Source organism: Levilactobacillus angrenensis (assembly GCF_003946085.1).
Lineage (GTDB): Bacteria > Bacillota > Bacilli > Lactobacillales > Lactobacillaceae > Levilactobacillus > Levilactobacillus angrenensis.
This window is the reverse complement of record NZ_RHOB01000002.1, coordinates 115344-173014: the sequence shown is the minus strand read 5'-3', so window position 1 is coordinate 173014 and position 57671 is coordinate 115344. Positions and strand designations below refer to the sequence as shown.

At 49.5% G+C, this 57671-nt stretch carries 54 protein-coding genes, 8 tRNA genes and 1 riboswitch (2 of these 63 cut by a window edge); of the genes, 54 read left to right on the top strand and 8 right to left on the bottom strand.

Translation table 11 applies throughout. The features are described 5' to 3' along the window. From EKM83_RS01790 to EKM83_RS01760, 7 genes are all read left to right on the top strand, one after another. Positions 1 to 237 carry the end of a hypothetical protein gene (locus EKM83_RS01790; RefSeq protein WP_125574928.1) on the top strand. 360 nt of this gene lie to the left of the window's left edge, so only the last 237 of its 597 coding nucleotides appear in the window; its start codon lies beyond the left edge, outside the window; it ends in the stop codon at positions 235 to 237. A gap of 5 nt (positions 238 to 242) precedes the next feature. Next, entirely contained in the window at positions 243 to 1760 is a 1518-nt protein-coding gene (locus tag EKM83_RS01785) for an alpha-L-arabinofuranosidase C-terminal domain-containing protein (RefSeq protein WP_125574927.1), read from the top strand. A gap of 328 nt (positions 1761 to 2088) precedes the next feature. Next, on the top strand, positions 2089 to 3171 hold the full coding sequence (locus EKM83_RS01780) for a GntR family transcriptional regulator (RefSeq protein WP_125574926.1): 1083 nt from the start codon (positions 2089 to 2091) through the stop codon (positions 3169 to 3171). Between the two features lie 479 nt (positions 3172 to 3650). Next, positions 3651 to 5255 carry a xylulokinase gene (locus EKM83_RS01775; RefSeq protein ID WP_125574925.1) on the top strand — a complete coding sequence of 535 codons (1605 nt, stop codon included), beginning with the start codon at positions 3651 to 3653 and terminating at the stop codon, positions 5253 to 5255. 22 nt (positions 5256 to 5277) lie between these two features. Next, positions 5278 to 6009 (top strand): L-ribulose-5-phosphate 4-epimerase, encoded by a 732-nt coding sequence (locus EKM83_RS01770; protein WP_125574924.1) that lies wholly within the window; start codon positions 5278 to 5280, stop codon positions 6007 to 6009. 54 nt (positions 6010 to 6063) lie between these two features. Beyond that, positions 6064 to 7488, top strand: coding sequence for an L-arabinose isomerase (gene araA, locus EKM83_RS01765; protein ID WP_125574923.1), 1425 nt, complete (start codon positions 6064 to 6066; stop codon positions 7486 to 7488). A gap of 154 nt (positions 7489 to 7642) precedes the next feature. Beyond that, positions 7643 to 8206: a sugar O-acetyltransferase gene (locus EKM83_RS01760; RefSeq protein ID WP_125574922.1), complete on the top strand. Its 564-nt coding sequence runs from the start codon at positions 7643 to 7645 to the stop codon at positions 8204 to 8206. Between the two features lie 145 nt (positions 8207 to 8351). Here EKM83_RS01760 and EKM83_RS01755 read toward each other — a convergent pair whose 3' ends face one another. Next, the gene (locus EKM83_RS01755) at positions 8352 to 8570 is read right to left on the bottom strand and encodes a hypothetical protein (protein WP_125574921.1); all 219 of its coding nucleotides are present in this window, start codon (positions 8568 to 8570) and stop codon (positions 8352 to 8354) included. A 184-nt stretch (positions 8571 to 8754) separates the two neighbouring features. On the opposite strand from EKM83_RS01755, the gene EKM83_RS01750 reads away from it, so the two are divergent. From EKM83_RS01750 to EKM83_RS01740, 3 genes are read left to right on the top strand one after another with little or no spacing between them, the layout of a single operon-like run. Next, positions 8755 to 9072: a glycine cleavage system H protein (lipoate-binding) gene (locus EKM83_RS01750; RefSeq protein WP_125574920.1), complete on the top strand. Its 318-nt coding sequence runs from the start codon at positions 8755 to 8757 to the stop codon at positions 9070 to 9072. A 12-nt stretch (positions 9073 to 9084) separates the two neighbouring features. Then, complete coding sequence (locus tag EKM83_RS01745; protein ID WP_125574919.1) at positions 9085 to 9972, top strand: RluA family pseudouridine synthase; 888 nt, start codon at positions 9085 to 9087, stop codon at positions 9970 to 9972. A gap of 4 nt (positions 9973 to 9976) precedes the next feature. Next, entirely contained in the window at positions 9977 to 10753 is a 777-nt protein-coding gene (locus tag EKM83_RS01740) for a DUF1003 domain-containing protein (RefSeq protein ID WP_125574918.1), read from the top strand. Between the two features lie 4 nt (positions 10754 to 10757). Here EKM83_RS01740 and EKM83_RS01735 read toward each other — a convergent pair whose 3' ends face one another. Then, a complete protein-coding gene (locus tag EKM83_RS01735) occupies positions 10758 to 10943 on the bottom strand; it encodes a hypothetical protein (protein WP_125574917.1) in 186 nt (61 codons plus the stop codon). A gap of 225 nt (positions 10944 to 11168) precedes the next feature. On the opposite strand from EKM83_RS01735, the gene EKM83_RS01730 reads away from it, so the two are divergent. From EKM83_RS01730 to EKM83_RS01710, 5 genes are all read left to right on the top strand, one after another. Further along, positions 11169 to 11756 carry a GNAT family N-acetyltransferase gene (locus EKM83_RS01730; RefSeq protein ID WP_125574916.1) on the top strand — a complete coding sequence of 196 codons (588 nt, stop codon included), beginning with the start codon at positions 11169 to 11171 and terminating at the stop codon, positions 11754 to 11756. 121 nt (positions 11757 to 11877) lie between these two features. Then, positions 11878 to 12330, top strand: a complete 453-nt coding sequence (locus EKM83_RS01725) for a MarR family winged helix-turn-helix transcriptional regulator (protein WP_125574915.1) — start codon at positions 11878 to 11880, stop codon at positions 12328 to 12330. Between the two features lie 11 nt (positions 12331 to 12341). Beyond that, positions 12342 to 12860, top strand: a complete 519-nt coding sequence (locus EKM83_RS01720; protein WP_125574914.1) for a GNAT family N-acetyltransferase — start codon at positions 12342 to 12344, stop codon at positions 12858 to 12860. Positions 12861 to 12925: 65 nt separating this feature from the next. Beyond that, positions 12926 to 13333: a hypothetical protein gene (locus EKM83_RS01715; RefSeq protein ID WP_125574913.1), complete on the top strand. Its 408-nt coding sequence runs from the start codon at positions 12926 to 12928 to the stop codon at positions 13331 to 13333. Between the two features lie 278 nt (positions 13334 to 13611). Next, on the top strand, positions 13612 to 14883 hold the full coding sequence (locus EKM83_RS01710; RefSeq protein WP_125574912.1) for a uracil-xanthine permease family protein: 1272 nt from the start codon (positions 13612 to 13614) through the stop codon (positions 14881 to 14883). A gap of 424 nt (positions 14884 to 15307) precedes the next feature. Here the strand turns inward: EKM83_RS01710 and EKM83_RS01705 are convergent, their stop codons facing one another. Then, on the bottom strand, positions 15308 to 15643 hold the full coding sequence (locus tag EKM83_RS01705) for an AzlD domain-containing protein (protein ID WP_125574911.1): 336 nt from the start codon (positions 15641 to 15643) through the stop codon (positions 15308 to 15310). Next, entirely contained in the window at positions 15634 to 16338 is a 705-nt protein-coding gene (locus EKM83_RS01700; RefSeq protein WP_125574910.1) for an AzlC family ABC transporter permease, read from the bottom strand. The genes EKM83_RS01705 and EKM83_RS01700 overlap by 10 nt, the downstream gene beginning before the upstream one ends. Before the next feature lie 188 nt (positions 16339 to 16526). On the opposite strand from EKM83_RS01700, the gene EKM83_RS01695 reads away from it, so the two are divergent. Continuing rightward, the gene (locus tag EKM83_RS01695) at positions 16527 to 16766 is read left to right on the top strand and encodes a MerR family transcriptional regulator (protein ID WP_125574909.1); all 240 of its coding nucleotides are present in this window, start codon (positions 16527 to 16529) and stop codon (positions 16764 to 16766) included. A gap of 331 nt (positions 16767 to 17097) precedes the next feature. Here the strand turns inward: EKM83_RS01695 and EKM83_RS01690 are convergent, their stop codons facing one another. Next, positions 17098 to 17820, bottom strand: a complete 723-nt coding sequence (locus EKM83_RS01690; protein ID WP_125574908.1) for a DUF4811 domain-containing protein — start codon at positions 17818 to 17820, stop codon at positions 17098 to 17100. Next, the gene (locus EKM83_RS01685) at positions 17820 to 19325 is read right to left on the bottom strand and encodes an MDR family MFS transporter (RefSeq protein ID WP_125574907.1); all 1506 of its coding nucleotides are present in this window, start codon (positions 19323 to 19325) and stop codon (positions 17820 to 17822) included. Before EKM83_RS01685 ends, EKM83_RS01690 begins: the two co-directional genes overlap by 1 nt. Before the next feature lie 215 nt (positions 19326 to 19540). Between EKM83_RS01685 and EKM83_RS01680 the strand changes: the two genes are divergently transcribed. From EKM83_RS01680 to EKM83_RS01645, 8 genes are all read left to right on the top strand, one after another. Then, complete coding sequence (locus tag EKM83_RS01680) at positions 19541 to 19990, top strand: MerR family transcriptional regulator (protein ID WP_225418603.1); 450 nt, start codon at positions 19541 to 19543, stop codon at positions 19988 to 19990. 778 nt (positions 19991 to 20768) lie between these two features. Beyond that, positions 20769 to 21332, top strand: coding sequence for a GNAT family N-acetyltransferase (locus EKM83_RS01675; protein WP_125574906.1), 564 nt, complete (start codon positions 20769 to 20771; stop codon positions 21330 to 21332). Between the two features lie 247 nt (positions 21333 to 21579). Further along, a complete protein-coding gene (locus EKM83_RS01670) occupies positions 21580 to 22476 on the top strand; it encodes a cation diffusion facilitator family transporter (protein ID WP_125574952.1) in 897 nt (298 codons plus the stop codon). A gap of 61 nt (positions 22477 to 22537) precedes the next feature. Continuing rightward, positions 22538 to 23185, top strand: coding sequence for a metal-dependent transcriptional regulator (locus EKM83_RS01665; RefSeq protein ID WP_125574905.1), 648 nt, complete (start codon positions 22538 to 22540; stop codon positions 23183 to 23185). A 761-nt stretch (positions 23186 to 23946) separates the two neighbouring features. After that, positions 23947 to 24342, top strand: a complete 396-nt coding sequence (locus EKM83_RS01660) for a hypothetical protein (RefSeq protein WP_125574904.1) — start codon at positions 23947 to 23949, stop codon at positions 24340 to 24342. Positions 24343 to 24510: 168 nt separating this feature from the next. After that, positions 24511 to 25266, top strand: coding sequence for a threonine/serine exporter family protein (locus EKM83_RS01655; RefSeq protein ID WP_125574903.1), 756 nt, complete (start codon positions 24511 to 24513; stop codon positions 25264 to 25266). Between the two features lie 16 nt (positions 25267 to 25282). Then, entirely contained in the window at positions 25283 to 25738 is a 456-nt protein-coding gene (locus EKM83_RS01650) for a threonine/serine exporter family protein (RefSeq protein ID WP_125574902.1), read from the top strand. Positions 25739 to 25841: 103 nt separating this feature from the next. Beyond that, positions 25842 to 26510, top strand: a complete 669-nt coding sequence (locus EKM83_RS01645; RefSeq protein ID WP_125574901.1) for a phosphatase PAP2 family protein — start codon at positions 25842 to 25844, stop codon at positions 26508 to 26510. A 613-nt stretch (positions 26511 to 27123) separates the two neighbouring features. On the opposite strand, the gene EKM83_RS01640 is transcribed toward EKM83_RS01645, so the two are convergent. Beyond that, complete coding sequence (locus tag EKM83_RS01640) at positions 27124 to 27918, bottom strand: alpha/beta hydrolase (RefSeq protein ID WP_125574900.1); 795 nt, start codon at positions 27916 to 27918, stop codon at positions 27124 to 27126. 149 nt (positions 27919 to 28067) lie between these two features. Between EKM83_RS01640 and EKM83_RS01635 the strand changes: the two genes are divergently transcribed. The 17 genes from EKM83_RS01635 to rpoC all read left to right on the top strand — a co-directional run bounded on the left by EKM83_RS01635 (position 28068) and on the right by rpoC (position 47002). Continuing rightward, positions 28068 to 28613 carry a GNAT family N-acetyltransferase gene (locus EKM83_RS01635; RefSeq protein WP_125574899.1) on the top strand — a complete coding sequence of 182 codons (546 nt, stop codon included), beginning with the start codon at positions 28068 to 28070 and terminating at the stop codon, positions 28611 to 28613. A gap of 59 nt (positions 28614 to 28672) precedes the next feature. Beyond that, positions 28673 to 28854: riboswitch (Lysine riboswitch) on the top strand. A gap of 118 nt (positions 28855 to 28972) precedes the next feature. Next, entirely contained in the window at positions 28973 to 30481 is a 1509-nt protein-coding gene (locus EKM83_RS01630; RefSeq protein ID WP_191987390.1) for an amino acid permease, read from the top strand. Positions 30482 to 30755: 274 nt separating this feature from the next. Beyond that, positions 30756 to 31388, top strand: a complete 633-nt coding sequence (locus EKM83_RS01625; protein ID WP_125574898.1) for a deoxynucleoside kinase — start codon at positions 30756 to 30758, stop codon at positions 31386 to 31388. Positions 31389 to 32062: 674 nt separating this feature from the next. After that, positions 32063 to 33334 carry a serine--tRNA ligase gene (gene serS / locus EKM83_RS01620; protein WP_125574897.1) on the top strand — a complete coding sequence of 424 codons (1272 nt, stop codon included), beginning with the start codon at positions 32063 to 32065 and terminating at the stop codon, positions 33332 to 33334. Positions 33335 to 34508: 1174 nt separating this feature from the next. Further along, positions 34509 to 34581: transfer RNA gene (locus tag EKM83_RS01615), tRNA-Val, on the top strand. Between the two features lie 38 nt (positions 34582 to 34619). Further along, positions 34620 to 34701, top strand: a tRNA-Leu gene (locus EKM83_RS01610). Positions 34702 to 34736: 35 nt separating this feature from the next. After that, positions 34737 to 34809: transfer RNA gene (locus tag EKM83_RS01605), tRNA-Thr, on the top strand. A 27-nt stretch (positions 34810 to 34836) separates the two neighbouring features. After that, positions 34837 to 34908 (top strand) — tRNA-Gly (locus EKM83_RS01600). A gap of 11 nt (positions 34909 to 34919) precedes the next feature. Continuing rightward, positions 34920 to 35005 (top strand) — tRNA-Leu (locus tag EKM83_RS01595). Positions 35006 to 35025: 20 nt separating this feature from the next. Next, a tRNA-Arg gene (locus EKM83_RS01590) sits at positions 35026 to 35099 on the top strand. A 35-nt stretch (positions 35100 to 35134) separates the two neighbouring features. Then, positions 35135 to 35208, top strand: a tRNA-Pro gene (locus EKM83_RS01585). 29 nt (positions 35209 to 35237) lie between these two features. Next, a tRNA-Pro gene (locus EKM83_RS01580) sits at positions 35238 to 35311 on the top strand. 200 nt (positions 35312 to 35511) lie between these two features. Next, a complete protein-coding gene (locus EKM83_RS01575; RefSeq protein ID WP_125574896.1) occupies positions 35512 to 35979 on the top strand; it encodes a CtsR family transcriptional regulator in 468 nt (155 codons plus the stop codon). A 17-nt stretch (positions 35980 to 35996) separates the two neighbouring features. Further along, positions 35997 to 38495, top strand: coding sequence for an ATP-dependent Clp protease ATP-binding subunit (locus EKM83_RS01570; protein ID WP_125574895.1), 2499 nt, complete (start codon positions 35997 to 35999; stop codon positions 38493 to 38495). 384 nt (positions 38496 to 38879) lie between these two features. Then, a complete protein-coding gene (locus EKM83_RS01565) occupies positions 38880 to 39485 on the top strand; it encodes a TetR/AcrR family transcriptional regulator (protein WP_125574894.1) in 606 nt (201 codons plus the stop codon). A gap of 227 nt (positions 39486 to 39712) precedes the next feature. Continuing rightward, positions 39713 to 43333 (top strand): DNA-directed RNA polymerase subunit beta, encoded by a 3621-nt coding sequence (gene rpoB / locus EKM83_RS01560; RefSeq protein WP_164505560.1) that lies wholly within the window; start codon positions 39713 to 39715, stop codon positions 43331 to 43333. Between the two features lie 21 nt (positions 43334 to 43354). Beyond that, the gene (gene rpoC, locus EKM83_RS01555; protein WP_125574892.1) at positions 43355 to 47002 is read left to right on the top strand and encodes a DNA-directed RNA polymerase subunit beta'; all 3648 of its coding nucleotides are present in this window, start codon (positions 43355 to 43357) and stop codon (positions 47000 to 47002) included. A gap of 290 nt (positions 47003 to 47292) precedes the next feature. On the opposite strand, the gene EKM83_RS01550 is transcribed toward rpoC, so the two are convergent. Beyond that, entirely contained in the window at positions 47293 to 47940 is a 648-nt protein-coding gene (locus tag EKM83_RS01550; RefSeq protein WP_125574891.1) for a prepilin peptidase, read from the bottom strand. A 282-nt stretch (positions 47941 to 48222) separates the two neighbouring features. Between EKM83_RS01550 and rpsL the strand changes: the two genes are divergently transcribed. From rpsL to rplP, 13 genes are all read left to right on the top strand, one after another. After that, positions 48223 to 48636, top strand: a complete 414-nt coding sequence (rpsL, locus tag EKM83_RS01545; RefSeq protein ID WP_011668504.1) for a 30S ribosomal protein S12 — start codon at positions 48223 to 48225, stop codon at positions 48634 to 48636. A gap of 78 nt (positions 48637 to 48714) precedes the next feature. Next, entirely contained in the window at positions 48715 to 49185 is a 471-nt protein-coding gene (gene rpsG / locus EKM83_RS01540) for a 30S ribosomal protein S7 (RefSeq protein WP_020090150.1), read from the top strand. Between the two features lie 188 nt (positions 49186 to 49373). Next, the gene (gene fusA, locus EKM83_RS01535; protein WP_125574890.1) at positions 49374 to 51473 is read left to right on the top strand and encodes an elongation factor G; all 2100 of its coding nucleotides are present in this window, start codon (positions 49374 to 49376) and stop codon (positions 51471 to 51473) included. A gap of 301 nt (positions 51474 to 51774) precedes the next feature. Then, entirely contained in the window at positions 51775 to 53121 is a 1347-nt protein-coding gene (locus EKM83_RS01530; protein WP_125574889.1) for an MATE family efflux transporter, read from the top strand. 259 nt (positions 53122 to 53380) lie between these two features. Then, on the top strand, positions 53381 to 53689 hold the full coding sequence (rpsJ, locus tag EKM83_RS01525; RefSeq protein WP_125574888.1) for a 30S ribosomal protein S10: 309 nt from the start codon (positions 53381 to 53383) through the stop codon (positions 53687 to 53689). A 41-nt stretch (positions 53690 to 53730) separates the two neighbouring features. Then, a complete protein-coding gene (gene rplC, locus EKM83_RS01520; RefSeq protein WP_125574887.1) occupies positions 53731 to 54381 on the top strand; it encodes a 50S ribosomal protein L3 in 651 nt (216 codons plus the stop codon). 21 nt (positions 54382 to 54402) lie between these two features. After that, on the top strand, positions 54403 to 55026 hold the full coding sequence (rplD, locus tag EKM83_RS01515; RefSeq protein ID WP_125574886.1) for a 50S ribosomal protein L4: 624 nt from the start codon (positions 54403 to 54405) through the stop codon (positions 55024 to 55026). Then, a complete protein-coding gene (gene rplW / locus EKM83_RS01510) occupies positions 55026 to 55313 on the top strand; it encodes a 50S ribosomal protein L23 (protein ID WP_125574885.1) in 288 nt (95 codons plus the stop codon). The genes rplD and rplW overlap by 1 nt, the downstream gene beginning before the upstream one ends. A 26-nt stretch (positions 55314 to 55339) precedes the next feature. Further along, the gene (gene rplB / locus EKM83_RS01505) at positions 55340 to 56188 is read left to right on the top strand and encodes a 50S ribosomal protein L2 (RefSeq protein ID WP_125574884.1); all 849 of its coding nucleotides are present in this window, start codon (positions 55340 to 55342) and stop codon (positions 56186 to 56188) included. A 79-nt stretch (positions 56189 to 56267) separates the two neighbouring features. Continuing rightward, positions 56268 to 56543, top strand: a complete 276-nt coding sequence (gene rpsS / locus EKM83_RS01500; RefSeq protein ID WP_048735499.1) for a 30S ribosomal protein S19 — start codon at positions 56268 to 56270, stop codon at positions 56541 to 56543. 16 nt (positions 56544 to 56559) lie between these two features. Further along, entirely contained in the window at positions 56560 to 56916 is a 357-nt protein-coding gene (gene rplV / locus EKM83_RS01495) for a 50S ribosomal protein L22 (protein ID WP_048735501.1), read from the top strand. 3 nt (positions 56917 to 56919) lie between these two features. Next, positions 56920 to 57579, top strand: coding sequence for a 30S ribosomal protein S3 (rpsC, locus tag EKM83_RS01490; protein WP_125574883.1), 660 nt, complete (start codon positions 56920 to 56922; stop codon positions 57577 to 57579). Between the two features lie 2 nt (positions 57580 to 57581). Then, a protein-coding gene (gene rplP / locus EKM83_RS01485; RefSeq protein WP_125574882.1) for a 50S ribosomal protein L16 crosses the window boundary here: on the top strand, positions 57582 to 57671 show its 5' portion. The gene runs 345 nt beyond the window's last position; 90 of the gene's 435 nt are visible here — the first part of the coding sequence; the start codon lies at positions 57582 to 57584; its stop codon lies off the right edge, out of view.

Genomic DNA, 57671 nt, shown 5'->3' with positions numbered 1-57671 from the left:
GTACTTGAGGAATATTCGATGAGAGATGAGTTTCATTTTAGTCGTTTCTTCCAGAATGCGATGATTGATATCGTTATTGAACTACCGATGACGTTAGCATTTGCGGCAATCATGTTCGTTATGATCTTGTGTGCGATGGTTTTCCCAGTTACTATTTTCTTCAGCTTAACTTTTTTGAACTTTATCTTTGCTTCCTTTTACCATAAGAAGCTAAATACAAAACTTTCGAGGTTTTAATCTATATGGCAAAATTAAAGTTGTACAATGAACAACGATTTGATGTTCGTCCACGTATGTTTGGCTCGTTCCTAGAGCATATGGGAACGGTCATTTATACCGGAATTTATGAACCGGGACATCCTTCAGCAACTCCTGAGGGATTTCGTGGGGATGTACTGAAGCTGGTACGCAACCTTGGCGTAAAAACATTGCGTTATCCCGGGGGAAACTACACGTCGAGTTATCATTGGGAAGATACAATTGGTGACAAGAAGACGCGTCCTAAGCGAATGAATATCGCTTGGCAGTCGTTAGAAACTAATCAATTTGGTCTAGATGAATTCTTCCAATGGATTCAGCAAGCTAAAATTGATAATCCGATTTTAACGGTTAATTTAGGTACTCGTGGTATTGACGATGCCCTTCACGAATTGGAATATGTGAACGGAAAGTATGATACCGATTGGGCTAATTTAAGACGTCAGAATGGACATAAAGATCCGTATGGTGTTAAGTACTGGTGCCTGGGTAATGAATTAGACGGTCCTTGGCAGGTTGCAAGTAGGACACCAGAAGAGTATGGCTTACTTGCAAATGAGACTGCCAAAGCCATGAAACTAATGGACCCGGATATTGAGACAATTCTAGTCGGGAGCTCGACGCCTCGGCTGAGTACTTATCCTTCATGGGACTTTAAGGTCTTAATGGCTGCATATGACAATGTTGATTACATTGCGATGCATGATTATGTTGATCGTGATCAGTCTGAGAATTTGGACCAAGAATCTTTACGTGAGTCTGATGATTTACCAACGTACCTGGCGCGGTCGCTTGAATTTGACAAGCAGATTGAAGAAGTTGCAACAATTGCTGATGCTGTAAAGGCATTGAAGCATAGTGACAAGACTATGAAGATTTCGTTTGATGAATGGAATGTCCATCACTTTTCACAAAAAGAATCGCAGCCATGGAGTGAACATAATCCCGTAGATTGGTGTTACTTCAATTTAGCTGATACGTTATTGTTCGGCTCAATGGCATTAGCAATTCTTAGACATGGTGATCGTGTCAAACTATCATGTCAGGCCTTGTTGGTTAATACGATTCCGTTGATTTTGACCGATGAAGGTGGTAGCGCTTGGGCTAATCCAACTTATTATGTTTTACAATCACTCTTACGTAATTTGTCAGAAACATCGAGTGTTGTGAAAACATCAATGGTGGATAGCAAGCGATATTCAACAGAGCGATATCAAGATGTCCCGGTGGTGGATCAAGTTGTAGTTGATACAGGTTCTTCATTTGTTGTGTTCGCGGTAAATCGTGAAAATGAAAACCAAACTGTTTCAATTGATCTTCCGAAGGTAATAAAAGATGGTCATATGGAACACATTGTGGGTAATCTAAAGGATATGAACACGCGTGAACATCCTGAAATGCTAACGCTACAGCCGTGTGATACTACTATCAATAGTGGCAGTAAATCGCAGAGCGTTTTGTTAGCAGGATATTCATGGAATGTCGTGACCTTTAATTACTAGATGATACTTGGTGATGCCATCTGATGATCTTATGCTTACTAAAGCGGCAGCGAGAGTTGGAGTTGAAGCAAATTTAAGAAGTACGTGGACATCCTATGGTGATAAGCGTATTTTGAATCATCTGTCACTTAAGGAATGAGAAGAGATAGTGTCCTCAAGACTTGAGGGGACTGTCTCTTTTTGGTTAGGGGAATATTAGCTATCATTTTCTCGGTTAAAAGTCGGAAGCGCGGAATAAATAAATTATGAAATAAATATATTTATTTCATAATTTATTTGTAAACAAGATTGAAAACCGGTAAAATGGGACCATTGATGAGGTGCTAACATGGAGAATAAATATCAGAAAGTCAAGGATGGCTTAAAAGAAGATATCATCTCGGGAAAATATCAGGTGGACGAAAAGTTGCCTACTGAGTCCGAGTTAATGAAACAGTATGCGGTCAGTCGTTATACGGTTCGCCGAGCAGTAGGGGACCTAGAGAGCGATCATTTTATTTACCGCATTCAGGGTGGTGGCATGTTTGTACAGGATTGGCATAAGAATTGGTCTACACCAACTGATACTAAACTAATTGGTGTCATCACTACCCACATTGCAGATTACATTTTTCCGAATATTATTTCGGGAATTGACCAAGTATTATCTAAAGCAGGGTACTCTATCCTTATCAGTAACACACACAACACACATGACAAGGAACGTAAGAGCCTAATTAATATGTTAGATAGTAAGGTAGCAGGATTGATTATTGAACCAACCCAAAGTGCTTTGCCCAATCCGAATGAAGATTTATATCAAGAAATTAAGGATGATGAATTGCCGACCTTATTTATCAATGCACACTACCCGCGGTTAGATTTTCCGTATGTAGATACGGATGATTTAAGTGCAGAGCAGCGCATGATGCAGTACTTATTCGATTTAGGGCATCAAAGTATTTTAGGTATTTTTCAAGTCGATGATATTCAGGGAGTTTATCGGATGAACGGATTTGTCCGTGCGTACCAAGAGCATCCAGAATATTCTTATTTGAGTAATATCATCATGTATCAATCAAAGGAATCAGCAGATAAGATTTATGAACGAATCAATGGGTACTTGCAACAGTCAGAAGCGCCAACTGCTATTGTTTGTTACAATGACCAGCTAGCAATTCGGGTGATTGATTATTTGAAGTCGAAGGGTATTCGCGTGCCCGAGGATATTTCAGTTACAGGATTTGACAATTATCAACTTGGTGAGTACTTTACACCTTCATTAACCACTATGAATCATGAGAAGGAACGCATGGGGGCTGATGCGGCTAAGGCGATTATTAAGCTATTAAATCGTGATCCGGTTGAGAATATAACTTATCAACCGGATATTGTTAAGCGACATTCGGCTATCAAATTAGATAAGCAATGAAAAATGGGTCTGGAGCATTCCAGGCCTTTTTGCGTTGGGTGATACTTTTACAAACGAAATCCCGTGGTAATCTGTATCCCCTGAATAACAGAACTTAAGTATTTCTTAATGATATCTGGATTTGAATTACCCACAAACGATATTCGATAAGGGTGATCACTTCCCAGTAATTTTTTAAATCATTAATTTGTCGGGGAAATCTAGGCAATATTCTGTAGTGATTGTTATTTATCCGGATAACCTTAGACTCCTAATTATTACATGAGTTTTATGATTGCGGTTACATTGCCTTTGCATCAGTGAATGTGGCTCCGCGGATATCCAGGGGAAATATCAAATGATTAAACGAAAAAGATAAAATATAATCCGGACAAATATGTAAAACACCTTGATTTGTACGAATAAAAATTGTACAATTCTAGTGTTGAGTCATAAGTTATAGAGATTAATTAGCCGACAGAGCTATGGAGGTTTATCGCATGAGTGCGGATAAGATTATTCAGGATGTTGAAAGCGGTAACATCTCGTTGGGAATCGAATTAGGTTCCACGCGGATCAAAGCCGTCTTAGTAACGCCCGACTTTAAAACGATTGCTTCTGGTAGCTACGTTTGGGAAAACGAATTGAAGAATGGCATTTGGACGTACAGTTTAGCTAACGTCTGGGCCGGGATTCAAGCCAGTTACCAAGCCGTAGCCGCGGAAGTTAAAGATAAATATGGCGTGGCCCTGACCAAGATCGGATCGATTGGGGTCAGCGCGATGATGCACGGTTACATGGCCTTTGATGCCAACGACCAACTACTGGTACCTTTCCGGACTTGGCGGAACAACATCACGGCCGAGGCAGCCGATGCGTTGACGGATCTGTTTGATTTTAACATTCCCCAACGTTGGAGCATTGCCCACCTGTACCAAGCCATCCTCAACCAAGAAGACCACGTCAAGGACGTCACGTTCTTCACGACGCTGGCCGGTTATGTTCACTGGCAATTATCCGGTGAACAGGTCATCGGTATCGGCGACGCTTCCGGGATGTTCCCCATCGACAGTGCCACTAAAGATTACGATGAAAAGTTATTAGACAAGTTCCGCAACGTAAAATCCGTGCGGCAGTACCACTGGGACATCAAGGACATTTTGCCCAAGGTGCTTTTAGCTGGTCAACCCGCTGGTAAGTTGACCACTGACGGAGCCAAATTATTGGATCCCGCTGGCAACTTGACTGCTGGTAGTGTGATGGCACCGCCAGAAGGGGACGCTGGAACCGGGATGGTCGGCACCAACGCCGTCCGCGAACGGACTGGGAACATTTCCGCTGGGACGTCTGCCTTCTCTATGGTGGTCTTGGACCAACCAATGAAGGCTGTTCACCGCGACATCGACTTGGTCACGACGCCGACTGGGTTACCAGTTGCCATGGTCCACACCAACAACTGTTCGTCAGACATCAACGCCTGGGTCAACTTATTTAAGGAATTTGCCCAAACGATTGGCGTTGACTTGAAGCCAGATGAACTGTATGGCGCCCTCTTCAATAAGTCAACTGAAGGGGATGCCAACGCCGGGGGCCTGTTGAACTACAGCTACCTTTCCGGAGAAAACATCACCAAGATGACGGCGGGCCGGCCATTATTTGTGCGGACGCCTAACAGCCATTTCACGTTGGCAAACTTCGTGAAGACGCAGCTGTATGCCGCCTTTGCTCCCTTGAAGATTGGCATGGACATTCTGGCCAACGAGGAACACATCCATTTGGATTCCTTGATTGCCCAAGGTGGGCTGTTCCGGACGCCTAAGGTGGGGCAACAAGTCTTAGCCGATTCCCTGAACACACCGATCACCGTCACCAACAATGCCGGCGAGGGTGGTCCTTGGGGGATGGCCGTTCTAGGCTTCTACGTCACCGATAAAGCGGCTGACGAAACGCTCGAAGACTTCTTGGATGACAAGGTCTTCGCCAATCCTGAAAGCACCACGGTCGACCCTGACCCTGCTGGTGTGAAGGGATCCAATGAATTTATCGCCGGTTACAAGGCGGCCTTACCAGTTGAAGGCAAGGCTGTGGACTTACTGGCTGACTAACTAACCTTAAAGGAGAAATAGCATGCTTGAAGATTTAAAACAAGAAGTTTATGAAGCTAACATGCGGTTACCGCAACTTGGTTTGGTCTCATTTACCTGGGGCAATGTCTCGGGCGTTGACCGGGAAAAGGGCCTGTATGTCATCAAGCCATCTGGGGTGCCTTACGATGAGTTAAAGGCCAGCGACATGGTCGTGGTGAACCTGGCTGACGGTAAGGTCGTTGAAGGGGACTTGAACCCATCCAGTGACACGCCGACCCACACGTATTTATACAATCATTTTCCGAATATCGGGGGCATCGTCCACACCCACTCACCTTGGGCCGTTTCCTTTGCCGCTGCGAAAATGGACATTCCAGCCATGAACACCACGCACGCCGATACCTTCTACGGTGATGTACCGGCCGCTGATGCCTTAACTAAGGCAGAAATCGAAGAAGACTACGAAGGCAACACGGGTAAGACCATCGTTAAGACCTTCAACGAACGGGGCATCGACTACGAAGCCGTTCCCGCTGCGTTGGTCAGCCAACATGGTCCCTTCGCTTGGGGTCCTACTCCGGACAAGGCCGTTTACAACGCTAAGGTGCTCGAAGTGGTTGCCGAAGAAGACTACCACACCTTGCAACTGACGCGGGCCAACCGGGAATTACCTCAATACCTGTTGGACAAGCACTACCTGCGCAAGCACGGCGCTAACGCCTACTACGGCCAAAACAACGCCAAGTCTAAGGAACACGCTGCTCGCGAGTAGCGCATTTAATCCTGTTAAAAAATTAATTTAAAATCTCTTAAAGGAGTGTCACTTATGTTATCAGTACCAGATTATGAATTTTGGTTCGTTACCGGTTCCCAACACCTGTATGGTGAAGAACAATTGAAGTCCGTTGCCAAGGATGCCCAAGACATCGCTGACAAGTTGAATGCTAGCGGCAAGTTGCCTTACAAGGTCGTCTTCAAAGACGTCATGACTACTGCTGAAAGCATCACGAACTTCATGAAGGAAGTCAACTACAACGATAAGGTTGCCGGGGTTATTACCTGGATGCACACCTTCTCCCCAGCTAAGAACTGGATCCGCGGGACGGAATTATTGCAAAAGCCATTGCTGCACTTGGCTACCCAATACTTAAACAACATTCCTTACGCCGATATCGACTTTGATTACATGAACTTGAATCAAAGTGCCCACGGTGACCGCGAATATGCTTACATCAACGCCCGGTTACACAAGAACAACAAGATCGTTTACGGCTACTGGGGTGACGATGACGTGCAAGAACAAATTGCCCGTTGGGAAGACGTTGCCGTTGCTTACAACGAAAGCTTCAAGGTCAAGGTTGCTCGGTTTGGCGACACCATGCGTAACGTAGCCGTTACTGAAGGCGACAAGGTTGAAGCCCAAATCAAGATGGGCTGGACCGTTGACTACTACGGTATCGGTGACCTGGTTCAAGAAATCAGCAAGGTCTCTGACGCCGACGTCGACAAGGAATACGCTGACCTCGAATCACGCTACGAAATGGTTCAAGGCGACAACGATGCTGACAAATACAAGCACTCCGTTCGCGTACAATTAAAGCAATACTTAGGGATCAAGAGTTTCTTGGAAAAGGGCGGTTACACGGCCTTTACCACCAACTTCGAAGACCTTTGGGGCATGGAACAATTACCTGGCTTAGCTGCCCAACTCCTAATTCGTGACGGCTACGGCTTCGGTGCTGAAGGTGACTGGAAGACTGCTGCCTTGGGTCGGGTCATGAAGATTATGTCTCACAACGACCGGACGGCCTTCATGGAAGACTACACGTTGGATCTGCGGAAGGGCCACGAAGCCATCCTCGGTTCTCACATGCTGGAAGTTGACCCATCTATCGCTTCTGACAAGCCACGGGTTGAAGTTCACCCATTGGATATCGGTGGCAAGGCTGACCCAGCTCGGTTGGTCTTCACTGGTTCCGAAGGTGACGCCATCGACGTTACTGTTGCGGACTTCCGTGACGGCTTCAAGATGATCAGTTACGCCGTTGATGCTAACAAGCCAGAAGCCGAAACGCCTAAGTTGCCAGTTGCTAAGCAGCTCTGGACGCCAAAGGTTGGCTTGAAGACTGGTGCTTTGGAATGGATGAAGGCCGGCGGTGGTCACCACACCATGCTTTCCTTCTCCTTAACTGAAGAACAAATGGAAGACTACGCTACCATGGTTGGTATGACCAAGGCTTTCATCAAGTAAGTTTGTTCTGAAATGAAGTGGCCGCTCGCCGGTATTTGGTGGGCGGCCACTTTTCGGTTTAAACGCTGACTGTCTCAAAGATGAGGTGGTCAACTGCTGAGGATCACGAGAATTTAACGGTTAAAAATTGGGCATAAGAAAGAGGAGGAAAACTATGGCTAAGACAGAAAAAGAAAAAATGGTTACTGGCGAGCTGTTTAATGTTTACGATCCAGAGCTAGTCGCCGAACGCGGCGCTGCGCGTGACCAGGTGGAGGCATTGAATGCGTTGGGTGAAAGCGACCCTGAGGAGAGTACGCGCCGGGTGAAGGCTTTGTTTGGCGCTACTGGGGATGCCGTCGAGGTGCACGCGACTTTCCGCTGTGACTACGGCTACAACATCTCCGTTGGCGAAGACTTCTTCGCCAACTATGACTGCACGATTCTAGACGTAGCGCCGGTAACGATTGGCAAACACTGCCTGTTGGGACCGAAAGTCCAAATCTACTCGGTCAATCATCCGGCAGATCCTAAGCTACGCCGCAACGGTGCCATGGGCATTGGCAAACCGGTCACGCTCGGTGACGATGTTTGGGTTGGCGGGGGCGCCATCATTTGCCCCGGCGTGTCTCTAGGCAGCAACGTCATCGTGGCCGGCGGGGCCGTCGTGACCAAGTCGTTTGGCGACAACGTGGTCGTAGGTGGTAACCCAGCACGGGTGATTAAGAATTTGAAATAAGATGGGCTATCGTCCTAGAAACAAAGGACGGGCGCAGAGCAAGAAAATTTACGCTACTTCAGAATCACACAATCATTAATCGTGGAAACTAAAAAACGGGCCCAGCCAATTGGCGAGTCCGTTTTTTTTGAAATGGTGAACTGGGTTACCAGCAACCCATCCCCATGGCGCTACTCCAGCTCCCCAAGCTGAGAAAACCACCGAGAACGATCAGTCCGACGGCGACCACGGTAAAGACCCCCAGTAACGCGACGGTGTCCTTGTCGTGGTTTGTTCGCGGAATTAACCGTGCAACTAAGAAAATAATGAAAGCAATCCCGGTCAATAAGATCAGGCTACCGGTCAGCCAACTTCCTGGCATCATATGAATCTCCCCCTTTTTACCATTCATTATACAGAGTTTTGCCAGGAAAGGGGGAAATAGCTCCCGTGAATTCGTTGGCTATGGTAAAATGAGACTTAATTGCAGAGTATGGGACATTTGGCGTAAAAGCCTGGAAAGCGTGTCCCAACTCGTCAGAAAAAATATTTGGTAAGGGGTGACAACAATGATTGATCGAATTGAAGCAAGTGCAGATGCTTTGTGGCTGACACCCAATGAAGACGGGTTGATGCGCTTAGGATTTGCCGATGATGGCCGTGAGCTGGTGGGCCCCGTCACGCACATTTCTTGGCTGGTGACCAGCGGTAAGGTGAAGTTGGGGACGCCGTTCATGGTCGTGCACGGCGAGCAAGAAGACCTGACGTTGCGGTCGCCTTTTGCGGGGCGGATTCACGCGGTCAATGAGGAATTGGCGGCGCATCCGGAACGGTTGAACAATCGAAATGATGATTTGGACTGGATGATTGATCTGGTCGATGAATAAAGGAGACAGCGTATGGAATTAAGTTGGCAGGTGACTCGGCCCGTCACCAGTTTGAAACGGTTCTTGAATCAACAGGGCGTTAGTCACCGCGTCTTTAGTGATTTGAAACGCGACGGCAGTATCAAGGTCAATGACCGCCTGGTGACGCCCGCTGTTGACTTAGCGGTGGGCGATACCGTCACGGTCGTCTTACCGGCAGAACTGGCCGATTCCGCAGTGGCGACCAGTCAAACGCCCATCACCGTTTTATTTGAAAATCGCGACTGGTTGGTCGTGGACAAGCCAGCGGGGCTCAACGTGGTTCCCGGGCCCGCTAATCGCACGGATACCCTCGTCAATCGCATCAAAGGCCATTGGTTAGCAGAAAAGGCCGAGAACCAGGTGCCACACATTTTAACGCGGTTGGACCGGTTCACTAGCGGCGTGGTGTGGGTGGCCCGTCACCGGTTGGCCAACAGTCTCGCCAGTCAGCTTCAAGCGGCGCATCAAGTGGATAAACGCTATTTAGCCGTCGTCAGTGGGCAATTGGTCGCTGATCACGATATCATTGATGCACCGTTAGCCAGCGATCCCGCCGGGTACAATCAGATGGTCTCACCCGCGGGCAAACCCGCCAAGACGGAATATTGGGTCGTCCAGCGGTGGGCCAACGCCACGTTGGTGCGGGTCAAGTTGCACACGGGGCGGACCCATCAGATTCGCGCCCATTTTGCTTCGTTGGACCATCCGTTGATTGGCGACGAACTTTATGGGGGACCGCAAATCGGTGGCATGACGCGGCAGGCCTTACACGCGCAGTCGCTGGCCTTCACCGATCCCTTTACGGGGGATGACCGGTCCTTTACCAGTGAACCACCCGCTGATTGGCAGCAGCTATTAAGAAATTTATCTGAGGAGTGAGCACATGCCAGAAGAGTCACAGATCACTTGTCTCGTCGATGGTGAGGCCATTTCATTGGAAACTGGCCTGCAGCTAGCTGAGTTGGAAGTGGGATTGCGCAACCGCATCAAGCGCGATTACCCCCAGAGTCAGCCCAGCGATTACATTTGCGGACATCACCTCTTGAAATACCGGTTGGATCACGTTGATGCGATGATCAATGCCGATTTGAAACAGACGAAAAAAATTAATCATAAATTGACCAAGGCCCTGCAGAGCGACGATTACGATATCATTGATGTGAACGATAGTCTGAAGGAAAGCCTGACGTTTGGCCAAAAAGTCTCTGATGATGTGGCCCGCTTCGGGGGGTCTTGGGGCTTTATTTTCGTTTTCCTCTTCGTCTTGATTGGCTGGATGATTGTCAATGGTCTGCACGTCTTTGGCGTGGACTTTGACAACTACCCGTTTATTCTGTTAAATTTAGTACTGAGCTGTGTCGCAGCGATTCAGGCGCCCATCATCATGATGAGCCAGAATCGCTCCGCAGACCGGGACCGGATGATGGCCGAAAACGACTATCATGTGAACCTCAAGTCCGAACACGAACTGCGGTTACTGCACGCTAAGGTCGACCACTTGGCGCAAAACCAGGTCCCCCATACCATGGAGGTCGAACGGTTTCAGTTAGAAATTTTAGGTGAAATTCGTCAAGAACTAGCTGAATTGCGGACGGCCAAGGCCGCTGCGGATTCGGCAGAACGAAGGGAGTCTCACCATGAGCAAGTGGATCACCGCTAGTCTCTTATTTGTCGTCGGGTTGGTCTTTGGCCAACGCGTCGCCGGGCGTACTGCCCACTAACACCAAACAAGTTTCACCGGCCATCATGGCCATCAACAGGTTCCGTTGCCAGTCCTTGGCGACGGGGCCTGTTTTGGTTTGGTCACTATTTTCGCGCAACTCCCGGCTACGGTGGTGACTGGTCGGCACAATCGGCTTGTCCCCCCTTATCCGCAGCTGAGCGTGGGGAGTGATGCTAGTCGTGGGTGAGTATGCCAGTCATACTTGTGGCGGCTGGGGAATAACCATTTACCATCGCCGTTCGCACTAGCTACTGGTAAGACGGTCAGAGCAATCGGTCAAACAGCAAATGCTTTGACAAAGTTGGGTGGCTCCGGTAGGCTTAGAGATAGAACTAGAAATGGAGGATTTTTTGTGATAATTCGTGAAGCTCGACCAGCGGATGCGCCTCAGATAGCACCGTTGATGAACTTGATCTACGACGAAATGGAATTGACCGACCTGGAAGACGTTCCAGGCCCCGACTTACTGAAGGTCATCACGGCGGCGTACCGCACGCGGACATACTTGTCCGGGGCGGCAACCACGGTGGTGGCCGAGGCCAATGGCCAAGTAGTGGGGGTGGCGTTTGGCTACCCTGGTGAAAATGAGGACGTTGTAGATGACGTGATGACTCGCCTAGCAGCTCAAAGTGCCGCTTTCGACGAACCATTAGATTTAGATTCAGAGACCGCAGCCGGTGAATGGTATTTGGATTCATTGGCTGTCTCGCCGGACCACCAAGGGCAAGGCATCGGCCGCCAGTTATTACGGGCGTTACCGATTTATGCCCAACGGGACCGGCAAGCCGTTATCGGCCTCAACGTTGACTTGGAAAACCCCGGTGCCATGCGATTGTATGAGCGCATGGGGTACGAAGTCACCGGTAAGCAGATGATTGGGGATCACGAGTATTACCACATGCAACTCGAGATTGGCCGACCAATCCGAGTGACCAACTAAGCTTAACTTTGATGTGGGGACTGCCTGGCATTTTGGCTGGGCGGTCTTTTTTTGTATGATTTTTGTTGCAAATACAATAAAAATACGTTAGACTAGCTGGTAACATTAGGAGGCGAGAAGCGTGACAGAAGTTTTGCGGCCCATCGGCAGTATCGCGCGGGCCCTGGAGTCAATTGCCAATCGGGAGTTCCAACAGGTCGCGTTGACCAAGGGACAGTACCTGTATTTAGCCCGCGTGGCCGAACAGCCGGGAATTATTTTGGAGCGACTGACGGAGCTATTAAAAGTCGACCGAACGACAGCGTCACGGGCCATCCAAAAGCTGACAACGGCCGGGCTTTTGGAGAAGCGTCCCGATGATACTAACCATAAAATCAAACGGCTCTTCGTTACGGCGAGGGGGGCCGCGATTTACCCATTGGTTCAACGAGAAAATACGTATTCCAATAGCGTGGCCTTAGACGGCTTCACGCCAGCTGAGGCGCAGCAGTTAGCCGCTTATTTACAACGCGTTGACGACAATATTGCTGCGAGTTGGCGCGCAGTTAAGCAAGGACAGACACGAAATTATTAAGGAGTTAATTTATGACTGGAAAAATTAAAGCGTGCACCCCAGCAGATGTCGCGCAATTACAAACAGTGTGTCGCCAGACTTTCACGGCGACCTTTGGTGCAGACAATACGGCGGCCGATTTGGCGGCTTATCTGGACACGGCGTACAACCAACCCCAGCTATTAGCGGAGATGCGTCAACCGACAACGACTTATGACTTGATGTGGGTCGATGGTCAGGTGGCGGGTTATCTCAAATTAAATTGGGGACCCACCCAATCGGAGCAACGCGGTGACGCGGCATTAGAAATCGAACGGATTTACATTTTGCCAGCGTTCAAACGCCAAGGGTTAGGGCGGCAGTTCTACCAACACGCTGTGGATCAGGCACAGTCGTTAGGGCTGACTAGCATTTGGTTAGGCGTATGGGAGCACAACCCGGCGGCACAGCGGTTCTATCAGGCGATGGGCTTTCAGCAGGTGGGGGACCACGTCTTTCAATTGGGTTCAGACCGGCAACGTGATTTAATTTTGGCCAAGACGCTGGTATAATGGTGGATAAGTTGCTGGCCAACCGGACTTGACCGGTGGCTGGCGCGTCTAGGAGGAATTTAACGATGAAAGACAATATTCAACTGGGTGACACTGAATTTGCCAACATGATGTTGGTCTTAAAGCAACCGGTCACCCAAGCCAACCACAAGGAATTCAAGTTCCTCGATGGCACCGAAACCGGCGAAATGCAGGAGATTGCGCCCGACATCTGGGCAATGCCGGCCTACATGCAAGCAGATGATGATTTCACCATGTTTTTCTTGACCACGCAAATTGAGTCGGGGGAGACCGTGATGGCCTTTGCCACGGGCGAAACGGCTGACGGTAATTTTCGGCTGAGCCAACCCATGGTCACGGGAGCCGGACTAAACCTGTTGCATCAGCAGCAACCCGACCGGGCCAAGCGGGTACTGAAGTTCTTGAACGACATTTCTAAGGCCGACGAGGGTAATTGGCGGATGGTTGATTAACCGCCATAACGTTCGGTAGGGTTAGGCCATTTACTGACCATTTATTCGACTGCAAAACGGCTTGGTGGCTAAAAACGATTCTCGAGAAAGTCCGTTGACCTGGCTTGACGGACTGGGTATACTAATTAAAAATATGTTCCTTTAACGTTGTCCCGTGAGGCAATGAAGGGTGCACGCTTCGGCAATCGCCGGGTTAAGTCTAGGCTTAAAGTGGGCACGCGCGTTTCCTCATGGGAGCGGCGTGTCCTTTTTTAATTTTGAAACCTGGAGGCTAGTTTATGAAAACACCGACGCGTTACCGCAACCCGGACGCCCTGATCGATATTTGGGAGCGGCCCAGTTGGGGGCAGTGGTTTGGGTTATCGCTTCAGCATTTGTTTTCCATGTTTGGGTCCACCGTTTTGGTGCCCATCTTAGTTGGCTTGAATCCCGGGATTGCGCTCTTTAGTTCGGGCGTGGGGACCCTGATGTACATCTTGATCACGCGGGGCAAAATCCCGGCGTACATGGGGTCGAGCTTTTCGTTCATCGTGCCGATGGTCGCCTTGATGAAGACCACCGGCTATCCGGGGATTGCGCAAGGAACGCTAGCCGTGGGGGCCGTTTATCTAGTAGTGGCGCTGGTCGTGGCCTTGATTGGGTCCGAATGGATCAATAAGGCACTGCCGCCAATCGTGGTGGGGCCGATGGTCATGGTCATCGGCCTGTCGTTAGCTGGTAGTGCGGCGCAAAAGGCTACGGTCGATAGTGCGGGGACGTATCACTGGCAGTATTTTGCCGTGGCGATGGCGACGCTTCTCTTGACGGTTGGCTTCAACCTATATTTGCGCGGCTTTTTGTCACTGATTCCGATTTTGCTAGGCATCGTTGTCGGCTACTTGATTGCGGCGGCCAGCGGCTTGGTGAACTTCAAGCCCGTCCTCGCGGCGGCGTGGTTTCAGCTACCGAACTTTGAGGTGCCCATCTTGAGCTATCCGCTTCATTTCTACTGGGGAGCCATCGTGAGTCTGGCACCGATTGCCTTCGTGACCATGACGGAGCACATCGGCCACATCACGGTGCTAAACGAATTGACGCACCGCAACTTTTTCGAAGATCCGGGGCTGCATCATACGTTGGCCGGGGATGGGTTGGCCTCAATCATTGCCAGCTTCGTCGGGGGTCCACCGGTGACGTCTTACGGGGAAAACGTGGGGGTGCTGGCCATTACGCGGGTACATAGTGTCTACGTACTGATTGGCGCGGCAACTTTTGCCATCATCTTTAGCTTCGTGGGTAAATTAAGCGCGTTGATCGACAGCATTCCCAACCCAGTCATCGGCGGCATCAGTTTCCTGTTATTTGGGGTGATTGCCTCCAGCGGGATGCGCATCCTGATTGAAAAACACGTGGACTTTAACCGTAAGCGCAACCTAATGATTGCCTCGGCGATTCTGGTCATCGGTATTGGTAACGCGTACTTAAAGGTCGGCCAATACGAATTCTCCGGTCTGGCCGTGGCGGCAGTGTTGGGTATCGTGTTGAACCTGGTCTTGCCGGATAATGATTAAGCTGAGCGCTTAAAAATCGTTATCAGTGGCCTATAAAAAATACCAGTCATTCAGAAAAATCTGGATGGCTGGCATTGTGGTTTAGTGATTTTGTTGTAAAAAACTATTGGCAAATTCATTAGCAGCAGTCGGTTATCTCTTATCTAGTGTTACGAGATTGTTGGCGGAGTGACAGACGACACCGGTGATTAATGACATCCCCACCGTAGCCGAGAGTTCGTCAACTATGAGCTCAGCCGTGGGAGTTGTCTTAGCGGCAGGTTTCATGCCGGTTAGACAACTGGCGTCTTTGAGACGTGATTTTCGGCTCAAAGCGAGGTGGCGAGACCGCTTTTTGGCTCGCCCCGGTCGCCCACCGCGCTCCAGCCTCATAGTTGACGAACGGTAAGGCGGCCAACAAGAACTGAAGTTGCCAATAACCAGGTCAGCCGCCAATGGCGAAGTAGCGAAGAACGGCCATGGCCATGATGCCCACGACGACCACCATCAGCAGGCTCTTGGTCAAGATACCCGCTAGCGTCGCTGGAATCGCCGCCAGACAGTTGGCAACGTTCAGCGTGGCCAAGTGACCGGCGTGGGCGACGAAGAGGCTCTCACAGCACAGGGCAGTCATGATGGTGATTGGAACGAATGACAGGAAACTGATCAGCCAAGCGGGCATGTTGAGGGATTTGACAAAGGCAAAGGGCAATACCCGCGACAGCACGGTGATGGCCCCACAACCAAGGATGACCCAAAGTTCAGTAAGACTTATCGACATTTTTTCAGCTCCATTCCAAATAGACAGCCGGCGACCGTTGCGACCATCAGGGCAAAATTTTGGCTCATGACGGCAATCAACAAGTAATAGGCCAGGGCGACAAATAGCATGACCGTGAGCTGTAGCGACATCCCCAGGTGTTTGTCGCTAATCAGTTGAAGGTAGACCAGCCCGATGAACATGGCGGTCAGCGCAAAATCAAAGCCAAAGCGGGTGGGGTCGGCAATCAAGCCCCCCAGCATGGCACCTACCACCGTGGCCACGCCCCAGACCAGGTAAGCGACCAAGTTAGCGGCGGATTGCCAGGCAAAGCTCAGGCGGCCGTGGGTCTTGTTTTGCTTGTTCATGGCTAAGGCAAAGGTCTCGTCGGTCACCAACGTGCCAATCAGCAGGTTACGTAGTAGGGATTCGTGTTTGAAATACTGCGCCAAACTGGTACTCATCAGAATCATCCGCGAATTGACTAGAAAAGTCGAAATAAAAATGGCCGAAAGCGGGTCATGTAAGAGCAACATACTGGTAATGATAAATTGGGCGGAACCGGCGTAAACGATAAAAGATAGACCGGCGACGACCAATAAACTCAGGTGACTGGTGTGGGCAACGATGCCGAAGGCTAAGCCAACACCGATGTAACCGAAGACGGTGGGTAAGACGTCACGAACGCCGGTCCTAAAGGTTAGAGAAGGCCCCATGGACAAACTTCCTTTCTGGATTCTAATGTGATTTTAATCTCCAGTTTAGCGCTAACTTATGGTCACGTAAACCCGTAATTTATTTGCAAAAAAGTCACCGAAATTTTATGGTCGGAAAAGGTTGCATTTCGGTAAAGGTGGTTGTATGATACTCTCATTGATAACGAATGAAAGTGAGGGTACGGGCGATGAAGATGAACTTAACTGAACTGGCAGCATCAGCACACGTTGATGCCAGCCGCATTGAGGATTACGTTAAGAATGGACTATTAGGGAAGGACCACTCCGCAACGGAATTCGATGATTCAGATTTGTACTGGATCGACATGATTCAATGTTTTCAGGATAACGGGACGTCTTTAGACGACTTGTCCGGGTTGTTACCACGCTGCCGTAAAGGCCAAACGCAACTAACCCAGGTGAACTAGTTAAGGTAATGAATCGGTAAAATGACCCACTCAGCAGCTCCACGGTTTTCGGCCGTGAGCTGCTTTTTTTCTGTACTTTTTTGCGGACTGTTGCGTCATTGGTGTCTAGATCTTCTCCTACTCACGGTTGAGATAGGCGGGTGTCCGCCATCGGGTCTTGTCATTGTTTTCAATGGTGGGCAGGGTGTTGTTCGGTTGCTGGTAGTTGCTAGTGTAGCCGAGAACTCATATTTTGCGGCCAGTTCCGTCAGCCAGTCCCCAACCCAACAGAAAAAAGGCCCCAGCCACCACCATCAGGTAGTGACTAGGGCCTTTTCAGCGAGACGAGCGGTTACTTCTTGACCTGAGCAATCAATTGTTTCATTGCTTGGGCTTGGTAAGCCGCAGCGGCCTGCTTAGTGACTTGTTTTTGTTGTGCCGCAGACATGCTAGGGTTCTTGGTCATGGCAGCCATAACGGCCTTCTTGACGTAAGCCGTAGCGGCGGCCTTTTGCTTGGCCTGGAAGCTCTTGGACTTGCTTAATGCCTGGAGCTTCTTGGCTTGGGCCGTGCTTAAGACGGTCCAGTTCTTGTTGATGTAAATGGTATTGGTTTCCTTCACGTACTTGTGACCGTTACCGGACAGGCCGAACCAGAACTTGTAGGTACCGTTCTTATATTCACGGTAAACCTTCTTGGTCACGATTCGGTTAGCCCCCGTGGTCCGCTTGACGATATTTTTCGTCGTGACCTTGGCGCGGGTGTGTTGGGTCTTCTTGGCGTTGGCACTGGTCTTGTAAACGTAGACCTGGTGCTTATCAGCCGTCCCAATAGATTGGTAGATCATCATGGGCAACTGCTTGGAAGGGGAAGCCGAGTAGATTTTTTGCGTCGACGTTTGCGTGACTTCGTGCAGGCCGTAGTGGTCATGGTCATTTTTTACCATGAAGAAGATACTGGTCAGCAGGCCAATCACGGAAATGGCGGTCAAAACGTTGCTGAGACGCCGGTTTGAAATGTAGACGTTGCAAACAAAGGACAGGACAGCAAAGATAATCAGAGTAAAGACGATCATTATGCGGCACCTCCTTCAGTAGCGGCCTTGTTTTCTTCAGCGGCACTCTTATCAGCTAAATGAATGGAGTGGTTGCTACCCTTCAAGAAGAAGGCGATGACTAAGGCGACCACACAGAAGCCAACGGCAATCCAGAAAGCGGCGTGGTAGCCAGACAAAGTGGCGTTGATGGCGTTGTTGGCATAGCTCAGGGGGTCACTCTTCAAGACGTGCTTGGCAGGCATTTGGCCCTTGGTAATGTTGGTCAAGACACTGATCAAGATGGCCGTCCCCACGGAACTGGCGACTTGACGCTGGGTGTTGTTGACGGCCGTCCCATGAGAAATCATGTTCAATGGTAAGGCGTTCATCCCAGCGGTCGTAGCTGGCATCATGACCATGGCAATCCCAAACATCCGCAGTGCATACAGCAAGACGATGTACAGCGTTGACGTATCCTTGGTAATCCAAACGAATGGTAAGGTCCCGACTGTCAGTAAGAACATCCCCATCGTGGCTAAACGCTTGGCACCGAAGCGGTCAAAGGCCCGACCAGTGATCGGACTCATAATCCCCATCATCAGGGCGCCGGCTAACAGCGTTAACCCAGAGTGGAAGGCTGACATCCCTTTAACCATTTGGAGGTAAAGGGAAATGACCATTTCGACCCCGACCATGGCCATGTTGACCACGGAACTCAGGATGGCAGAAACAGTAAATTCAGCGGATTTGTAAACCCGGAAGTTCAAGAATGGCTTTTCCATCGTCAATTGCCGCCAAACGAACAGGCCCACGAAGATGAACCCGATGGCTAAGGTCGACAGGACGATTGTGCTCCCCCAGCCGTCGTCACCAACGGAGGAGAAACCGTATAGCATGCTCCCAAATCCAATCGTTGATAACACGACGGACAAGAGATCCAGCGGTTCTTTGTGTGTTTCCAAAACGCTGTGCATGATCCAGAAGCTGGCAATGACGACGATGGCCACGATAGGAATAATCATGCCGAATAAGTCACGCCAGGTCCAGTTATCAATGACCCACCCAGACAAGGTCGGGCCAATCGCTGGGGCCAGTCCGATAACGATACCGGCAAGGCCCATGGCAGTTCCCCGTTTGTTGGCAGGGAAGATAGTCAGCATCAAGGTCTGCAGTAATGGCATGGAGACCCCGACACCCACGGCTTGGATCAACCGACCGATCAACAGCATCGGGAAGCTAACGGCTGACCAACATAAGATGGTTCCGAGTAAGAACGTTGACATAGCGCCAATATACAGCCACTTAGAGCTGATGGTCGTTAATAACCAGGCACTGATGGGGATCATGATCCCGTTGACTAACAAGAAGCCAGTCGTCAACCATTGAACGGTGGAGGTCGACACGTCAAAGGCCTTCATCAAGGTTGGGTAGGCAGTACTTAAAATGGTTTGGTTCAGCACCGTACAGAAAGTCCCAACTAATAGTAAGACGACTAGTAGCGTCCGGCTATAAGACTTTCCATTGGTATCAATTGCAGTTCCCAATGTATATTCCCTCTTTATCCATAAAATTAATTCTGTGACTACTATACGCAGATTTGAGTTCCTTGTCAACTAGCTTGACATTCTTTTTAGAATATCTATACTGGTTAGAGAAAAGGATACAATGATAATAGAAGAACTCAGAAATTTCACAACCGCTTTCATTTATAGCATACGGGGATTTGCCCACAAATGGGGCAGAAAGGTGGGCGTTACCCATGATGGACGAAGATGCATCGAACTTATTAAAGAAAATGCCAATTGAAAATTTGATTCTGGGAATCGGCGACGTAGCGGCGGCAACGGGTGTTTCCCAAAGTCAGATTCGGTATTGGGAGAGCAAGGGGTACATTCACAGCGAGGCGTCAAATGACGGTAAGAACCGGAAGTTTTCCTATAAGACGGTCTTGAAGGTCCAACAGATCAAGACGTACCTCGATGACGGCTACACCTTGGTGGGGGCGGCTAAACAGTCCCAACGCCGGTCCAATTACTTCGACACGTTGCGGTCATTTTTTGAAGGCCGCTTCGTCAATATGGCGATTGATCCGGATAGTCAGCAGGCCAGTATCGACCTGGGGCCGTTTGATCCGGAGCCGGGTAAAAGCCTAATTGCAGAAAGAATTGACGACCACTGGCACTTTAAGCTGATTGACGCCAAGAATTAGGGCGATTTGATTGTTTATCGCTGGTAACAATGGTAATCTGAAGTCACGGGAACATTTCTCGTAGGCGGCAGAAAAAACTTTCGATACCAATCGATCTTCTGGCTGGATTGGTGGTCAATCATGTTGTTGACGTGTTGTGAAACCAGGCGAATAACCATTAGTAATAGCGCGTTTATCTTGCGCATGGACTACGTTGGCAATATGTCAGCGTAAGCGATCGTGAAACTAAAACGACGTGTTTTCTGGAAAATTAATTGTGATTTTTCTCTCGCCGTCTGCTGTTCCCGTGGGACCCACTCAAGTTTAGAAAGTTCTTGGGTGGGTTTTTGTGTGGCCTTTTTTTTAAAAAAGAGTGGGACAAAAGGCAGTTAGCCGGCGAGCATTAAGGCTGATAACCGAATAATCCCGGGGACTTGGATTGTTTGGTTATCAGGTTTAAGCGGAACCAGCTGCCTGTTGGCGCACGTTTCGGCTATGTGGCAAGGGGAAACGCGACTTTGCTTGAACTGGTCGTACAACGGTAGTCGGTCCGTTTTGACTAGGAGGCCGTGAACGACAAGTCTTAGCAAGTTTAGTTGTGAAAACAACCGGCACAAAAATGAAAAACACTTGAGAATGTGGCAGAAAAATGTGAATGCAAACGCCGCGGTAACGGGCTTTCATGACTCATCCTAAAAAATATTTGTGAAATTCGCGTCTCTTTGGTTGTAATCTCTGGCGAACGTGTTAAGATTACAAAATCGCTTTAAACCAAAAACAAGAAGGATGGTGTTAACACATGCTGTTACGACAAGCTACTATGGCTGACTTACCTCAAATTGAATCGATTATCCGTGATGGTCGAGAGTTACTCGCGGCCCAAGACATTGATCAATGGCAAGGCGCGTACCCCAACACGGCTGTCTTAGTCGACGACATTCACCAAGGATGGACCGTCGTGCTCGAGGAAGACAATGAAATTTTGGGAACTGCTGCATTGATTCCCGGAGAGGATCCGACCTATAAACAGATTGAGGGTCAGTGGCTGACTGAGCAAGCGCCATACTTGGCGATTCATCGGGTAGCTGTGTCGAGTCACCATCACGGCCGTGGTTTGGCGGGCGAATTGTTCCAACGCCTATTTACGCAAATCGACCACGCCGCTTCAATCGAAAGCATCCGTATCGATACACACCCTCACAACATGGCCATGCAACACGTCATCAAGAAGAACGGTTTCACGGAAACTGGTCAGATTGATTTGGCAGCTGCGGGCATGCCCGGGACCAAAGATTTTGCGTACGAACGGTTGACGGTCAACGCTAAGCCAGCGCATGTGACGGCAACGCAAACGATTAAGTAGGGTCACCAATCGTACTGCCTGTCAGAGCAAGTCTGGGGCCAACTCAGGTCTTAGATTTTGGCTACTGGTTATTTTAAATCTACTATATTATAAGGGGATTGGTTTCGCTTTCAAGCGAGGCTGATTCCCTTTTTTGCTGGGCGGCTAAGTTCGGCCACCAAGAAATCGATGAGGTTTGCCGAAATCCGGCTTTTCATTCCCCCTAAGTTCTGCGATAATAGAAGTTAAAGCAATGGGGGCGAGACAATTGGAGAAGAGTCTCTCTGGGGGCCGGTTTTTACTGGTAACCGTTTTGAACGTGGTCATCACAGTTTTTGAATTGTTGGGTGGCCTGTTATCCGGGAGTCTGTCATTACTGTCAGACGCCTTCCACAATCTGGGGGATGCCTTATCAATTGTTCTGAGTTACGTGGCGCACCGCATTGGTGGCCGTCGCCAGACCCGGAGCAATACCTATGGCTACCGGCGCGCGGAAATTTTAGCCGCTCTGTTGAACGCGGGCGTCTTGATTATCATCTCACTGATTTTGGCGGTGGAAGCCGTGCGGCGGTTGTTAAATCCAGAACCGGTGAAGGGCGACGTGATGTTGGTCGTGGCCGTCGTGAGTTTCTTGGCGAATTTATTTTCAACGGTCCTATTAAATCATGGGGCCAAGCACAACCTGAACATTCGCGCGACTTATTTGCATCTGTTAAGTGACGCGCTGGCTTCAGTCGGGGTTATTATTGGAGCCATCTTGATTACGGTGTGGCAAGTCAGCTGGGTCGACCCGGTCATTACGATTTTGGTCGCCGGCTATATCAGCTATGAGTCCTGGCCGATCATCAAGCAGACGTTTAGCATTTTGATGGAAGCATCGCCGAAGTTGGATTACGAAGCGATTGCCCACGACCTCTGCCAATTGCCTAAGGTCGAAGGCGTACACCACATTCACGCTTGGCTGATTGACGAAAATAACATCGCCTTTTCAGTTCATGTGAACATGGACAATTTGCCGCTCAGCGAGATCGAACCAATCTACCGGCAGATTGAGACGCTGCTGTGTCATAAGTATGGCATCAATCACGTCACGATTCAGGCGGAGTGTCGACGGGGGAAGAATGAAGATTTGTTTTTCAATCAGAACGATTGGCGACATGACTAGCCTTGCGTTTTGCCGCGATTCGCGGTATAAATGAGGCATTATCTAGATGAGGTGAACAGTGATGACTCCGATGAAGGAGGATTATTTAAAAATTATTTTTGAGCTGGGTGGGAAACAGAAAAAGGTTTCCAATAAGCAAATTGCCATCAGCTTGAATATTGCGGCGGGTTCTGTGACCGAAATGGTCAACAAAATGGCGGCAGAAGGGCTGGCTGAACACACGCCCTACGCCGGGATTTCGTTGACCAATAAGGGCATTCGCCTGGCCGAAGATCTGGTCCGCAAGCACCGGATCTGGGAAGACTTTTTAGTGGAAAAGCTCGACTACGATTTGCCGGACGTTCACGATGAAGCGGAGGTCTTGGAACACGTGACGAGTGCCAAATTAGTCAACGCGCTGGACGATATGCTGGGGAATCCCACGCATTGTCCGCACGGTGGCGTAATTCCTGACCGTTACGGCCACTACCACGAAGATTCACACACGGTGCTCAATGATGCGGCGGACGGGGACATTGTCTCGGTCGATCGGTTCATTGATAACCATGATCTGTTGACGTACCTGGGCGACTTAAAGCTAGACATCGGGGACCAACTGAAAATCATCAAGCATGATCCGTTCGAAGGCCCCGTGACGGTACAAAATCTCACGGATGATGCCGAGCTGATCGTTAGCTACAAGGCAGCGCACTATATTTTTGTGAAATAACTAAGGGTTGAAATTAGCATTAACGTGATAGCCCCTGGAACGACAGTGTTCTGTCCGCTAAAATTAGTGAAACCAGGAGCCTGCGTCAGCTAGAGATTCCGCCTGCTATGGGGGACACCTCCAGCCTGAGGGGCGGTCTTCCGGTTCGCTTTAAAGCCTGGCTAAGACCGCCAGTCTCCAAAGTCGCCCCACGCTGTAGGCTGAGAAAAGACCTCAGCCAACACCGTCGACACAGCTGGCTCCATCTCTGTCTGCCTCCGGTAGATTGGTGATTATCAGCAACACTGTGCTAGAGACTAGTCGCTAGATTAGCCGATACCTGGGGTTAAACCGACTTTTGCTGGCAAACACTCTTGTAGCCGAGAGTCCGCCAAATATGGGTTCAGCCGTGGGAGTTGCCTTAGTGGCGCGGTTCATGCCGCTTAGGCAACTGGCGTCTTTGAGACGTGTTTTTCGGCTCAAAGCGAGGCCGAGACCGTTTTCCAGGCTCGGTCCGGTCCGCCCACCGCGTTCCAACCCATAGTTGGCGGACGGCAGGCGGCCAGTTCTCACTAGGATGCTATAAACGACTCATATTTACGCCATCAGTCGCGTGGTGACAGTACTTCTAGCTGATATTTATCTTTCAACCTTCAGTGAAATAAAACGAAAGTTAGTACACCAAGAGTTTGGGCGGTTTCGGCCAAACTCTTTTTTTAGGCAAAATTGGCTAACTCTAAGTAGTTTCGTGATATCATCAATAATGAAGGGAGTGGATAACTATGTTTCGACCAAAATTACTGACTGTGCTAGCGGTAGCGACACTTGGCGTCGGGGCCACAACGGTTTTACAGCAGCCACAACCGGCCGCTGCGAAACAAAACGTGCACCAGAAGATTCCCAAGGCTTACCGGGGAACCTGGCATTTGAAGCATTCGACAGGGCATTTGAAGAAAGGCCTTAAGCTTAAAATTGGGGCCCGGTCCTTCAAGAGCCATTTCGGTAGCTACCAGAAAAAACAACTGGGTGTACATATTGGCAAGAAGACGGTTTCGGTCTTTCAAATTGCGAAGGGCCAACAGGTCGGTGAATATAATGTGCTACGCAAGACCCATTACAAGAATAAACCAGCGTTGAAGTGGTCATTTGATACGGTCACGTCGTATTATGTTAAATGATCAGTTTAGAGTCCGAGACCTCGTGTCTTGGGCTTTTTAATTTGGGAGACGTGCGTGGCGGATGCGGTCAAATTTGAAAAGTTTTACGGAAAAAGCTGATTGCGTATTTCCCCAACCGGTGGCATGCCGTATAATGAGAAAAACACCTGTGAGAAGAGAGGGACCGGGATGAGTAGTCAAAAGAAGCGCGACCAGTTGATTCTTCATACCGCGCTAACCGCGGGGCGAATCATGATTGAGAACGGGTCGGAAATTGAACGGGTCGAGGACACGATGACGCGAATCGCCCGCAATGCTGGGGCCCAGACCAGTCAGCTCTTCGTGATGATTACGGGCATTCTCATGGCGATCAACGGCGAGGTGGGCGCGCAGATTGAACCCGTCAAGCGGCGGACCTTTGATTTGGAAAAAATTGCCGTGGTCAATGACTTATCGCGGCAGTTTGCGGACCGCAAAATTAATTTGCGGCAGTTTGCGGACCGGCTGGACCATTTGGACAGTGTCAGCCGCTACTTCCCGTTTTGGCTCCAACTGTTGGCGGCGGCCATGGTCAGTGGGCCGTTGGAAGTCGTCTTTCGGCACAATCTACCCGATTTTTGGATTACTTGTGTCGTGGGGATGCTGGGTTGGTGGGTCTACTATGTATTGAATAAATATATTCAGATTCGCTTCCTGTCTGAGTTTACTTCGGCGGCCGCGATTGGGCTCATGGCGGTTGTCTTCGTGCATTGGGGGCTGGGCAACAGCGTCGATGACATTATCATTGGTGGTGTGATGCCGCTGGTCCCGGGGGTACCCATCACCAATTCGGTGCGCGATATCTTGGCTGGCAACCTGGTCAGCGGGCCAGCACGGGGCGTTGAGGCCCTGGTCAGTGCGGCCGCGATCGGGTTTGGCATCGCCATGGTATTACAATTCTTATGAGTGAGGAGGCGGACTGATGTCGATTTTGGAATTTGTAATTGAAGTGGTAGGGACCTACGTGGCCACGATTGCCTTTGGGATTCTGATCAACATCCCCCGCCGGGCACTCAACGTCGGCGGCTGGATTGGTGTGTTGGGGTATGTCCTCTACCGTTTCACGGTCCTGTGGGGCGGCGGTTACGTGGTCGGCAACTTGTTAGGCGCCGTGGCCATCGGGGTCGCCTCGCTACAAGCGGCCAAAATTAAAAAGATGCCCATGATTCTCTTCAACATCCCGGCGATTGTGCCACTGGTGCCGGGCGGGCAAGCCTACCAAATGATCAAGAACTTCGCGTTAGGCCAGAACTCGACGGCCTTTGTCTTTTTACTACAGGTCGTTATGATCTCCGGGGCCATTGCCTTTGGCTTTCTGCTGTCAGAATTGGTCAACCGGATTCAACGGCGGTTCTGGCGACACCACAAGCGTTTATAAAAGTGTTAATACTGGCGGGAACGCTAGAAATTTAGCCCCGGGGTGGTATACTCATTGCTAGGGGTTTTCCCAGAATCGGGTATGACGAAAGGAATAGTTAACTATGATGTTATTTAATCGTGACCGTGACCGGCCGTGGAAATTTACCTTGGCAACGGCCTTGTTCTTGGTCGTGGCCATTTACATAAAAGCGCAGAACGCTTACGTGGAATTCTTGGATTCATCCATCGTCGACGTGATCCAAAAGAACCAGCCAGAGTGGAAAACACTGCTGTATCGGGGAGTGACCAGTCTGGCTGAGCCTAAGTTAGATATCATTTGGGTGCTGATCTTGGCCTTTCTGTTGTGGGGCTTCAAGTTCAAGATTCCTGCGCTGTGGTGTCTGGCGACCTTAGCTGGTGGGGATGTCATTGCGAGTTTGGTCAAGAGCCTGGTCAAACGGGCACGACCTTCGACCCACTTAGCCATTGATGATGGGTATAGTTTCCCCAGTGGCCACGTTTTCGGGACGTTCTTGCTGATTGCCATGATCTGGGTCATCTTGATTCCGATGATTGCGGCGGCTTGGAAGGCCTGGTTGGCCCGCATCCTGCTGATCGTCTGGCTCGGCTTGGTCATGATTTCACGGGTCTACTTAAACGCCCACTTCCCAACGGATACCATCGGCGCCGTCTTACTGGCATATCTGTGGTTACAGTTCGCCGAAGGGCTCTACATTCGCTTAGCGCCGGTCATGCAAAATTGGCCGCTACTCAAACGCTCAGAAATTTAGACTATGAGACAATCATCCGCTGGGATGGTTGTCTTTTTTTTGCCTGATACCTAAAATCTGAAAGACAAAAATCAGCTATAACCGGTGTGACCACGCGACTTTTCTCGTTCAATTAGTCGTCTACAGCTTCATAGTTCGAGCTGGTCGTCTACCGTCCGCCAACTATGGGTTGGAACGCGGTGGGCGGACGGGTCGAGCCAAAGGGCGGTCTCGACGCCTCGCTTTGAGCCGTAGTTCACATCTCAAAGACGCCAGTTGCCTAAGCGGCATGAATCACGCCACTAAGGCAACTCCCACGGCTGAATCCATATTTGACGGACTCTCGGCTACAGGAGTGTGTGCTAAGGACGATCGGCTTAGCCCCAGGTAACAGCTGATCTAGCCACTGATCTCTAACACAGTGTTGCTGATAATCTCTGGCTGACGCAGGCTTCTGGTTTCGCTAATTTTAGTGGGCACAATGCTGTCACTCCAGGCGTTAATGCATTAATTCGTTTTGAACCTTTAGGATGACACAAAAAATCCTTTCCCAAGACGAGAAAGGATTGACTGATTAACTAGAATTTTTGAAGCGTGCTTGACGAGACTGGACTAACCCAAGTCCCCGCTGGTGTTAATCCAGTTCGTGTAGCCATTCTTCGGCGAGGTCCATCCAGTGGGCCACGTGGGGCAGGTTGGTGCCTGGCTTCCAGGCCGTGACCTGATTGGCCAGGGCTAAGCCGTGTGGCCCCTGATGGAAGACGTGTAATTCGGTGTCCACGTGATTGGCAATCGACGCCTGCGCGTAGGCCAGGGCATTTTGAACGGGAACCAAGGGGTCTTCCGCCGTGACCCAAATGAAGGTAGCCACGTTGCGTGGAGTGACGCGCTGGTCGGCCGCAATCTGGTCGGGGTCATCCGTCCATTTAGCCAGCGTCTCGGCGTCAGTCGGGTAACCGGCGGCTGGGGTGATGACTGGGTAGCTGAGGATGACGGCGCGCGGTTTGATTTCGTAAGGCGTGGTGCCAGCCAGCTGGTTGAATTTGTCGTCATGCCACAGGTCGTTGAACAACGCGGTGATGTGGCCGCCGACGGAGAAGCCGGCCACGAAGATGTGGTCGGTGTCGATCAACCAAGCATTCGCGTTACGCCGCAACAGGGCGACACTCTTAGCCAGTTCCACAACTGGTGTGGGCAGTAGCGGTGTTTTTTCGCCGGCAAAGGTGTAGCGCAGGAAGAAGGCTTGGTAGCCACGGGCGGACCAGGCTAGGGCCAGATCTTCAGCTTGTTGTTCAGGGATGTGGGTGTAAGCGCCGCCCGGCACGATGATGATGGCCGGGTAAGTTCCCGTATCCGTTGCGGGTTGGCGTAAATAGGCTTGTAAGTAAGCTGGCGAGTTCGGGGCCAGTGGCAAAGTGATTGTTTTCAATTGCGAAACCTCCTGAAATAAGTCATGATAGGATTTAATGGTTTTGACTGCGGTGAGTTCGGCCTCAGCTTCGGTTGGGTCGGTGGCTCATCGCTGTATGGTTAAAGTATAACGCATTTAGCGCAGAACAGGAAAAGAGGGAACAGTGAATGGAGCGGATTATTGAAACGGCGCGGGTGCGGGTACGCCCTTTGACAGAAAGCGACTTACCAGGGTACCAGCGGCTATTGACCTTACCAGCAGTGGCGGCAGCAAACGGGTCACCGGCAGACGTGTCGACGGATCAGGTCAAACGGTGGCTAGCGGCCGACCGGCAAAGCCCGTTTGCCTTTAGCATTGAGGATAAGAGTACTCAGCGTTTTATGGGCACCATTTTATTTTACCGTCATCTGACGGCAGAGGGGCTCCCCAGCGATACGGCATATGACCTGGGGTATTTTCTCGACCCGCAGGACTGGGGCCAGGGCATCATGCCAGAAGCCATTGACGGGAGCCTCCAGTTAGTTCAACGGGCAAAGCAACAACCGCAGACCGTTTGGGCAACCTGTTTCGTGACCAATCATCAGTCTCAACGGGTGCTTGAAAAACTAGGATTCACAGTGGTTTTACCGCATTTTGTGGCCCCCGATATTGGGGGAAAAGCCGCCACACCTGAACGACTTTTCCGTTTAGATTTGCCTGCTCACAAAAATTAATGGGCATTTTCTGGGATTTGAACTTGCAATGTGAGTTGGTGATGGTATACTACAAAGTATCGAATAGAAGAGGCGCGACCAACAAGAGTCGCTTTCCGGAGATGGGTCACATCGCTGAAGGAAAGTTAAAGGGGCGGTCGCCGAAATCAACACGTGAGGACATAGCGTGGTGGTTGGGTCCTGGTTTAACAGATCAGGGACTGTCGCAGCCAAATATGGGTTGCGGGGCGCTTTCAACGATATTGACTTGGAATAATGAAACTTCCAATCTCTTTCGCGGGCTTTTCTGGCGAGGGAGATTTTTTTATTGGACTGGGTCGTTTCGAGGAAGTCCTTCTAATCAAGAAGGAGGAAACATTATGGAACAGAATATGACAAATGCAACAACCAGCGCGGCCTCAGATCAGGTCAAGCGGGGACTCAAGACGCGTCACGTATCCATGATCGCGTTAGGTGGCTGTATCGGGACTGGGTTATTCGTTGCCAGTGGGTCGGCTATCTCAACGGCCGGTCCTGGTGGGGCGTTAGCAGCTTACGTTGCCATGGGTTTGATGGTGTACTTCCTGATGACCAGCTTGGGTGAAATGGCGACGAACATGCCAATCTCTGGTTCGTTCGCGGCGTATTCGGCCAAGTATGTTGACCCAGCCTTAGGGTTTGCGATGGGCTGGAACTACTGGTTCAACTGGGCCATTACCGTGGCCGTTGATATTTCTACGGCGGCTTTGGTCATGAAGTTCTGGTTACCAGGGGTCCCAAGTTGGATTTGGAGTGCCGTGGCATTAGGGATTGTCTTCCTGATCAACGCCTTGGCCGTCCAAGCTTTCGGGGAAACCGAATTCTGGATGTCTCTGATCAAGGTCGTCACCATCTTCGTCTTCTTGGCAGTCGGCTTAATGACGATTGTTGGTATCATGGGTGGTCATGCGACTGGCTTAGAGAACTTCACCTACAAGAAGGCACCATTCGTCGGTGGCTTCCCAGCTATCCTGAGTGTCTTCGTGGTTGCCGGGTTCTCGTTCCAAGGAACTGAACTGGTCGGCATTACGGCCGGTGAATCCGAAGATCCTGCACACAGTGTTCCTAAGGCCATCAATTCTGTTTTCTGGCGAATCATTTTATTCTACATCTTAGCTATCTTTGTTATCGCCGCTGTCTTACCTTACACCAGTAAGGACCTGTTGGGTTCATCTGCCAGTGACATTGCCATCAGTCCCTTCACGTTGGTCTTCCAGCGTGCCGGCTTGGCCGCTGCCGCTAGTGTCATGAACGCGGTTATCTTGACGTCAGTCATTTCCGCTGCGAACTCTGGGATGTACGCTTCTACACGGATGCTGTACTCCTTATCCAAGGAAGGTTACGCACCCAAGCTGTTTGAACGGACTGGGAAGAACGGGATTCCTTATCCTGCCTTATTTGCAACGACCATCGTTGCTGCCTTGACCTTTATCAGTAGTATCGCCGGTCCCCAGATTTACATGTGGTTGGTGGCTGCTAGTGGGTTAACCGGCTTCATTGCTTGGTTCGGGATTGCCTTATCGCATTACCGGTTCCGTCGGGCATTTATCAAGCAGGGTCACAAGTTGTCTGAACTGAGCTACCATGCAAAGTGGTTCCCAGTTGGGCCAATCCTGGCGTTGTTCTTGTGTGTGGCTGTGATTGTTGGGCAAGACCCACAATCCTTCTTCTCCGGTAACTGGGAACAAGTTCTGGTCACTTACATCAGTGTGCCATTAGTCTTGATTCTCTACATCGGGTACAAGATCAAGAAGCACACGAAGCTGATTCCATTGAGCGAAGTCGATGTTTCCCCAGTGCACCGTGATGGCACGCTGAAGGAATTACACGAATCTACGCCAAACGATTAACAGAAATTAAGTGTGGGCACACGTAATTTTAAATAAAAATATCGCGGCGTCTAAGCTGGTGGTTGCCAGTTTAGGCGTCGTTTTGGTGTCAAGGAGTTTAAGAAAATGGCCACGACATATTGTCTTTTACCCGGGAGGTTGGTACAATATGTGGTGTTGAATTTTTGAACGTGGGTCAGTGGGCGCTAATGCCTGCTGTACCCGTTTTAGTTAGAGATAGGGAAACGCTGTGGCGGTGGTCACGGCCCCGTCGTTATTTAAAGGAGAAGATTGCATGCTTGTATTATCGGGAACTATTGGCGCCGGCAAAACGAGTTTAACCACGTTATTAGCCGAACACTTGAACAAACCAGCATTTTACGAATCAGTGGATGACAACAAGATTTTGCCACTATTCTACCAGAACCCGCAGAAGTATGCTTTCTTGTTACAAATTTACTTCTTAAACAAGCGGCTCGACAGCATCAAAGCTGCCAATGCCGACGATGAAAGTGTCTTAGATCGCTCAATCTTTGAGGATTCCTTGCTCTTTCATTTAAACGCTGACTTGGGCCGGGCAACGAGTACGGAAGTCGACATTTACGATTCCTTACTGGCTAACATGATGCAAGAACTGCCAGACGCGACCCACAAGAAGAACCCAGACTTATTGATCCACATCAACATTTCGTTTGAAACGATGTTGGAACGGATCAAGAAGCGGGGCCGGTCATACGAACAAATCGACCATGATCCAAGTTTGTACAAGTACTACCAAGAACTGGACCAACGCTACGTGGATTGGTACAACGCTTACGACAAGTCACCGAAGATGCAAATTGACGGCGACAAGCTGGACTTCGTGGAAGACCCAGCCGCTCGGCAACAAGTGCTGCACCTCATCGACGAAAAGATTGCTTCACTGTAAGCTTTTTTGGTGAGATATGTCCGCCTTGCCGTTGCGCGAAAGTTGTGCTGGAACGCTGTGGGCGGACCGGTCGAGCCAAAGTGCGGTCTCGCCCTCGCTTTGAGCCGAAGCCCGCGTCTCAAAGACGCCAGTTCCCTAACCGGCAAAGGTCGCCGCTAAGGAAACTCCCACGGCTGAGCACAACTTTCGCTTCACTCTCGGCTTACGGTAGCGCTTGCCGTAAATACTTGCTGGCAGTAACTGTGTGCGAGCTGGAAGTCTGCTTCTGGCTTACAGGCGGTCTCCACAGTAGGCAGAGGCCTTAGGAGCCATAGGCAACTGTTTTCGACCAGTGCAACGGTAAGGCGGATGGGAAAAGTGTGTCAGAACCATCACGCTAGCTGAAGTTAGCAATTGTTATCTGACAAGAAATGCGGTATGATGAGATTAATCAAAAACACGTTGTGCCTATTTAGTAGACGGCCAGAGAAGCGGGGGATGCTGCAAACCGCGACGTCGAAGATTCCAGCACATGAATTCGTGGGCGGGTAATGCCGCACGGTGCAAACCGTTATCATGTTCAAGGGTGTAACTGGGAAGCCAGCTACGAACTTGGGTGGTACCGCGAAGGCCTTCGTCCCATGTGACGGAGGCCTTTTTTGTATCATCCGCGAAAAAAGAGAGGAGCAAACAAGATGTTAGATTTAAAATTAATTCGTCAAGAACCAGATTTCATCAAAGAAAAATTAGCCACACGTGGGGTTGATCCTGCCGACATCGATAGCTTATTGGCACTGGATGCCAAGCGTCGGGAATTGATCGTAAAGAGTGAAACCATGAAGGCCCAACGGAACACGGTTTCTGATGAAATTTCTCAATTGAAGCGTAACAAGCAAGACGCCAATGACAAGATCACTGAGATGCGTCAGGTCAGTGGTGAGATCAAGGACATCGATGCTCAGTTGGACACGTTAAAGGCCCAGGTTCACGACGCTGCTGCCCATTTGCCAAATATTCCTAACGACAACGTCCCCGTTGGTTTGACGGAAGACGGCAGTGTGGAATTACGCCAGTGGGGTGAGAAGCCTAACATGGACTTCACGCCCAAGGCCCACTATGAATTGGGTGAAAACCTGGGGATTTTAGACTTTGAAGCAGGTGCCAAGGTTTCTGGTAGTCGTTACCTGTACTACTTGGGTCTCGGTGCCCGGTTGGAACGGGCCGTTTACAACTTCTTCTTGGATGAAAACACCAAGGCCGGCTTCAAGGAAGTCTTGCCGCCATACATCGTAAACGATGACTCCATGTACGGGACTGGCCAATTTCCTAAGTTCAAGGAAGACGTTTACCAATTACGCGATGAAGATATGACCTTGATTCCAACGGCTGAAGTGCCGCTGGTCAACTACTACCGCGACGAAGTGATTCCTGAAGAGGACCTGCCAGTCTGGTTCACCGCATTGACGCCTGCTTTCCGTTCTGAAGCCGGGAGTGCCGGCCGAGATACTCGCGGTCTGATTCGGTTACACCAATTCAACAAGGTCGAAATGGTGAAGTTCTGCAAGCCAGAAAACTCCTGGGATGAACTGGAAGCCTTGACGAAGCACGCTGAGAGCCTCTTACAGAAGCTGGGCTTGGCTTACCACGTGATTACCTTAACGACTAGCGACATGAGCTTTACAGCCGCTATGACGCATGATTTGGAAGTCTGGTTCCCAGAACAAAATACGTACCGGGAAATCTCCAGCTGCTCCAACACCACGGACTTCCAAGCACGGCGGGCTCACATCCAGTACCGTGATGACAACGGCAAGCTCCAATACGTTCACGCGCTGAACGGTTCTGGTTTAGCTGTTGGGCGGACGGTCGCAGCTATCTTGGAAAATTACCAAAACGCTGACGGTTCCGTAACGATTCCAGACGTCTTAGTACCTTACATGGGCGGCGTCACCAAGATCACGAAGTAGTTTCTAGTACCACCGGCGGAATTATCTGTGATTACTAGTGTCATGTAAAACTAACTTTAACCATGAGACTGGCAACAGTGTTTGTGGTTAGATAATCAGGGTCAGGGCAAATGTCCTGGCCTTTTTGTTTTGGGCTGAAGTTTGAAATCAGCATTTACGCAGTAACTCCCGGAATAAAAGTGTTCTGTCCACTAAAATTGGAGGGAACCAGAGCCTGCGACAGCCAGAGATTCCGCCTGCTATGGGGGACACCTCCAGCCCAAGAGCGGTCTTCCGGTTCGCTTTGAAGCCTGGCAAATCTCGCCAGTCTCCAGAGTCGCCCCACGCTGTAGGCTGAGAAAGGACCTCAGCCAACACCGTCGACACAGCTGGCTACATCCCTGACTGCCTCCGGCGGGTTGGTGATTATCAGCAAGATGGCGCTAGTTAAAGACTAGTTGTTAAATCAACCGCTAACTGGGGCTAAGCTACCCATTACTATCACACACACTCGTAGCCGGGAGTCCGCCAAATATGGGTTCAGCCGTGGGAGTTGTCTTAGCGGCGGGGTTCATGCCGCTTAGGCAACTGGCGTCTTTGAGACGCGATTTCCGGCTCAAAGCGAGGCCGAGACCGCTTCTCAGGCTCGGTCCGGTCCGCCCACCGCGTTCCAACCCATAGTTGGCGGACGGTAGGCGGCCAGTCCACACTACGAGGCGGTAAATGGCTGATTTTTACGCCATGAGTTGTGTGGTGACAATGCTTCTAGCTAGTTTTCATCTTTCAACCTTAGCCTAATAGGGATAGTCCAGCGGCTACCAAAGGAAATAGGGGGAATTGCAGAAAGAATCTTCGGTAAAAACTCATTTTTTTGAATATTTTTGTAATTTCTTATTGACGCGTCTGGGTCCTTCGTATAAAATAGTTTTTGTTGGTTAATTCCGACAGCCAAGTGAGGCTGGTACCGGAGTGGCCGCGTGTCATCGTGAATGATTAATTCAAATTAATTTGAAAAAAAGCTGGCTTTTTCTTCGCTAGTAGGTTAAAATATTATTTGTTGCCTATCGAGTAGTTATTCAGCTAACGAATATTTATTCAAAAAGATTTCAAGAAAGTTGTTGACATCATTTGCTCGGCATGGTAAATTATAATAGTTGTTTCAAACGAGGACATTGTTTCTTGCTTGAAAGTCCATGGAGGATTAGCTCAGTTGGGAGAGCGTCTGCCTTACAAGCAGAGGGTCACAGGTTCGAGCCCTGTATCCTCCATCGGGACCAAGGTCCCTGGCGGTTAGTTCGCCAACGTTGCAGGTGTGGCGGAACTGGCAGACGCGCTAGATTTAGGTTCTAGTGTCTTATGACGTGGGGGTTCGAGTCCCTTCACCTGCATAATTAAATATTGCAAAATATTTTAAAAATATTTTGCCGACTTAGCTCAGTTGGCAGAGCATCTCACTAGTAATGAGGAGGTCGGAGGTTCGAATCCTCTAGTCGGCATGGCTCCATTAATTTAATAGCCAATTTGCGGAAGTAGTTCAGTGGTAGAACATCACCTTGCCATGGTGGGGGTCGCGGGTTCGAATCCCGTCTTCCGCTTTTGCCCTTTTGCCGGGGTGGCGGAATTGGCAGACGCACAGGACTTAAAATCCTGCGGTCAGTGATGACCGTACCGGTTCGATCCCGGTCCTCGGCATTTAACTTAATAATAATTATGCACCCATAGCGCAACTGGATAGAGTGTCTGACTACGAATCAGAAGGTTGTAGGTTCGACTCCTACTGGGTGCATTTTTGTTGCTTATGTTTGCCGCATAAGCACTTTTCGGGAAGTAGCTCAGCTTGGTAGAGCACCTGGTTTGGGACCAGGGGGTCGCAGGTTCGAATCCTGTCTTCCCGATTAACTGACGCAACGTCAGCGGGCTATTTCGGGAAGTAGCTCAGCTTGGTAGAGCACCACGTTCGGGACGTGGGGGTCGCAAGTTCAAATCTTGTCTTCCCGATTTTTTTATCCCGAATTTACATAAAAATTGTTTGTCGGTCGACTCCTTACTAATCGTTTGGAAGTCGGCCGTTTTTTTGTTATGCTTATCTTCCAGGACTTCTAGTGCGGATTGCGGTCTAATCCGTTGCATTTTTATGGAAAGTTCGTATAATATTAGTCAACATTAGTCAGAAGAACTGCACCGAAGGGGGGACGATAATGGAGAATCAAAATATTTCAGATATTATTGAGTCTTACCTCAAGCAGATTTTGGCTGAGTCTCAGCAGGTGGAAATCCGGCGCGCGGAAATCGCTGATCAATTCAACGTGGTACCTTCCCAGATCAATTACGTAATCAAGACCCGTTTTACGATTCAAGACGGTTATGTCGTGGAGAGTAAACGTGGTGGTGGCGGGTACATTCGAATTGAAAAGGTCAAGTTGCTGGATAACTTGGATTTTATCGACTCGTTAGTTAGCGCGGTGGGTGATCACATTACCCGCCACGATGGCTTGGCCGTCGTGCGGAGCCTATTTGAGGCTGGTACCATTAATCGGCGTGAGGCCAATATCATTTTGGCTGCGATTGAAAAGGATGCCGTGCACACTGGCGACCGCCAGATTAGTGAGCGGGTCCGCGCCCAGATTCTGGTATCGATTTTAAACCACTTACGTTACGAGAGTTAAGAAAGTGAGGAGTTGCAATGGATAACCTATTTACACCGAGTGCTAAGAGCGTCCTTGTTTTGGCACAGGAACAAGCAAAATATTTCAAGCATCAAGCAGTCGGTACGGAACACTTGCTGCTAGCCCTCACCATTGAAAAGAACGGGATTGCCAACAAGGTTTTACAACAATTCTCCGTTAGCGACGATGATGTTCGCGAAGAAATCGAACGGTTCACGGGTTACGGGACCTTAGCTAATCTGGATAAGGATAGCTACCTGCCGTACTCACCGAAGGCAAAGTCAATGCTGGCTTTGGCGGGTGACGAAGCCAAGCGGTTAGGCGCAATGAAGATTGGGACCGAACACTTACTGTTAGCCTTACTCAGTGATGACACGATTTTATCGTCACGCATTCTGAAGAATTTAAATGTCGACTTGACCGATGCCCGCAAGGTTGTCTTGCGTAAGTTGGGGATTGCCGACACACCGAAGCGGCGTAATGCTGACCGTACGCGGCGCAATACGCCTCAAGGCGGCACGCCAACGCTGGACTCTTTGGCCCGTAACTTAACGGATGCAGCCAAGGAAGGTCGGATGGATCCGACGGTCGGGCGCGATAAGGAAGTTAAGCGCGTCATTCAAATCTTGAGTCGGCGGACCAAGAACAACCCAGTATTGATTGGGGAACCTGGTGTCGGGAAGACGGCGATTGCGGAAGGCTTAGCCCAACGCATCGTGGCCGGCAACGTGCCTGATGATATGAAGAACAAGCGGCTAATGATGCTCGATATGGGGTCATTGGTGGCTGGTACCAAGTATCGTGGTGAATTTGAAGATCGGCTGAAGAAGGTCATCGAAGAAATTTACAACGATGGTCAAGTCATTCTCTTCATTGATGAATTGCATACGTTGATTGGTGCCGGTGGCGCTGAGGGGGCCATTGATGCGTCTAACATTTTGAAGCCAGCTCTGGCGCGTGGTGAACTCCAAACCATTGGGGCTACGACTTTGGATGAATACCAAAAGTACATTGAATCCGATGCTGCTTTGGAACGGCGGTTTGCTACGGTTCAAGTCAATGAGCCAACGCCGGAAGAAGCCAAGGAAATCTTGAATGGCTTGCGGCCACGGTATGAGGACCATCACCACGTCAACATCACTGATGACGCGATTGACCAAGCCGTTAAGTTGTCAACCCGCTACATCAGTGACCGGTTCTTGCCTGACAAGGCCATCGACCTGATGGATGAAGCCTCAGCCAAGGTCCGTATCGACCAAATGGATAAGCCAACTGCCGCCTCCAAGCAAAACCAAGAACTCAAGGACTTGGCGGACGCTAAGGAAAAGGCGATTGAAGACCAAGACTTTGAACGGGCTGCCAAGCTGCGGACCGAAGAAATGGCCTTGCGTGAAAAGGTCGATGCCCGAGAAGCCAAGGCTGCTGCTAAGGCAGACACGGATGACCAACACTACAGTTTGAATGTCACTGGCGAAGACGTGGCCGATGTGGTGGCTGAATGGACCGGAGTACCGGTAACGCAGCTGAAGCAAACGGATGCGGATCGCTTAGTTAATTTGGAAAAGATCTTGCACGAACGGGTCATTGGCCAAGACGAAGCCGTTTCGGCGGTTGCACGGGCTATCCGGCGGGCACGGTCTGGCTTAAAGGATCCGAACCGGCCAATTGGGTCATTCATGTTCCTGGGGCCAACCGGTGTCGGGAAGACGGAATTAGCCAAGGCCTTAGCCGAAGCGATGTTTGGTTCTGAAGACAACATGATTCGTGTCGACATGAGCGAATACATGGAAAAGTACTCCACTAGCCGATTGATCGGGTCAGCCCCTGGTTACGTGGGCTACGACGAAGGTGGCCAATTGACCGAAAAGGTTCGGCAAAAGCCATACTCTGTGGTCCTCTTCGATGAAGTGGAAAAGGCTCACCCCGACGTCTTTAACATTTTGCTACAAGTCTTAGACGATGGGTACCTGACTGATTCCAAGGGACGCAAGGTCGACTTCCGGAATACCATCTTGATCATGACCTCTAACTTAGGGGCCACGAAGCTGCGGGATGAAAAGACGGTCGGCTTCGGGGCTGAAGACATGGCGGATAACTACAAAGCCATGGCAGCCACGATTCGTGAGACCTTGAAGCAATCGTTCCGGCCAGAATTCTTGAACCGAATCGATGAAACGGTCATCTTCCATTCCTTGAAGAAGCCAGAACTCCACGAAATCGTGAAGCTGATGGCTAAGCGCATCGTTAACCGGGTCGCAGAACAAAACATCAAGCTCAAGATTACGCCAGCGGCCGTCGATGCTGTCGCCAAGGCGGGCTTTGATCCTGAATACGGGGCGCGGCCAATTCGCCGGGCACTGCAAACGCAGGTCGAAGATAAGTTGAGCGAATCCCTGTTGAACGGTGAAATCAAGACGGGTGACCAAGTCACGATTGGCGCCACGAAGGGTGAGGTCACGGTCAACGTGAAATCTCCTGACGCCAAAGGGACACCGAAGACGGTTGCTAGTCACTAGTGATAGATTCTTGCTTAGCTTGAGAGCTTTGTCAGAATTGTGAGGTGGCCAAGCCATCTTTAATTGGCTACATGCTGAGCTGCCTAGCAAACTGCAGGCGGCCAGTCTAAACCATGTTATTTGGAAGTAACAGTTTTTAACAACACAACGAAGCGTCCAGAATCACTGCCAATCAGCAGTGGTCCCGGGCGCTTTTTTTTGCGAAAAGATTACGTTTGTGTGGAACCGCAACTTGGTCTAACAAGTGATAAGTGAGATATGGTAAACTAAAGTTACTAGTCGAGCTACTGTGCGCGATGGCGGGGCGTTTGCTGCTGGGTTGATTCGTTAAATGACTTAACCCACGAACCAGTCATCCCAGTAGGTCAGGAAAGGACGAAAGCTATGAAGAGAGAAGAACAGTTAAGCCACACGCACGCAGCGATTTTGCAGGCGGCCAGAGAGCAGTTCTTGGCACGGGGATACCAGGCAACGTCGACGCGAGAAATCGCCAAGGAAGTCGGCATTACCCAGCCAGCACTGTACCACCACTTCAGCGACAAGGAGGTCATCTTCCTGGAAGTGATCAAGAGCGTCGGTGAGGAGGTCCAGCAGGGCATCTTAGCCGTTAACGACCGGTTGGCCGCTACTGACCAGCCCGACCCAGTCGAAGCCTTAGCGGCGGTGACAGAGGTGCTGACGGGGGTCCATCCTCGTGACGTCTTCACGGTGATTCACAGTAGCTTCCGATTCCTGAAGCCGGAGAACAAGCGGCAACTGGGGATGGTCTTCATGCAAGACTACCTGGGACCACTGCAGAAATTCTTCGAGCTCGGCATCGTCACCTTGCAGCCAGGCTTATCGGCACAAGACGCGGCTTCATTTTACCTGACCAGTCTGAGCCCACTCTTTAACAGCTTCCATCATGTGGGCCCGGCCGACGCCTCGCAACATGACCAGACGCTGGCTTTGATTCGGTTGATCTTATTTGGGGTCGCCGTTAAAAAGTGAGTGTTCCTTATTGACATTTGCCAATAGATTTAGTACTATATCATTTGTATGCAACTGTGAACTGAAATTGAGCGCGCCGATCTATTGTCCGGTGGCGTTCGTTATAAGAAGCCAAAAGCAAGCTCCAAGTTTGTTTTTGGATTTTTTTTGCCAAAAAACCGGGCAAAACTGCATTTGTAACCAAAATGTAATATTCGGTTTGGCCAGTCACAGAATAAATAGGAGAGGTGAACAACTTGGCAGGACACTTAGTTAAATACGGGAAACACCGTACACGCCGTAGCTATTCGCGAATCAAGGAAGTTCTTGATTTACCTAACTTGATTGAAATTCAAACCAATTCCTACAACTGGTTCCTCGACGAAGGTTTACGCGATATGTTCGACGACATCATGCCAATCGAAGATTTTCAAGGAAACCTTTCGTTAGAGTTTGTTGATTATCAGTTACTGGAACCCAAATATACCGTGGATGAAGCACGGGAACACGATGCCAACTATTCGGCACCACTTCACGTTACTTTACGTTTAACCAACCACGAAACGGGCGAAATCAAATCGCAAGATGTCTTCTTCGGTGACTTCCCATTAATGACGGCCCAAGGGACCTTCATTATTAATGGGGCAGAACGGGTAATTGTTTCTCAATTAGTCCGCTCACCAGGGGTTTACTTCAATGAAGATACCGATAAGAATGGCCGGACCGTCTTTGGCGCAACGGTCATTCCTAACCGGGGTGCTTGGTTGGAATTTGAAACCGACGCCAAGAACATCTCCTACGTCCGGATTGACCGGACGCGGAAGATCCCAATGACCGAATTAGTTCGGGCCTTAGGATTTGGTTCTGACGATGAAATCTTAGATATCTTAGGTGACAACGAAAGTCTTTCGCGGACGTTGGAAAAGGATATCCACAAGAACACTGATGACTCCCGTGTCGAAGAGTCCTTAAAGGATATCTACGAACGCTTGCGGCCAGGTGAACCAAAGACGGCAGACTCTTCACGGAGCTTACTGACGGCACGGTTCTTTGATCCTAAGCGTTACGACATGGCGCCTGTCGGCCGTTACAAGACCAACAAGAAGCTGAGCTTGAAGACCCGTTTATTGGGCTTGACCTTGGCGGAAACGTTGGCTGACCCAGATACCGGTGAAATCATCGCGCAAAAGGGCACGGTCGTTGACAAGGACGTTATGAAGACGTTGGCACCATACTTGGATCAAGACGATTTCAAGATGGTCACTTTCCAACCTTCAGACGAAGCCGTTGTCACGGAACCACTGAAATTACAAATCATTAAAGTTGAATCTCCTGACGATCCAGAACAAGAAGTCCCAGTGATTGGGAACGGCAACATTGATATCAAGCTGAAGCACATTCGCCCAGCCGACATCATCGCTTCCATGAACTACTTCTTTGATCTGCAAATCGGCATTGGGAATACCGATGATATTGACCACTTGGGTAACCGGCGGATTCGTTCCGTGGGTGAACTCCTGCAAAACCAATTCCGGATCGGGTTATCCCGGATGGAACGGGTTGTGCGTGAACGGATGTCCATTCAAGATGCTGCGACGGTAACGCCACAACAATTGATCAACATTCGCCCAGTCGTGGCCTCCATCAAGGAATTCTTCGGGTCTTCTCAATTGTCACAATTCATGGATCAGACCAACCCGCTGGGTGAATTAACCCATAAGCGGCGGTTGTCTGCCCTTGGGCCTGGCGGGTTGACGCGTGACCGTGCCGGATATGAAGTCCGGGACGTGCACTACACCCACTACGGTCGGATGTGCCCAATTGAAACGCCTGAAGGTCCTAACATCGGGCTGATCAACAGTCTGTCCAGTTACGCCCGGGTCAACAAGTATGGCTTCATCGAAACGCCATACCGTCGTGTTTCCTGGGATACGCACAAGGTTACCGATAAGATCGATTACCTGACTGCTGACGAAGAAGATAACTACGTTGTGGCTCAAGCCAACACGCCGTTAAACGATGACGGTTCATTCGCAACGGATACCATCATGGCCCGTGACGAAGATAACAACATCGAAACTTCTGCTGACCGGATCGACTACATGGACGTTTCGCCTAAGCAAGTAGTTGCTGTGGCCACGGCATGTATTCCTTTCTTGGAAAACGATGACTCCAACCGGGCCTTGATGGGTGCCAACATGCAACGGCAAGCTGTGCCATTGCTAGACCCTCACGCCCCATTAGTTGGGACTGGTATCGAATACAAGGCGGCCCATGACTCTGGTGTTGCCTTGATCAGTCAACATGAAGGAACTGTTGAATACGTTGATGCACGGGAAATCCGGGTACGGCGTGACGATGGTGCCTTAGACACTTACAAGTTGATGAAGTTCCGCCGGTCAAACGGTGGGAAGAACTACAACCAACGGCCAATCGTTAAGGTCGGCGACCATGTCGACAACGATGAAATTTTGGCTGATGGTCCTTCCATGGAAAATGGGGAATTAGCCTTAGGGCAAAACCCATTAGTCGCCTTCATGACTTGGCAAGGGTACAACTTCGAAGATGCCATCGGGATCAACGAACGGTTGGTTCGCGATGACGTTTACACGTCGATTCATATTGAAGAATACGAATCAGAAGCACGTGATACGAAGCTGGGACCTGAAGAAATGACGCGTGAAATCCCTAACGTTGGGGAAGACGCCTTGAAGAACTTGGACGAAGACGGGATTATCCGGATTGGTGCTGAAGTTCAAGACGGCGACATTTTGGTTGGTAAGGTTACGCCTAAGGGTGTCACTGAATTATCTGCTGAAGAACGTCTGCTGCATGCCATCTTTGGTGAAAAGGCCCGTGAAGTACGGGATACTTCCCTGAAGGTGCCACATGGTGGTGGCGGGATCATCCAGGATGTTAAGATCTTCACTCGTGAAAACGGGGATGAATTATCACCTGGTGTCAACATGATGGTACGGGTCTACATCGCGCAAAAGCGGAAGATCCAAGTTGGGGACAAGATGTCTGGTCGTCACGGTAACAAGGGGACGGTTTCCGTCGTTATCCCTGAAGAAGATATGCCGTACATGCCAGATGGGACACCAATCGACATCATGCTGAGTCCAATGGGTGTGCCTTCCCGGATGAACATCGGGCAAGTGCTCGAATTGCATTTAGGGATGGCTGCTCGTAAATTAGGGATTCATGTCGCAACGCCTGTCTTTGATGGTGCCCGTGATACAGATATCGCCGACGCAATCAAGGAAGCTGGGATGGCTGCCGATGCCAAGACCGTCTTATACGATGGCCGGACCGGTGAACCATTCGACAAGCGGGTCGCTGTGGGTGTCATGAACTACCTGAAGTTGGCCCACATGGTCGACGACAAGATGCACGCCCGTTCCATTGGACCTTACTCACTGGTTACGCAACAACCCCTTGGTGGGAAAGCGCAATTTGGTGGTCAGCGTTTCGGTGAAATGGAAGTTTGGGCTTTGGAAGCTTACGGTGCCGCTTATACGTTGCAAGAAATCTTGACGTACAAGTCTGATGACGTGGTTGGCCGGGTTAAGACCTACGAAGCCATCGTCAAGGGCGATCCAATTCCAAAGCCTGGTGTGCCTGAATCATTCCGCGTGCTGGTTAAAGAATTACAATCCTTAGGGCTGGATATGAAGGTCTTAAACGGGAACAACGAAGAAATCGAACTCCGTGATATGGACGACGATGACGATGATGTTGTGAACGTGGATGCGTTGAGCAAGTATGCCCAACAACAAGAGGAACGTAAGGCTGCTGCGCAAAGTGATGATAGCAAGGCTGCATCAACGTCTACGAAAAATGAAAGTCAACCAAACACGCAAGACTAATTAATAAGGGAGGTCGCTTCTTTGGTCGATGTCAATAAGTTCGAAAGCATGCAGATCGGGCTGGCTTCACCTGATAAGATCCGTAGCTGGTCTTATGGGGAAGTCAAGAAGCCTGAAACCATCAACTACCGGACATTAAAGCCTGAAAAAGACGGGCTGTTCGACGAGCGGATTTTCGGTCCTACTAAGGACTGGGAATGTGCTTGTGGAAAATACAAGCGAATCCGTTACAAGGGTGTCGTTTGTGACCGTTGTGGGGTCGAAGTTACCCGTTCTAAGGTTCGTCGTGAACGGATGGGCCATATTGAACTGGCTGCTCCTGTTACTCACATCTGGTACTTCAAGGGGATTCCTAGCCGGATGGGCTTGGTCCTCGACATGAGCCCACGGGCTTTGGAAGAAATCATCTACTTTGCATCCTACGTAGTCTTAGATCCAGGTAACACGCCACTCGAAAAGAAGCAATTGCTTTCCGAACGCGATTACCGTGACAAGCTCGTGGAATACGGTAGTGACGCCTTCAAGGCTGAAATGGGTGCCGAAGCCATCAAGAAGTTGTTGATGGCCGTAGACCTAGATAAAGAAGTTGCAGAATTAAAGGAAGAATTGAAGGAAGCCACTGGCCAAAAGCGGACGCGTGCCGTTCGTCGTTTGGACATCTTGGAAGCCTTCGTCACTTCTGGTAACCGTCCGGAGTGGATGGTAATGGACGCAATTCCGGTCATTCCACCTGACTTACGGCCAATGGTACAACTCGAAGGTGGGCGTTTTGCAACGTCTGACTTGAACGACTTGTACCGGCGGGTTATCAACCGGAACAGCCGGTTGAAGCGGTTATTAGACCTGAACGCACCTGGAATCATCGTTCAAAACGAAAAGCGGATGCTCCAAGAAGCCGTTGACGCCTTGATCGATAACGGTCGTCGTGGCCGTCCAGTTGCTGGCCCAGGTAACCGGCCACTGAAGTCTCTTTCACACATGTTGAAAGGGAAGCAAGGTCGGTTCCGGCAAAACTTGTTAGGGAAGCGGGTTGACTACTCTGGTCGTTCCGTTATTGACGTTGGTCCTTCCCTCAAGTTCAACCAAATGGGTCTGCCAGTCCCAATGGCTTTGGAATTATTCCGGCCATTTATCATGAAGGAACTGGTTGCCCGGGGCTTAGCCTCCAACATTAAGAACGCCAAGCGCCAAATCGACCGTGAAGATGACGATGTCTTTAACGTTTTGGAAGACGTCATCAAGGAACACCCTGTTCTGTTGAACCGGGCCCCTACGCTTCACCGTTTGGGGATTCAAGCGTTCGAACCAGTCTTGGTTAGTGGTAAAGCGATGCGGTTGCACCCATTGGCTTGTGAAGCCTACAACGCCGATTTTGATGGGGACCAAATGGCCATCCACGTGCCGTTATCTGATGAAGCACAAGCGGAAGCTCGTTTGCTGATGTTAGCGGCTCACCATATCCTGGCACCTGCCAGTGGGAAGCCAGTTGTTGCGCCTTCTCAAGATATGGTTATCGGGAACTACTACCTGACGATGGAAGAAGCTAACCGTGAAGGGGAAGGTATGATCTTTACCGACCTCAACGAAGCTGTTCTGGCTTACCGGAACGGTTTGGTTCACTGGCACACGCGTGTTGGTGTTCAGGTTTCTTCAATGCCAGACAAGCCATTTACTGATGAACAACGTAGCAAGATCATGGTTACGACCGTTGGGAAGTTGATTTTCAACAACATCCTGCCAAAGTCGTTCCCATACTTGAACGAACCAACGAGCACGAACCTGAATGGCGCCGTTCCGGACAAGTACTTCTTGGAACCGGGCGAAGACATTCATGATTACCTGCAAAATGCCGAATTGATTGGGCCATTCAAGAAAGGCTTCTTGTCTGACATCATCGCGGCAGTTTACCAACAATACAAAGTGACCGCAACTTCCAAGCTGCTTGACCGGATCAAGGACTTAGGTTATGACGAATCAACTAAGTCTGGGTTAACGGTGGGGATGGTCGATGTTACCGACTTGAAAGAAAAGCCAGAAATCATTGACGCTGCCCACAAGCAGGTTGCGACGGTTACCAAGCAATTCCGGCGTGGTCTGATTACTGATCATGAACGTTACGAACGGGTCATTGGTATCTGGAACGATGCCAAGGATGATATTCAAAACGCCTTGATTCACAGTTTCGACCAACAGAACCCTATCTTTATGATGAGTGATTCTGGTGCCCGGGGGAACATTTCTAACTTTACGCAGCTGGCTGGGATGCGTGGTCTGATGGCCGCACCTAGTGGTGACATCATGGAGCTGCCAATCACGTCTAACTTCCGTGAAGGCCTGTCTGTGATGGAAATGTTCATTTCGACCCACGGTGCTCGTAAAGGGATGACCGATACGGCGCTGAAGACTGCCAACTCAGGTTACCTGACTCGGCGGCTGGTCGATGTTGCCCAAGATGTTATCATTCGGGAAAAGGATTGTGGGACTGACCGTGGTTTGAAGATTCGCGCCATCACTGATGGTAACGAAATGATCGAACCATTGTACGACCGGATCTTAGGGCGTTACACCCAAAAGACCGTCTACGATCCAAAGACTGGGGACGTCATCGTTCCTAAGAACCAAATGATCGTCGAAGACACTGCTCAACAAATCGTTGACGCTGGTGTTGAAGAAGTAACCATTCGTTCCGCCTTCACTTGCAACACTGAACATGGTGTTTGTGAACATTGTTACGGCCGGAACATGGCTACTGGTGACGAAGTCGAAGTTGGTGAAGCTGTCGGAACGGTTGCTGCGCAATCAATCGGTGAACCAGGGACTCAGCTGACCATGCGTAACTTCCATACCGGTGGTGTTGCCGGGAACGAAGATATTACCCAAGGGTTGCCTCGTGTTCAAGAATTATTTGAATCTCGGAACCCTAAAGGTAAAGCTGAGATCACTGAAGTTACTGGGACGGTTGAATCAATCGAAGAAAACCCAGCTGAACGGACCAAGGAAGTTACCATCAAGGGTGAAGCTGATACGCGGAGTTACACGTTACCAATCACGGCTCGGATGCGGGTCAGTGAAGGCGACTTTATCCACCGTGGTGGCGCTTTGAACTATGGGTCTGTTGATCCTAAGGAATTACTGCGGGTTCGCGATGTCTTGTCTACTGAAACTTACATCTTGGGTGAAGTGCAACGGGTTTACCGGATGCAAGGTGTGGCTATCAGTGATAAGCACGTGGAAATCATGGTTCGGCAAATGCTGCGGAAGGTCCGCATCATGGACCCAGGTGACACGGATGTGTTGCCAGGGACTTTGATGGATATTCAAGACTTCCGTCGGGCTAACTACCAAACGCTGATCGATGGGGGCATTGCTGCCACCGCTCGTCCAGTTATCTTGGGGATTACCAAGGCTGCCTTGGAAACCAACAGTTTCTTGTCAGCCGCATCCTTCCAGGAAACGACTCGTGTCTTGACCGATGCTGCTATTCGGGGCAAGAACGATCCACTGGTTGGTTTGAAGGAAAATGTCATTATTGGGAAGATCATTCCTGCCGGGACTGGGATGCCAGATTACCGTCAGATCAAGCCCAAAGAAGTTGGCGGTACGTCAACCGAAGGCGTTTATTCCATCAGCGACTTAGAAAAACAAATGCAAGAAGACTCACAGGCCTAGTGACAACTAGCTTGCTGGTCAGGGACTCGTCAGAGATGGCGGGTCCTTTTTCTATGCAACCATATTTGAGCTAAAGGTCGAAAGATGAAAATCAGCTAGAAACATTGTCACTACGCGACTGATGGCGTAAGGATTGGCAATCAGCCTTTGACTAACCAATGGTGCTGATAATCACCAACCCGCTGGAATCTCTGGTTGACGCAGGCTCTGGGTTTCACTAATTTTAGTGGACAGAATATTGCCGTTCCGGGAATTACCACATAAAGGCTACTTCAGTTCTGAGTTTAAGCCTATTTGCGTATCAGCCACCAGGCCACGGCACTACTCACCAAGTAAGGTAAAAATGCTAGTCGTTTATAGTTGCGTGCCCGACATAAGGCTGCTAGGCTAGCGACCAGTAGCCATTGAGCGGTGGCGGTGACGCCCCAGTAGAGGGTGTAGGCGAGAATCAGTTCCAGATCCCCGTCGCCAATCAAGGGATTAGGCCAACGTTGCCAGAGCAATTGAACTCCCAGTAAGAGGCAGGTCGCCAGGATGATGGTGGGCCAAGGCAGCGACCACACCGTTAGTGGCCAGGCCAGCCAGACTACCCAACCGGGAAAGTTTTGTGTCCGCGCGTCACACAGCGCCGCGAATCCCCAAAGTCCCAGCCACAGTAATGGGCGGACGGTCGTGGACGTGAGCATGGTCAGCAAGCCCCCCGCACCAATCTCAAGGTATAGTGTCGTCGGCGGAATTCGCTGCTGACAATAGTGGCAGCGGCCACGCAACAGCAGGTAGCTGATCACCGGCACCATTTGCCAGTAAGCCAAGGGTGTTTGACAGGTGTCGCAGTGTGATGCTGGGTAGATGGGCGATGCGCCAGTTGCGTAACGGTCGGCCATAGCGGTTAACCACGACCCCAGGCAAGCACCGTAAATGAATAGGATAATCGTCATGAAAATTTCACCTCTATCCATCAACTCCGTAAAAAAGGGCGAAATGTTTCTGCAAAATTGCGGAGAGGCTGGTTGACAGGGGCTTTTTGGCATGGTATTCTATTCAAGGTGCTTTTCGCAGACAGGTCTCGGGTATTTACTACCAGACATGCTGACTGACGGCGGGGAGGACACTTCAATTAAATCGCCATTTGGGTCGTCTTTTTTCTTTACAGGAAAATGAACCACCTGGATGTGTGGACTTATAACTCTAGAAAGTATACGGAAAGGAGGACTATTTAGATGCCTACTATCAACCAATTGGTGCGTAAAGGTCGTAAATCTAAAAGTTCTAAATCAGATGCCCCAGCTTTAAACTACGGGTATAACAGTTTCAAAAAAGCTCAAGTTAAGAATCCAGCTCCACAAAAGCGTGGGGTTGCAACGCGTGTCGGTACCATGACACCAAAGAAGCCTAACTCTGCTTTACGTAAATATGCACGTGTGCGGTTGTCAAACTTAATTGAAGTGACTGCTTACATTCCTGGTATTGGCCACAACCTGCAAGAACATAGTGTTGTGCTGATCCGGGGCGGCCGGGTTAAGGATTTACCTGGGGTTCGTTACCACATTATCCGTGGTGCTCTCGATACTGCCGGTGTTACTGACCGTCGTCAAGGTCGTTCCAAGTACGGGACTAAGAAGCCTAAGGGCTAGACCGAGACTCAAAATTAAGGTCGGGTGCACGGTTGCCGTCAACCGACCTGTAACAGCATTTCAAGGAGGATATTAACAATGCCTAGAAAAGGAAACGTACAAAAGCGTGAAGTCCTTCCTGATCCAATTTACAATTCAAAGTTGGTCACTCGTCTGATCAACCACACGATGATGGATGGGAAACGTGGAACTTCAACTAAGATCATTTATGGTGCCTTCGACATCATTAAGAACGAAACTGGTAACGATCCAGTGGAAGTCTTCGAAGAAGCAATGAAGAATGTTATGCCAGTCTTGGAAGTTAAGGCTCGGCGTGTTGGTGGGTCAAACTACCAAGTTCCTATCGAAGTTCGGCCAGATCGTCGGACCACTTTAGGTCTTCGTTGGATGGTTCAGTACTCACGTTTACGTGGCGAACACACCATGGTTGAACGGCTTGCTCGTGAAATCATGGACGCTGCTAACAACACCGGTGCTGCCGTTAAGAAGCGTGAAGATACGCACCGGATGGCAGATGCCAACCGTGCCTTCGCTCACTACCGCTGGTAAGAGCAGCTATCGCACTGCCATGCCTACAGTGTGATAAAATGTTAGAGCAGAGTGTTTTTTAACATTTTTGACTCTAGCTTAGAGGAGCAATCCTTTAATCGAGAGTGGCTACTAAAATCAATTGCGATGTTTAGTAGTCACTTTTTGGCACAATCTACGATCAAATTGAGAGGAGTTACACATTAATCATGGCTAATACTCGTGAATTTCCGCTTGAGAAGACGCGTAACATCGGTATCATGGCCCACATCGATGCCGGGAAGACGACGACTACTGAGCGTATCCTGTATTATACTGGTAAAATCCATAAGATTGGTGAAACCCATGATGGGGCTTCACAAATGGACTGGATGGAACAAGAACAAGAACGGGGAATTACGATCACTTCTGCCGCTACGACTGCGGAATGGAAGGGTCACCGGATTAACATCATCGATACCCCAGGACACGTTGACTTCACTGTTGAAGTTGAACGTTCCCTGCGTGTCTTGGATGGTGCCGTAGCCGTCTTAGACGGTCAAGCCGGTGTTGAACCTCAAACCGAAACTGTTTGGCGTCAAGCCTCAGATTTCGATGTTCCACGTATCGTGTTCGTTAACAAGATGGATAAGCTGGGTGCCGATTTCGACTTCTCAGTTAACTCCATCCACGAACGCTTACAAGCCAACGCCTTAGCCTTACAAATGGCTATCGGTGCCGAAGACAACTTCCAAGGTGTCGTTGACTTGATCGAAATGAAGGCCTACGTTTACGATAAAGATGAATTAGGTTCTTCATGGGATACGGTTGATATTCCTGCAGATATGAAGGAAGAAGCCGAAAAGCGTCATGAAGAAATGATCGAAAGCGTCGCTGACGTTGACGATGAAATCATGGAAAAGTACCTTGAAGGTGAAGAAATCACCAAGGACGAATTAAAGGCCGCTATCCGTCGGGCAACCTTGAAGCTGGAATTATTCCCAGTCTTCGCTGGTTCTGCCTTCAAGGATAAGGGTGTTCAGATGTTGATGGACGCCGTTGTGGACTACTTACCATCTCCATTGGATGTTAAGCCTTACAACGCAACTGTTCCGGACACTGACGAAGCCGTTGAATTACGTGCCGATGACGATGCGCCATTTGCTGCCTTAGCATTTAAGGTTGCCACTGACCCATTCGTTGGTCGTCTGACTTACATCCGGGTTTACTCCGGTACTCTGGAAGCTGGTTCTTACGTGCTGAACTCCACGAAGGGCAAGCGTGAACGGGTTGGTCGTTTGCTGCAAATGCACTCTAACCACCGTCAAGAAATTCCAGAAGTCTTCTCCGGTGATATCGCTGGGGCCATTGGTTTGAAGAACACCACTACTGGTGACTCTCTGACCGACCCAGATCACCCATTACATTTGGAATCTATGGACTTCCCAGATCCAGTTATCCAGGTTGCCGTAGAACCAAAGACGAAGGCTGACCAAGATAAGATGAACACCGCCTTACAAAAGCTTTCTGAAGAAGACCCAACTTTCAAGGCTGAAACTAACCCTGAAACTGGTGAAACGCTGATCGCTGGGATGGGTGAACTTCACTTGGATATCATCATCGACCGGATGAAGCGTGAATTCAAGGTTGAAGCTAACATTGGTGCCCCTCAAGTTGCCTACCGTGAAGCCTTCACGAAGTCAACTAAGGTCCAAGGTAAGTTCGTTCGTCAATCTGGTGGTAAAGGTCAATATGGTGACGTTTGGATCGAATTTACCCCTAACGAACGTGGTAAGGGTTACGAATTCGAAGACGCTATCGTTGGTGGGGTTGTTCCTCGTGAATTTATCCCTTCAGTTGACCAAGGTCTGCAAGAAGCCATGGCAAACGGTGTCTTAGCCGGTTACCCATTGGTTGATGTTAAGGCCAAGTTATACGATGGTAGTTACCATGAAGTCGATTCTAGTGAAGCAGCCTTCAAGGTTGCCGCTTCCTTGGCTTTACGGAACGCTGTTAAGTCTGCTGGCCCTGTTATTCTTGAACCAATCATGAAGGTTGATATTTTGGTTCCTGAAGAATACATGGGTGATATCATGGGCCAAGTTACCGCTCGTCGTGGTAAGGTTGATGGTATGGAAGCACGTGGTAACGCACAAATGATTCACTCATTCGTTCCGTTATCCGAAATGTTCGGTTACGCGACGACGTTACGTTCTGCATCACAAGGTCGTGGGACATTTACCATGACGTTTGATCACTACGAACCAACGCCTAAGAGTGTTCAAGCTGACATTATCAAGAAGAACGGCGGCACTCCAGTCGAAGACTAGTCTGTCTGTTGTTTAAAAAGAAACGTCTAACTTTCGGGTTAGGCGTTTTTATTTTGTCTTGAAAGGTTGGATGGCACTAGTAGTCGGCGGCGAGAAGGGGACCGAACTGAAGTGGATGCCTACAAGGTATGTGGCTGTCGTGAGTGATCGTTGGCATTCAGCGCTGGTTAAGCTAGTGATTACTGAAGGTTATCACGGTAGGCGGCCAGCTCAAGCAACGTAGTCCAGACCACCTAGCATCACCCACAGAAATTGCGGTATAATAACCACGCATGTGCCAAAAGGAATTGGAGAGTGAGTTATGGAAGAGTTGTTTGAACACGCCCCGATTCCGCGGGCGTATTTTAAGCTGGCCTTGCCGGTGGTCTTAGCCATGGTAGCCAGCATGATTTACAATTTAGCGGATACGTTTTTCGTGTCCCAGACCCAAAATACCAATTTGGTCGCCGGGGTGGCGTTGTGTACGCCGCTGTTTTCACTGCTGATTGCGATTGGTGATATCTTTGGGTTGGGTGGGAGTTCGCTGATTTCTCGGTTGTTGGGAGAAAAAGCCTACACCACAGGGCGTCGTGTCAGCAGTTTTTGCTTGTATGGTGCCGTGATCATTGGTTTGGTCACGACTGTGGTTTTGCTGGTCTTCATGCGGCCGTTCCTGTACCTGTTGGGGGCGACCCCGGCGACGTACCCGTATGCCAGTGCCTTTTACCGCATCATGGCCATTGGGGCGATGCCCATCATCGTTTCAATCGTGCCAGGTAATCTGATTCGGACAGAAGGATTTGCGGCGCAGTCCATGGCTGGCACGATGATTGGGACAGTCATTACGATTGTTTTGGATCCCATCTTGATCTTTTCTGCAGGCATGGGTGCAGCCGGGGCGGCATTAGCGACGGTGATTGGTTATACCATCTCGGCAATCACGCTGGTGTATTTGACGAAACGTTACTGTCAGGTCATTTCAGTTGATGCCCGGTTGAGCAAGATTAGTTGGGCCTGGGTCCTGCAGGTGTTGGCCATTGGGATTCCAGGGTCCATCACCAACCTGATGCAGGCGTTTGGCACCACGGTCTTAAACCGTTACCTAATCGCTTTTGGGCCAACCAAGGTGGCGGCGATGGGCATCGTGTTGAAGGTCTACATGATCATCATGCTGGTCATGGTCGGCTTTGCCTTTGGGGCTCAACCACTGATTGGTTACACCTATGGGGCGAAGAACATGGCGCGGTTTAAAAAGATCCTGCACTTTGATCTGCTGGTCGAAGTGGGCTACGCACTGATTCTAGCAGTCATTCTGATGGTCTTAGCACCACAGATCATTGGCTTATTCCTCCATAGTAAGGCAGTCATTACTGCCGGGACCTACATGCTACAGGTCTTCCTGGTGACGACACCGTTCGTGGGAGCAGTTCTGGTTTACACGACCGTCTTCCAGAGTACCGGCAAGGCGATTGGCGCCTTTATCATGTCCATTGCTCGGCAGGGGGTCGTCTTCTACCTGGCCATCGTACTGGGTGCACGGCTAATCGGTTACCACGGAATCATTTGGGCACAACCCGTCGCGGATATCCTGACTTGTTTGATTGGGTGGGGGTTAGCCAGAGGACTACTTAACAGTAGAAAATCGGTTAGTCATTCGCAACCCGATTAAAATTGATTGACGTCAAGTAGCGGGATTTTTTCACAAAAAGTTTGAGAAATTCAGCGAAAACCCTTGCCAGTCGGCAGTTTATTTAGTATGATAGTCAAGTGCTGTATTTCCCAGGGTGTTTTTGTGCCCCAGGGGGTCGGACAAAAGTTTAGCGATGATGTGGGATATTGCGACACACCCGGCCGCTTTGCCATGAGGGTGTGGCGGGAATTTCCACGGAGTTAGTCTTATTTTTAAAATAGACGAAGGAGGGAACACAATGGCAAAACAAAAAATTCGGATTCGGTTGAAGGCTTACGAACATCGTATCCTCGATCAATCAGCGGACAAGATTGTTGAAACTGCAAAGAGAACTGGTGCCGGTATTTCAGGTCCAATCCCATTGCCAACTGAACGGACAATCTACACCGTATTACGTTCACCACATAAGTTTAAGGACTCACGTGAACAATTCGAAATGCGGACGCACAAGCGTTTGATTGATATCGTTAACCCAACGCCAAAGACGGTCGACTCATTAATTAAGCTTGACCTGCCTAGCGGTGTTGACATCGAAATCAAGTTATAATTTTCAAGAATATTAAATACAATATAATCGGAGGTGTACTCATGACCACTAAAGGAATCTTAGGGAAAAAGGTCGGGATGACGCAAGTCTTCACTGATGCTGGCGAATTAATCCCCGTTACTGTTGTCGAAGCAACGCCAAACGTTGTGTTACAAGTTAAGACGATGGAAAACGACGGTTACGATGCCATTCAACTTGGTTACCAAGACAAGCGTGAAGTACTCAGCAACAAGCCCGAACAAGGTCATGTAGCAAAAGCAAACACGACTCCTAAGCGCTTCATTCGTGAATTCAGAGATGTTGAGCTGGGAGATTACAAGGTAGCAGACGAAGTTAAAGTTGATACCTTCCAAGCAGGAGACATCGTGGATGTCACTGGTGTCACTAAAGGTCATGGATACCAAGGTAACATTCATAAGGACGGCCAAAGCCGTGGCCCTATGGCCCATGGTTCTCGTTACCACCGTCGTCCAGGTTCTCTGGGTGCCATCATTAACCGGGTATTCCCTGGCATGAAGCTCCCAGGTCGGATGGGTAACAAGCAAGTTACTATCCAAAACCTTGTGATCGTTAAGGCTGACGTTGATAACAACGTTCTGTTGATCAAGGGCAATGTGCCTGGTGCCAACAAGTCACTCGTTACTGTTAAGAGTGCTGTTCGCCCACCACGCCCAAAGCATTCTGAAAAATAAATAGGAAGGGAGGATAATTAAATGACAAGCGTAGCATTATACAAACAAGATGGTAGCCAAAACGGCAACGTTGATTTGAACGCTGATATCTTCGGCATCGAACCTAACGAAAGCGTCGTATTCGATACGATTTTGATGCAACGAGCTTCATTACGCCAAGGAACTCACGCCGTTAAAAACCGGAGTGCCGTTCGTGGTGGTGGTAAGAAGCCATGGCGTCAAAAGGGTACTGGTCGTGCCCGTCAAGGTTCCATCCGTTCCCCACAATGGGTCGGTGGTGGTGTGGTCTTTGGCCCTACCCCTCGTTCTTACAGTTACCGCCTTCCTAAGAAGGTTGGCCGTTTAGCATTGAAGTCAGTTCTTTCACAAAAGGTTCTTGACGAAAGCTTAGTCGTCCTTGACGGTTTAGCATTCGACGCACCTAAGACGAAAGAATTCGCTGCTGTGTTGGCTGGTTTGAATGTCACGACTAAGACGTTGGTTGTCCTTGAAGACGACAACGTAACTGCTGCTTTAGCAGCCCGTAACTTAGCAAATGTTAAGGTTATTCCAGCCAAGAGCTTGAATGTCTTAGACATTGCCAACGCGGACAAGTTAGTGATTACCCAACCAGCTCTTTCTCAAGTAGAGGAGGTGCTCGCATAATGGAATCACGTGACATTATCTTACGCCCAGTTGTTACCGAAGCTACGATGGCAACTATGGACGACAAGCGTTACACCTTTGACGTTGACGTACGAGCAACCAAGACTCAAGTCAAGCATGCCGTAGAAGACATCTTCGACGTTAAGGTTGTTAAGGTTAACATCATGAATTTAAAGGGTAAGAAGAAGCGTCAAGGACGTTACGAAGGCTACACTAAGAAGCGTCGTAAGGCCATTGTCAGCTTATCTGCCGACTCAAAAGAAATCAAGTTATTCAACGAAGAATAAAATCTCAGATATAGGAGGGAAATAACGTGGCGATTAAGAAATACAAACCAACAAGCAATGGTCGTCGTAACATGACGAGCTTGGTTTACAAAGACGTCATCACTAAGACGACTCCTGAAAAGTCATTGCTTGATTCACAAAGTCACTCTGCCGGCCGGAACAACGCTGGTAAGATGACTGTCCGTCATCGTGGCGGTGGTAACAAGCGTCAATACCGGATCATCGATTTCAAGCGGATCAAAGATGATGTTCCAGCAACCGTTAAGGCTATCGAATACGATCCTAACCGGACTGCTAACATTGCATTATTAGTTTACGCTGATGGTGTAAAGTCATACATCTTGGCTCCTAAGGGCTTAAAGGTTGGCGACAAGGTTCAATCTGGTCCAGATGCTGATATCAAGACTGGTAACACGTTACCATTGAAGAACATCCCATTTGGGACGGTTATTCACAACATCGAATTGAAGCCTGGTAAGGGTGGCCAATTAGTACGTTCTGCTGGTACTTCAGCACAATTGTTAGGTAAAGCTAACGACGAAAAGTACGTATTAGTTCGTTTATCTTCCGGTGAAGTTCGGATGGTCTTGAACGTTAACCGTGCAACTATCGGTGCCGTTGGTAACGAAGAACACGAATTGATCAACGTTGGTAAAGCCGGCCGTAACCGTTGGGCTGGTCAACGTCCTCACGTTCGTGGTTCAGTTATGAACCCTAACGATCACCCACATGGTGGTGGTGAAGGTAAAGCACCTGTTGGTTTACCATCTCCTCTTTCTCCATGGGGTAAGAAGACTGTTGGTAAGAAGACGCGTTCGAAGAAGAACAAGACTGAGAAGTTCATTGTTCGTCATCGTAAAGGTTCTAAGATGTAATATTCCGGTTATCCGGAAGTCAAGAGACCTGGTGATCATCGTGTTCCACGATGCGCCACAAGTAGAGGAGGTTTCATAAATGGGTCGTAGTTTGAAAAAAGGACCTTTCGCCGATGCGCATTTACTGAAAAAGGTTGATGCACAAAAGGATCAAGACAAAAAGGCTGTCATCAAGACCTGGTCCCGCCGGTCTACTATTTTCCCTAGCTTTGTAGGTTTAACTATCGCTGTATATGATGGACGGAAGCACGTACCAGTTTACGTTCAAGAAGATATGGTAGGCCACAAGCTTGGCGAATTCGTACCAACCCGGACATTCCGTGGTCATGGTGGCGACGACAAGAAAACTCGTTGATAAGGAGGATTAACTAATGGCTGAACAAGTTACATCAGCGCAAGCGACTGCTAAGACGGTTCGGATTGCTGCTCGCAAAGTCCGCCTTGTCATCGATCTTATCCGCGGCAAGAGCGTCGCTGAAGCAATCGCAATCTTAAAGTTCACACCGCGTGGCGCATCACCGGTTGTGGCAAAGGTTTTAAACTCTGCAATTGCTAACGCAGAAAACAATTTTGACTTAGATCGTCAAGATCTAGTTGTTAGCGAAGCCTATGTGAACGAAGGACCAACCCTCAAGCGGTTCCGTCCTCGTGCCAAAGGCTCTGCTTCACCAATCAACAAACGTACGAGTCACATTACGGTTGTTGTATCTGAAAAAGAGGAGGGATAACGCGTGGGTCAAAAAGTAAATCCAACTGGATTACGGGTCGGTATCATTCGCGATTGGGAAGCAAAGTGGTATGCTGAAAAGGATTTCGCTGCTTACCTGAAGGAAGACCTTCAAATCCGTAAATTTATCGAAAAGCGTCTTGTAGATGCTTCTGTTTCAACTGTTGAGATTGAACGGGCTGCAAACCGCGTCAACATCTCAATCCACACTGCCAAGCCAGGGATGGTTATTGGTAAGGGTGGTTCCGAAGTCGAAAATCTCCGTAAGGAATTAAACGACTTAACTGGCAAACGTGTCCACATCAACATCGTGGAAATCAAGAAGCCAGACTTAGATGCTAAATTAGTCGGTGAAAACATTGCTCGTCAATTGGAAGGCCGTGTTGCTTTCCGTCGCGCTATGCGTGGGACGATGCAACGGACGATGCGTTCTGGCGCCAAGGGTGTTAAGACGCAAGTTTCTGGCCGGTTAAACGGTGCTGATATGTCTCGTGTTGAAAGCTATGCTGAAGGCACGGTTCCTCTGCACACGTTACGTGCTGACATCGATTACGCTTGGGTTGAAGCGCACACCACTTATGGTTCTCTGGGTGTTAAGACCTGGATCTACCGTGGTGAAATTCTTCCCGAAAAGAAACAAACTAACGGACAAGGAGGGAAATAAGCATGCTGGTACCTAAGCGAGTAAAGTTCCGTCGTGTCCACCGTGGTAAGCTACGTGGCGAAGCCAAGGGTGGCAAGAGCGTTGCTTTCGGT

Coding starts and splice junctions, on each gene's coding strand:
- EKM83_RS01705 (WP_125574911.1), bottom strand. CDS start 15,643: ATGTCGATAAGTCTTACTGAACTTTGGGTCATCCTTGGTTGTGGGGCC.
- EKM83_RS01755 (WP_125574921.1), bottom strand. CDS start 8,570: ATGATGCCAGGAAGTTGGCTGACCGGTAGCCTGATCTTATTGACCGGG.
- EKM83_RS01720 (WP_125574914.1), top strand. CDS start 12,342: ATGACTGGAAAAATTAAAGCGTGCACCCCAGCAGATGTCGCGCAATTA.
- araA (WP_125574923.1), top strand. CDS start 6,064: ATGTTATCAGTACCAGATTATGAATTTTGGTTCGTTACCGGTTCCCAA.
- fusA (WP_125574890.1), top strand. CDS start 49,374: ATGGCTAATACTCGTGAATTTCCGCTTGAGAAGACGCGTAACATCGGT.
- rplC (WP_125574887.1), top strand. CDS start 53,731: ATGACCACTAAAGGAATCTTAGGGAAAAAGGTCGGGATGACGCAAGTC.
- EKM83_RS01630 (WP_191987390.1), top strand. CDS start 28,973: ATGGAACAGAATATGACAAATGCAACAACCAGCGCGGCCTCAGATCAG.
- EKM83_RS01750 (WP_125574920.1), top strand. CDS start 8,755: ATGATTGATCGAATTGAAGCAAGTGCAGATGCTTTGTGGCTGACACCC.
- EKM83_RS01675 (WP_125574906.1), top strand. CDS start 20,769: ATGCTGTTACGACAAGCTACTATGGCTGACTTACCTCAAATTGAATCG.
- EKM83_RS01565 (WP_125574894.1), top strand. CDS start 38,880: ATGAAGAGAGAAGAACAGTTAAGCCACACGCACGCAGCGATTTTGCAG.
- EKM83_RS01550 (WP_125574891.1), bottom strand. CDS start 47,940: ATGACGATTATCCTATTCATTTACGGTGCTTGCCTGGGGTCGTGGTTA.
- EKM83_RS01715 (WP_125574913.1), top strand. CDS start 12,926: ATGAAAGACAATATTCAACTGGGTGACACTGAATTTGCCAACATGATG.
- EKM83_RS01690 (WP_125574908.1), bottom strand. CDS start 17,820: ATGATCGTCTTTACTCTGATTATCTTTGCTGTCCTGTCCTTTGTTTGC.
- EKM83_RS01665 (WP_125574905.1), top strand. CDS start 22,538: ATGACTCCGATGAAGGAGGATTATTTAAAAATTATTTTTGAGCTGGGT.
- EKM83_RS01660 (WP_125574904.1), top strand. CDS start 23,947: ATGTTTCGACCAAAATTACTGACTGTGCTAGCGGTAGCGACACTTGGC.
- EKM83_RS01780 (WP_125574926.1), top strand. CDS start 2,089: ATGGAGAATAAATATCAGAAAGTCAAGGATGGCTTAAAAGAAGATATC.
- EKM83_RS01695 (WP_125574909.1), top strand. CDS start 16,527: ATGAAGATGAACTTAACTGAACTGGCAGCATCAGCACACGTTGATGCC.
- rpsG (WP_020090150.1), top strand. CDS start 48,715: ATGCCTAGAAAAGGAAACGTACAAAAGCGTGAAGTCCTTCCTGATCCA.
- rpsS (WP_048735499.1), top strand. CDS start 56,268: ATGGGTCGTAGTTTGAAAAAAGGACCTTTCGCCGATGCGCATTTACTG.
- EKM83_RS01785 (WP_125574927.1), top strand. CDS start 243: ATGGCAAAATTAAAGTTGTACAATGAACAACGATTTGATGTTCGTCCA.
- rpsL (WP_011668504.1), top strand. CDS start 48,223: ATGCCTACTATCAACCAATTGGTGCGTAAAGGTCGTAAATCTAAAAGT.
- EKM83_RS01635 (WP_125574899.1), top strand. CDS start 28,068: ATGGAGCGGATTATTGAAACGGCGCGGGTGCGGGTACGCCCTTTGACA.
- EKM83_RS01760 (WP_125574922.1), top strand. CDS start 7,643: ATGGCTAAGACAGAAAAAGAAAAAATGGTTACTGGCGAGCTGTTTAAT.
- rplW (WP_125574885.1), top strand. CDS start 55,026: ATGGAATCACGTGACATTATCTTACGCCCAGTTGTTACCGAAGCTACG.
- rplV (WP_048735501.1), top strand. CDS start 56,560: ATGGCTGAACAAGTTACATCAGCGCAAGCGACTGCTAAGACGGTTCGG.
- EKM83_RS01625 (WP_125574898.1), top strand. CDS start 30,756: ATGCTTGTATTATCGGGAACTATTGGCGCCGGCAAAACGAGTTTAACC.
- rpsJ (WP_125574888.1), top strand. CDS start 53,381: ATGGCAAAACAAAAAATTCGGATTCGGTTGAAGGCTTACGAACATCGT.
- EKM83_RS01775 (WP_125574925.1), top strand. CDS start 3,651: ATGAGTGCGGATAAGATTATTCAGGATGTTGAAAGCGGTAACATCTCG.
- EKM83_RS01655 (WP_125574903.1), top strand. CDS start 24,511: ATGAGTAGTCAAAAGAAGCGCGACCAGTTGATTCTTCATACCGCGCTA.
- EKM83_RS01700 (WP_125574910.1), bottom strand. CDS start 16,338: ATGGGGCCTTCTCTAACCTTTAGGACCGGCGTTCGTGACGTCTTACCC.
- EKM83_RS01680 (WP_225418603.1), top strand. CDS start 19,541: ATGATGGACGAAGATGCATCGAACTTATTAAAGAAAATGCCAATTGAA.
- EKM83_RS01530 (WP_125574889.1), top strand. CDS start 51,775: ATGGAAGAGTTGTTTGAACACGCCCCGATTCCGCGGGCGTATTTTAAG.
- EKM83_RS01745 (WP_125574919.1), top strand. CDS start 9,085: ATGGAATTAAGTTGGCAGGTGACTCGGCCCGTCACCAGTTTGAAACGG.
- EKM83_RS01645 (WP_125574901.1), top strand. CDS start 25,842: ATGATGTTATTTAATCGTGACCGTGACCGGCCGTGGAAATTTACCTTG.
- EKM83_RS01570 (WP_125574895.1), top strand. CDS start 35,997: ATGGATAACCTATTTACACCGAGTGCTAAGAGCGTCCTTGTTTTGGCA.
- rplD (WP_125574886.1), top strand. CDS start 54,403: ATGACAAGCGTAGCATTATACAAACAAGATGGTAGCCAAAACGGCAAC.
- EKM83_RS01575 (WP_125574896.1), top strand. CDS start 35,512: ATGGAGAATCAAAATATTTCAGATATTATTGAGTCTTACCTCAAGCAG.
- EKM83_RS01650 (WP_125574902.1), top strand. CDS start 25,283: ATGTCGATTTTGGAATTTGTAATTGAAGTGGTAGGGACCTACGTGGCC.
- EKM83_RS01710 (WP_125574912.1), top strand. CDS start 13,612: ATGAAAACACCGACGCGTTACCGCAACCCGGACGCCCTGATCGATATT.
- EKM83_RS01740 (WP_125574918.1), top strand. CDS start 9,977: ATGCCAGAAGAGTCACAGATCACTTGTCTCGTCGATGGTGAGGCCATT.
- EKM83_RS01770 (WP_125574924.1), top strand. CDS start 5,278: ATGCTTGAAGATTTAAAACAAGAAGTTTATGAAGCTAACATGCGGTTA.
- serS (WP_125574897.1), top strand. CDS start 32,063: ATGTTAGATTTAAAATTAATTCGTCAAGAACCAGATTTCATCAAAGAA.